This window comes from Streptomyces longispororuber (assembly GCF_024448165.1).
GTDB lineage: Bacteria > Actinomycetota > Actinomycetes > Streptomycetales > Streptomycetaceae > Streptomyces > Streptomyces longispororuber_A.
In genome coordinates, this window is record NZ_JAMOLN010000025.1 from 1 (window position 1) to 56,578 (window position 56,578).

50 protein-coding genes (1 of these 50 cut by a window edge) are annotated in these 56,578 nt (G+C 73.6%); 26 read left to right on the top strand and 24 right to left on the bottom strand.

Going from position 1 to position 56,578, the window contains the following annotated elements:
- Positions 1–180 precede the first annotated feature (180 nt).
- Together M4J07_RS09935 and M4J07_RS09940 are read left to right on the top strand one after the other, a co-directional pair.
- On the top strand, positions 181–1,140 hold the full coding sequence (locus M4J07_RS09935; RefSeq protein WP_255969862.1) for a sensor histidine kinase: 960 nt from the start codon (positions 181–183) through the stop codon (positions 1,138–1,140).
- Positions 1,137–1,799 (top strand): response regulator, encoded by a 663-nt coding sequence (locus M4J07_RS09940; protein ID WP_255969865.1) that lies wholly within the window; start codon positions 1,137–1,139, stop codon positions 1,797–1,799. The genes M4J07_RS09935 and M4J07_RS09940 overlap by 4 nt, the downstream gene beginning before the upstream one ends.
- Here M4J07_RS09940 and M4J07_RS09945 read toward each other — a convergent pair.
- Together M4J07_RS09945 and M4J07_RS09950 are read right to left on the bottom strand one after the other, a co-directional pair.
- Positions 1,766–2,974 (bottom strand): amidohydrolase, encoded by a 1,209-nt coding sequence (locus M4J07_RS09945; protein ID WP_255969869.1) that lies wholly within the window; start codon positions 2,972–2,974, stop codon positions 1,766–1,768. The two genes, M4J07_RS09940 and M4J07_RS09945, sit on opposite strands and share 34 nt — an antisense overlap.
- Entirely contained in the window at positions 2,971–4,395 is a 1,425-nt protein-coding gene (locus M4J07_RS09950; protein ID WP_255969872.1) for an MFS transporter, read from the bottom strand. Before M4J07_RS09950 ends, M4J07_RS09945 begins: the two co-directional genes overlap by 4 nt.
- 125 nt (positions 4,396–4,520) lie before the next feature.
- On the opposite strand from M4J07_RS09950, the gene M4J07_RS47855 reads away from it, so the two are divergent.
- Positions 4,521–5,540 (top strand): Lrp/AsnC family transcriptional regulator, encoded by a 1,020-nt coding sequence (locus tag M4J07_RS47855; RefSeq protein ID WP_305127502.1) that lies wholly within the window; start codon positions 4,521–4,523, stop codon positions 5,538–5,540.
- Positions 5,541–5,566: 26 nt separating this feature from the next.
- On the opposite strand, the gene M4J07_RS09965 is transcribed toward M4J07_RS47855, so the two are convergent.
- Positions 5,567–6,820 (bottom strand): amidohydrolase, encoded by a 1,254-nt coding sequence (locus tag M4J07_RS09965; protein WP_255969875.1) that lies wholly within the window; start codon positions 6,818–6,820, stop codon positions 5,567–5,569.
- A gap of 325 nt (positions 6,821–7,145) precedes the next feature.
- Here M4J07_RS09965 and M4J07_RS09970 point away from each other — a divergent pair, with 325 nt between their 5' ends.
- The 3 genes from M4J07_RS09970 to M4J07_RS09980 all read left to right on the top strand — a co-directional run bounded on the left by M4J07_RS09970 (position 7,146) and on the right by M4J07_RS09980 (position 10,644).
- Positions 7,146–7,682, top strand: a complete 537-nt coding sequence (locus M4J07_RS09970; protein ID WP_255969878.1) for a GlcG/HbpS family heme-binding protein — start codon at positions 7,146–7,148, stop codon at positions 7,680–7,682.
- A gap of 188 nt (positions 7,683–7,870) precedes the next feature.
- The gene (locus M4J07_RS09975; RefSeq protein WP_255969881.1) at positions 7,871–9,196 is read left to right on the top strand and encodes a purine-cytosine permease family protein; all 1,326 of its coding nucleotides are present in this window, start codon (positions 7,871–7,873) and stop codon (positions 9,194–9,196) included.
- On the top strand, positions 9,193–10,644 hold the full coding sequence (locus M4J07_RS09980; protein WP_255969884.1) for an amidase: 1,452 nt from the start codon (positions 9,193–9,195) through the stop codon (positions 10,642–10,644). The genes M4J07_RS09975 and M4J07_RS09980 overlap by 4 nt, the downstream gene beginning before the upstream one ends.
- An 11-nt stretch (positions 10,645–10,655) precedes the next feature.
- Here the strand turns inward: M4J07_RS09980 and M4J07_RS09985 are convergent, their stop codons facing one another.
- The 4 genes from M4J07_RS09985 to M4J07_RS10000 all read right to left on the bottom strand — a co-directional run bounded on the left by M4J07_RS09985 (position 10,656) and on the right by M4J07_RS10000 (position 14,743).
- Positions 10,656–11,216, bottom strand: coding sequence for a DUF1097 domain-containing protein (locus tag M4J07_RS09985; RefSeq protein ID WP_255969887.1), 561 nt, complete (start codon positions 11,214–11,216; stop codon positions 10,656–10,658).
- Positions 11,217–11,373: 157 nt separating this feature from the next.
- The gene (locus M4J07_RS09990; protein WP_255969890.1) at positions 11,374–12,624 is read right to left on the bottom strand and encodes an amidohydrolase family protein; all 1,251 of its coding nucleotides are present in this window, start codon (positions 12,622–12,624) and stop codon (positions 11,374–11,376) included.
- Between the two features lie 5 nt (positions 12,625–12,629).
- Entirely contained in the window at positions 12,630–13,694 is a 1,065-nt protein-coding gene (locus M4J07_RS09995; protein WP_255969893.1) for an acetamidase/formamidase family protein, read from the bottom strand.
- A gap of 11 nt (positions 13,695–13,705) precedes the next feature.
- A complete protein-coding gene (locus M4J07_RS10000; protein ID WP_255969896.1) occupies positions 13,706–14,743 on the bottom strand; it encodes a carbamate kinase in 1,038 nt (345 codons plus the stop codon).
- Positions 14,744–14,912: 169 nt separating this feature from the next.
- On the opposite strand from M4J07_RS10000, the gene M4J07_RS10005 reads away from it, so the two are divergent.
- From M4J07_RS10005 to M4J07_RS48225, 4 genes are all read left to right on the top strand, one after another.
- Positions 14,913–16,502, top strand: coding sequence for a PucR family transcriptional regulator (locus tag M4J07_RS10005; RefSeq protein WP_255969899.1), 1,590 nt, complete (start codon positions 14,913–14,915; stop codon positions 16,500–16,502).
- A gap of 104 nt (positions 16,503–16,606) precedes the next feature.
- The gene (gene fdrA / locus M4J07_RS10010; protein WP_255969902.1) at positions 16,607–18,133 is read left to right on the top strand and encodes an acyl-CoA synthetase FdrA; all 1,527 of its coding nucleotides are present in this window, start codon (positions 16,607–16,609) and stop codon (positions 18,131–18,133) included.
- On the top strand, positions 18,130–19,539 hold the full coding sequence (locus tag M4J07_RS10015; RefSeq protein WP_255969903.1) for a YlbE family protein: 1,410 nt from the start codon (positions 18,130–18,132) through the stop codon (positions 19,537–19,539). The genes fdrA (M4J07_RS10010) and M4J07_RS10015 overlap by 4 nt, the downstream gene beginning before the upstream one ends.
- 8 nt (positions 19,540–19,547) lie before the next feature.
- Positions 19,548–20,315 (top strand): DUF2877 domain-containing protein, encoded by a 768-nt coding sequence (locus M4J07_RS48225; protein ID WP_255969905.1) that lies wholly within the window; start codon positions 19,548–19,550, stop codon positions 20,313–20,315.
- Here the strand turns inward: M4J07_RS48225 and M4J07_RS10025 are convergent.
- Entirely contained in the window at positions 20,284–22,068 is a 1,785-nt protein-coding gene (locus tag M4J07_RS10025; RefSeq protein ID WP_255969908.1) for an AAA family ATPase, read from the bottom strand. The two genes, M4J07_RS48225 and M4J07_RS10025, sit on opposite strands and share 32 nt — an antisense overlap.
- Positions 22,069–22,136: 68 nt before the next feature.
- The gene (locus tag M4J07_RS10030) at positions 22,137–23,303 is read right to left on the bottom strand and encodes an alanine--tRNA ligase-related protein (RefSeq protein ID WP_255970016.1); all 1,167 of its coding nucleotides are present in this window, start codon (positions 23,301–23,303) and stop codon (positions 22,137–22,139) included.
- Positions 23,304–23,641: 338 nt separating this feature from the next.
- Here M4J07_RS10030 and M4J07_RS10035 point away from each other — a divergent pair, with 338 nt between their 5' ends.
- Genes M4J07_RS10035 through M4J07_RS10045 form a run of 3 tightly spaced genes read left to right on the top strand, consistent with a single transcriptional unit; the run spans position 23,642 to position 25,967 of the window.
- Positions 23,642–24,394 (top strand): nuclear transport factor 2 family protein, encoded by a 753-nt coding sequence (locus M4J07_RS10035; RefSeq protein WP_255969911.1) that lies wholly within the window; start codon positions 23,642–23,644, stop codon positions 24,392–24,394.
- The gene (locus M4J07_RS10040) at positions 24,391–24,678 is read left to right on the top strand and encodes a YciI family protein (protein WP_255969914.1); all 288 of its coding nucleotides are present in this window, start codon (positions 24,391–24,393) and stop codon (positions 24,676–24,678) included. Before M4J07_RS10035 ends, M4J07_RS10040 begins: the two co-directional genes overlap by 4 nt.
- Complete coding sequence (locus M4J07_RS10045; protein ID WP_255969917.1) at positions 24,675–25,967, top strand: RNA polymerase sigma factor; 1,293 nt, start codon at positions 24,675–24,677, stop codon at positions 25,965–25,967. Before M4J07_RS10040 ends, M4J07_RS10045 begins: the two co-directional genes overlap by 4 nt.
- On the opposite strand, the gene M4J07_RS10050 is transcribed toward M4J07_RS10045, so the two are convergent.
- Positions 25,955–27,106, bottom strand: a complete 1,152-nt coding sequence (locus tag M4J07_RS10050) for an FAD-dependent oxidoreductase (protein WP_255970019.1) — start codon at positions 27,104–27,106, stop codon at positions 25,955–25,957. The genes M4J07_RS10045 and M4J07_RS10050 overlap by 13 nt on opposite strands.
- 124 nt (positions 27,107–27,230) lie before the next feature.
- Entirely contained in the window at positions 27,231–27,911 is a 681-nt protein-coding gene (locus M4J07_RS10055) for a TetR/AcrR family transcriptional regulator (RefSeq protein WP_255969920.1), read from the bottom strand.
- Positions 27,912–28,001: 90 nt separating this feature from the next.
- Here M4J07_RS10055 and M4J07_RS10060 point away from each other — a divergent pair, with 90 nt between their 5' ends.
- Positions 28,002–28,637: a DUF1345 domain-containing protein gene (locus M4J07_RS10060; RefSeq protein ID WP_255969923.1), complete on the top strand. Its 636-nt coding sequence runs from the start codon at positions 28,002–28,004 to the stop codon at positions 28,635–28,637.
- On the opposite strand, the gene M4J07_RS10065 is transcribed toward M4J07_RS10060, so the two are convergent.
- A complete protein-coding gene (locus tag M4J07_RS10065; protein WP_255969926.1) occupies positions 28,627–29,457 on the bottom strand; it encodes a SigB/SigF/SigG family RNA polymerase sigma factor in 831 nt (276 codons plus the stop codon). The genes M4J07_RS10060 and M4J07_RS10065 overlap by 11 nt on opposite strands.
- A gap of 195 nt (positions 29,458–29,652) precedes the next feature.
- Positions 29,653–31,029: a DEAD/DEAH box helicase gene (locus tag M4J07_RS10070; RefSeq protein WP_255969929.1), complete on the bottom strand. Its 1,377-nt coding sequence runs from the start codon at positions 31,027–31,029 to the stop codon at positions 29,653–29,655.
- Positions 31,030–31,305: 276 nt separating this feature from the next.
- Between M4J07_RS10070 and M4J07_RS10075 the strand changes: the two genes are divergently transcribed.
- Both M4J07_RS10075 and M4J07_RS10080 read left to right on the top strand, forming a co-directional pair.
- Positions 31,306–32,067, top strand: a complete 762-nt coding sequence (locus M4J07_RS10075; protein WP_255969932.1) for a hypothetical protein — start codon at positions 31,306–31,308, stop codon at positions 32,065–32,067.
- Positions 32,068–32,144: 77 nt separating this feature from the next.
- A complete protein-coding gene (locus M4J07_RS10080; protein ID WP_255969935.1) occupies positions 32,145–33,188 on the top strand; it encodes an enoyl-CoA hydratase/isomerase family protein in 1,044 nt (347 codons plus the stop codon).
- A 34-nt stretch (positions 33,189–33,222) separates the two neighbouring features.
- On the opposite strand, the gene M4J07_RS10085 is transcribed toward M4J07_RS10080, so the two are convergent.
- The gene (locus tag M4J07_RS10085) at positions 33,223–33,408 is read right to left on the bottom strand and encodes a hypothetical protein (RefSeq protein WP_255969938.1); all 186 of its coding nucleotides are present in this window, start codon (positions 33,406–33,408) and stop codon (positions 33,223–33,225) included.
- 110 nt (positions 33,409–33,518) lie between these two features.
- Between M4J07_RS10085 and M4J07_RS10090 the strand changes: the two genes are divergently transcribed.
- The gene (locus M4J07_RS10090) at positions 33,519–34,688 is read left to right on the top strand and encodes an epoxide hydrolase family protein (RefSeq protein WP_255969941.1); all 1,170 of its coding nucleotides are present in this window, start codon (positions 33,519–33,521) and stop codon (positions 34,686–34,688) included.
- A gap of 51 nt (positions 34,689–34,739) precedes the next feature.
- Here the strand turns inward: M4J07_RS10090 and M4J07_RS10095 are convergent, their stop codons facing one another.
- Together M4J07_RS10095 and M4J07_RS47865 are read right to left on the bottom strand one after the other, a co-directional pair.
- The gene (locus M4J07_RS10095; protein ID WP_255969944.1) at positions 34,740–37,748 is read right to left on the bottom strand and encodes a family 16 glycoside hydrolase; all 3,009 of its coding nucleotides are present in this window, start codon (positions 37,746–37,748) and stop codon (positions 34,740–34,742) included.
- A gap of 159 nt (positions 37,749–37,907) precedes the next feature.
- On the bottom strand, positions 37,908–38,486 hold the full coding sequence (locus M4J07_RS47865; RefSeq protein WP_305127511.1) for an ankyrin repeat domain-containing protein: 579 nt from the start codon (positions 38,484–38,486) through the stop codon (positions 37,908–37,910).
- A 503-nt stretch (positions 38,487–38,989) separates the two neighbouring features.
- Here M4J07_RS47865 and M4J07_RS10105 point away from each other — a divergent pair.
- On the top strand, positions 38,990–40,666 hold the full coding sequence (locus tag M4J07_RS10105; RefSeq protein ID WP_255969947.1) for a PP2C family protein-serine/threonine phosphatase: 1,677 nt from the start codon (positions 38,990–38,992) through the stop codon (positions 40,664–40,666).
- Here M4J07_RS10105 and M4J07_RS10110 read toward each other — a convergent pair.
- Complete coding sequence (locus M4J07_RS10110; protein ID WP_255969950.1) at positions 40,655–41,665, bottom strand: ArsR family transcriptional regulator; 1,011 nt, start codon at positions 41,663–41,665, stop codon at positions 40,655–40,657. The genes M4J07_RS10105 and M4J07_RS10110 overlap by 12 nt on opposite strands.
- Before the next feature lie 204 nt (positions 41,666–41,869).
- Between M4J07_RS10110 and M4J07_RS10115 the strand changes: the two genes are divergently transcribed.
- A complete protein-coding gene (locus tag M4J07_RS10115) occupies positions 41,870–42,526 on the top strand; it encodes a GntR family transcriptional regulator (RefSeq protein ID WP_255969953.1) in 657 nt (218 codons plus the stop codon).
- A 72-nt stretch (positions 42,527–42,598) separates the two neighbouring features.
- On the opposite strand, the gene M4J07_RS10120 is transcribed toward M4J07_RS10115, so the two are convergent.
- Both M4J07_RS10120 and M4J07_RS10125 read right to left on the bottom strand, forming a co-directional pair.
- Positions 42,599–43,879, bottom strand: a complete 1,281-nt coding sequence (locus tag M4J07_RS10120) for an MFS transporter (protein WP_255969955.1) — start codon at positions 43,877–43,879, stop codon at positions 42,599–42,601.
- 126 nt (positions 43,880–44,005) lie between these two features.
- Positions 44,006–44,941 (bottom strand): carbamate kinase, encoded by a 936-nt coding sequence (locus tag M4J07_RS10125; RefSeq protein ID WP_255969958.1) that lies wholly within the window; start codon positions 44,939–44,941, stop codon positions 44,006–44,008.
- A gap of 141 nt (positions 44,942–45,082) precedes the next feature.
- Here M4J07_RS10125 and M4J07_RS10130 point away from each other — a divergent pair, with 141 nt between their 5' ends.
- The 4 genes from M4J07_RS10130 to M4J07_RS10145 are packed head-to-tail and all read left to right on the top strand — an operon-like array spanning position 45,083 to position 50,397.
- The gene (locus M4J07_RS10130; protein ID WP_255969961.1) at positions 45,083–46,018 is read left to right on the top strand and encodes a DUF2877 domain-containing protein; all 936 of its coding nucleotides are present in this window, start codon (positions 45,083–45,085) and stop codon (positions 46,016–46,018) included.
- Positions 46,015–47,565, top strand: coding sequence for an acyl-CoA synthetase FdrA (fdrA, locus tag M4J07_RS10135; RefSeq protein ID WP_255969964.1), 1,551 nt, complete (start codon positions 46,015–46,017; stop codon positions 47,563–47,565). Before M4J07_RS10130 ends, fdrA (M4J07_RS10135) begins: the two co-directional genes overlap by 4 nt.
- Positions 47,562–49,019 carry a YlbE family protein gene (locus M4J07_RS10140; RefSeq protein ID WP_255969967.1) on the top strand — a complete coding sequence of 486 codons (1,458 nt, stop codon included), beginning with the start codon at positions 47,562–47,564 and terminating at the stop codon, positions 49,017–49,019. The genes fdrA (M4J07_RS10135) and M4J07_RS10140 overlap by 4 nt, the downstream gene beginning before the upstream one ends.
- Positions 49,020–49,053: 34 nt before the next feature.
- Positions 49,054–50,397, top strand: coding sequence for a cytosine permease (locus tag M4J07_RS10145; RefSeq protein ID WP_255969970.1), 1,344 nt, complete (start codon positions 49,054–49,056; stop codon positions 50,395–50,397).
- Here M4J07_RS10145 and M4J07_RS10150 read toward each other — a convergent pair.
- The 3 genes from M4J07_RS10150 to M4J07_RS10160 all read right to left on the bottom strand — a co-directional run bounded on the left by M4J07_RS10150 (position 50,394) and on the right by M4J07_RS10160 (position 52,667).
- Positions 50,394–51,314: a GlxA family transcriptional regulator gene (locus M4J07_RS10150; protein ID WP_255969973.1), complete on the bottom strand. Its 921-nt coding sequence runs from the start codon at positions 51,312–51,314 to the stop codon at positions 50,394–50,396. The genes M4J07_RS10145 and M4J07_RS10150 overlap by 4 nt on opposite strands.
- A 10-nt stretch (positions 51,315–51,324) precedes the next feature.
- A complete protein-coding gene (locus M4J07_RS10155) occupies positions 51,325–51,924 on the bottom strand; it encodes an isochorismatase family protein (protein ID WP_255969976.1) in 600 nt (199 codons plus the stop codon).
- A gap of 83 nt (positions 51,925–52,007) precedes the next feature.
- The gene (locus M4J07_RS10160; protein WP_255969979.1) at positions 52,008–52,667 is read right to left on the bottom strand and encodes a YceI family protein; all 660 of its coding nucleotides are present in this window, start codon (positions 52,665–52,667) and stop codon (positions 52,008–52,010) included.
- 256 nt (positions 52,668–52,923) lie between these two features.
- Between M4J07_RS10160 and M4J07_RS10165 the strand changes: the two genes are divergently transcribed.
- The 3 genes from M4J07_RS10165 to M4J07_RS10175 all read left to right on the top strand — a co-directional run bounded on the left by M4J07_RS10165 (position 52,924) and on the right by M4J07_RS10175 (position 55,012).
- A complete protein-coding gene (locus M4J07_RS10165; protein ID WP_255969982.1) occupies positions 52,924–53,421 on the top strand; it encodes a DUF3592 domain-containing protein in 498 nt (165 codons plus the stop codon).
- 57 nt (positions 53,422–53,478) lie between these two features.
- Positions 53,479–54,072, top strand: a complete 594-nt coding sequence (locus tag M4J07_RS10170; protein WP_255969985.1) for a helix-turn-helix domain-containing protein — start codon at positions 53,479–53,481, stop codon at positions 54,070–54,072.
- A gap of 94 nt (positions 54,073–54,166) precedes the next feature.
- Entirely contained in the window at positions 54,167–55,012 is an 846-nt protein-coding gene (locus M4J07_RS10175; RefSeq protein WP_255969988.1) for a class I SAM-dependent methyltransferase, read from the top strand.
- Positions 55,013–55,028: 16 nt separating this feature from the next.
- Here M4J07_RS10175 and M4J07_RS10180 read toward each other — a convergent pair whose 3' ends face one another.
- Positions 55,029–55,721 carry a DUF899 family protein gene (locus tag M4J07_RS10180; RefSeq protein ID WP_255969990.1) on the bottom strand — a complete coding sequence of 231 codons (693 nt, stop codon included), beginning with the start codon at positions 55,719–55,721 and terminating at the stop codon, positions 55,029–55,031.
- Positions 55,722–55,817: 96 nt separating this feature from the next.
- Positions 55,818–56,578, bottom strand: the 3' portion of a protein-coding gene (locus tag M4J07_RS10185) for a DEAD/DEAH box helicase (protein ID WP_255969992.1). It continues 1,702 nt past the right edge of the window; 761 of the gene's 2,463 nt are visible here — the last part of the coding sequence; the start codon falls outside the window, past its right edge; it ends in the stop codon at positions 55,818–55,820.

The window sequence follows — 56,578 nt, forward strand, 5'->3', positions numbered from 1 at the left end:
CCGTCGCGTCCGGCGCGGCCCGCCACCATGGGGTGCGCCACCCAGATCGCCCCGGGCCCGCCATGCACGGGTCGCGGACCGGCGGACATGGGTGTCGGCCCCGATGGACACACCCCCTGGTGAACGGGGAGCCTGGGCGGTGAGACCACCGCACCCACCCGGCGAGGAGGCCGCGCGTCCGTGTCCCTGTTCTGGCGGATCTTCCTGCTGAACGCCACCGTGCTGCTCGCCGCGGTGGCGCTCCTCCTGCTGGGTCCCGTGACCGTCTCCACGCCCGTGGTGCTGACGGAGACGCTGATCCTGGCGGCCGGCCTCGTGGTGATGCTGACCGCCAACGCGGCGCTGCTGCGGGTCGGCCTCGCGCCGCTGCAGCGGCTGACCCGCGCCATGACCACCACGGACCTGCTGCGCCCCGGCGACCGCCCGGTCGCGTCCGGGCAGGGGGACGTGGCCGCGCTGATCGAGACGTACAACGCGATGCTCGACCGACTGGAGGCCGAGCGGGCCGCCAGCGCGGCGCGCGCCCTGTCCGCGCAGGAGGCGGAGCGGCGCAGGATCGCCCAGGAACTGCACGACGAGGTCGGCCAGACCCTGACCGCGGTGCTCCTGGAACTGAAGAGCGCGGCCGACCAGGCGCCCGACGGCCTGCGCGACGAGCTGATCCGCACCCAGGAGACGACCCGCGCCGGTCTGGACGAGGTCCGGCGCATCGCCCGCCGGCTGCGCCCCGGAGTCCTGGAGGAACTCGGCCTCGTCAGCGCCCTGCGCTCGCTGGCCAACGAGTACACCGACTGGGCCGACACCAAGGTCACCAGCACCGTCGCGGCGCCGCTGCCACCGCTCGACCGGGCGGCCGAACTGGTCGTCTACCGGGTCGCGCAGGAGGGCCTGACCAATGTGGTGCGGCACTCCGGCGCCGCGCACGCCGCCCTGGACATCCGCGCCACCGACGACCGGGTGGTGCTGCGGATCCGCGACGACGGGTGCGGCACCGGCGGCGCGGCCGAGGGCGCAGGACTGCGCGGGATGCGGGAGCGCGCCCTGCTGGTCGGCGCCGAACTCACCGTCCGCGACGGCACGTCAGGGGGCACCGAGGTGCGCCTCGACGTGCCCGTCGCGCCCGCCGGGAGCGGACGATGAGCGGGAGCGGCGACGAGGTGCGGATCCTGCTCGCGGACGACCACGCGCTGGTCCGGCGCGGGGTCCGGCTCATCCTCGACCGGGAGCCGGGGCTGACCGTGGTGGCGGAGGCCGGGGACGGGGCCGAGGCGATCGCGCTGGCCAGGTCCGAGCGACCCGACCTGGCCGTCCTCGACATCGCGATGCCCCGCCTCACCGGCCTGCAGGCGGCCCGCGAACTGGCCCGCGTCCAGCCGGAACTGCGCATCCTGATCCTGACGATGTACGACAACGAGCAGTTCTTCTTCGAGGCCCTCAAGGCCGGTGCCTGCGGCTACGTCCTGAAGTCGGTGGCCGACCGGGACCTGGTCGAGGCGTGCCGGGCCGCCGCCCGGGACGAACCGTTCGTGTACCCGGGCGCCCTCAAGGCGCTGATCCGGGACCACCTCGAACGGATCCGCCGGGGCGACGACGTGCCCGCCCGGACCATCACGGAGCGGGAGGAGGAGATCCTCAAGCTGGTCGCCGAGGGCCACACCTCGCAGCAGATCGCCGACCTGCTGTTCATCAGCGTCAAGACCGTGGAACGGCACCGCGCCAACCTCCTGCAGAAGCTCGGCCTCAAGGACCGCCTCGAACTCACCCGCTACGCCATCCGCGTGGGGCTCATCGAACCGTGACCGGCGCCGCGTGCGGCGACCGCCCGGAGCAGCCGCCGGCGCTGCCCGTCGTCGCACGCGGCCGTTACCGCGGTGAGCGCGAGCGCCGCCGCCCCGTCCAGGACCGCACGGTCGGCGCCCGGCGTCCTCCCGTACGCGGTGAACTCCGCCGTGTGCTGCCTGGCGCCCCCGGTGTCGTAGCCGATGGTGGGATGGATCGCGGGCAGCAGCCGCGACACGTTGCCCATGTCGGTCGACGCCATCGACTCGCCGCGCCGGGACACCGGCGTCCGTCCCAGGCCGCGCGCGGCGGCCGTGTACGCCTCCGTCAGGAACGCGTCCTGCCGCAGATCCGCGAAGTCCCGCCCGTGGGGCTCCAGTGCGAGCCGCGCGCCGGTCGCCAGGGCGCCCGCCTCGAAGCACGACGCGACCCGGCCCTGGACGAGCGCGAGCTGTTCGGCGCTCGGGGCCCGCACCTCGTAGCGGGCGCGCGTGACGTCCGGGACGACGTTCGGCGCGCTGCCGCCGTCCGTGACGATGCCGTGCACCAGGGAGCCGGGCGGCAGGTGCTGGCGCAGCAGACCGATCGACGTCTGCGCGACGGTCAGCGCGTCGAGCGCGTTGACGCCCTCCCAGGGTGCGAGCGCCGCGTGGGCCGGCCGGCCCCGGTAGACGACGTCCCAGGCGCCGATGGCGAGCGACGACGCGGCGACGCTGTCCTCGGCGGCGGCGTGCACCATCATGGCCGCCGCCACGTCGTCGAAGACCCCGGCCTCCAGCAGCAGCACCTTCCCGCCGATGTCCTCCTCCGCGGGCGTGCCGATCAGCCGCACGGTGACGCCGATCCGGTCGGCGACGGCCGCGAGGCCGAGCGCGGCGCCGACGGCCGCCGCCCCGTTCACGTTGTGCCCGCAGGCGTGGCCGATGCCCGGCAGGGCGTCGTACTCGGCGCAGAAGGCGATCACCAGGTCGCCGTCGCCGAACGTGGCGTCGAGGGCCGTGGGCAGGTCCGCGACCGGGCGGCTCACCGCGAAGCCCGCCGTGTCGAGGAGTGCGCCGATCCGGGCCGCAGCGCGGTGCTCGTCCAGGGCCGTCTCGGGATCGTCGTGCAGGGCGTGGCTGAGGTCGACCAGTTGCTCACGGCGGCGGCGGATCGCCTCGTGGACCGTGTCCTGGACCGTGGTCGGCGTCGTCACGTGAGGCCCTCCTTCGTCGGTACGTGGCCCGGCCGCGGCGCGGCGAGCGGGTGCGAGGTCGTCCGCGGCCCGGCGTAGGCGAGCGCGCACAGGGCGCCGAGCAGCGCGACCCCGCCGCACAGGCACCAGCTCCACACGAAGCCGGAGAGGGCGATCCGGCCGTCCCCGCCACCGGTCTGGTGGGCCGCGAACACGCCGCCGATCACGGCGGCGCCGATGGCCGCGCCGAGCGACAGCGCGAGCTCGTTGAGGCCCACCGCGAGCGCGGTCTGCCGCTCGGGCACCACCTCCGCCGACAGCGTCCGCGTGATCGACTCGAACAGGCCCGTGGCCAGCCCGACGACCAGGGCCGACGCCACGTACTGGGGGAGCGTGGTGTGGAACAGGGCCAGGCCCAGGAAACCGAGCGCGATCAGCGCGCCGCCCGTCGCGAGCACCGCGCGGTCACCGATCAGCCGGGCCAGCCGCGGCGTGGCCGTCGACCCGGCGAACCCGGCGACGACCATGGCCAGCGACACCGTCGCGATGGCCTGCGGCCCGAGGCCCATGCCGTAGCCCGAGCGGGCCGGATCGGCCCCGAGGAACAGGGCGTTGGCGCCCAGGAAGCCGATCGTGCCGAACGCCGCGCAAAAGGTGTGCGCGCTGATCACGGCGAGCCGTCGGTCGCGCAGCATCCGCACGCTCACCAGCGGATGCGTCGCACGCCGTTCCACCGCCACCCACGCCGTCAGCACGACCACCGCGAGGGCCGCGACGCCCAGCGACCGCGCCGACGTCCAGCCCCAGGCGCCGCCCTGCGCGAGCACCAGGACGAGCGCGATCAGCCCGACCGTGAGCAGGGCGGCGGCGCCGTAGTGGAAGCGGCCCCCGCGCGGGGTGTCGCTGTCCGGGAGCAGAACGCCCGCCAGGACCGCGAGGACCGCCACCGGGACGGCCGTCCACAGCCCCGCCTCGGCGTGCCGCTCGCTGAGCGCGCCCGCCACCAGACCGCCCACGCCGATCGCGATGAGCAGCGCGCCGACCAGCACCGCCATCCCGCTGCGGCCCCGCTCGGGCGCCCGGGAGCGCAGGATTCCCGCCAGCAGCGGGAAGAAGCCGACCACCGCGCCCTGCAGCACCATGCCCGCCGCGAGCGTCGCCACCGTCGGCCGCAGCGCCATCGCCAGCGATCCGGCCGCGACCATCGTCAGGGCCACCCGCAGCAGCCTGCGGTGTCCGAACAGGTCGCCGAGCCGCGACAGCAGCGGCGTCAGGACCGCGAACGCGCACTGCGCCAGCAGATAGAGATTGTTCTGCCCCACCGCCCCGATGCCGAGACGCTGCCCCAACTCCGGGAGCAGCGGCGTCAGATACCCCTGGACGACGCCGCTGAACACCACGACGACCGCCATCGCGCCGACCATCGCGCGACCGGTGCCCAAGCCCGCACCTCTGTCCACCGTGCTCACTCCTTCTGGTGGCCCGAACCGAAAGTGCTGGCTACTGTGCGGGCTGCGGCCGAACCGAGCCGTCACATCGACGGAAACAGGCGCAGAGAGGCTGTCGCATGCGAGAAACGGTCACCGTCAGCGAACTGGACCTGGCCCTCGTCAACGCGCTCCAACTGCGCCCGCGCGCCTCCTGGACCGAGCTGGCACCCCTCCTCGGCGTCACCGCGGGCACCCTCGCGCGCCGCTGGGAACGGCTGACCGGCGAGGGACTCGCCTGGGTGTACGCGGCGCCGGGCCGGGAGTTCTCCCGTACCCGCTGCACCGCGTTCGTGCTGCTGCGCTGCGCCCCGGGCAGCCGGGGCGCGATCGCCGAGCGGCTCTGCGCGTTCGAGGAGGCCGTGACCATCGAACTGACCGGCCCCGGCAGCGCCGACCTCCTCCTGGACGTCCTCGCCCCCGATCTGCCGGCGCTCACCCGCTTCCTGACGGAGCGGCTCGAGACGCTGCCGGGACTCGTCTCCGTCGACTGCCTCTTCGCGACGTCCTTGTCCGTCGAAGGGAGCCGCTGGCGGCTGCGCTCCCTCGCCCCCGACCAGCTCACCGCGCTGGGCGCGCCGGGATCCGGCGCACGCGACGCGTCGCCCACCGTGGAGCTCGACACCGTGGACCGGGCGCTCCTGGACGCCCTCGTCCGCGACGGCCGGCTCGGCCTGGCCGCGCTCGCCGAGCACGCCGACAGCAGCCCCGCCACCGTCCGCCGCAGACTGCGCCGCCTCGACGACTCCGGCATCCTCACCCTGCGCTGCGACATGGCCGCGGCGCTGGCGGGCCGCCCGGTCCCCGTCTCCCTGCTCGGCCGGGCGCCCGCGCGGGACACTGCCGCCGTCCACCGCACGTTCGCCGCGCTGCCCGAGTGCCGGCTCGTCGCCGGCGTCACCGGGCGCGCCAACATCTTCGCCACGCTGTGGGTGCACGACCTCGGCGACATCCAGCGCCGGGAGACCGCGCTGTGCGCCCGGCTGCCCACGCTGACCGTGACGGACCGGATCGTCGGCCTCCACACGGTCAAGCGGATGGGCCACCTGCTGGACGAGGACGGGCGGCGCGTGGGGCTACGGGCGATCCGCCCCTGGTAGCGCACCGGGCCGGGCCGCCCGGATGGTCAGGGCGTGTCCAGCCACGTCATCGCGGCCACCGTGAGCGCCTCCACGCCCGTGCTGAGGGTCGGCTCGATCAGCGGGGCGAAGTACGGCGAGTGGTTCCCGGGCAGCTCGTCGAGACGGCCCTCCTGCAGCGCCGACACCACCGTCTGCGTGTCGAGCCCGCCCCAGAACCAGAAGACCGTGGGCACCCCGAGCGACGCGCCGAACACCCCGACGTCCTCGCTCGCGTTGACCGGCGGCATCGGCATGATCCGCTCCGCCCCGAAGTGGTCGGTGAAAGCGGCCAGCGTCGTCGCGGTGGCCGCGGGGTCGCTGACCAGCGCCGGCACCGCCCCGGACCAGGCGAGGTCGGGCTCGCGCGGCGCGCCGCTCGCGGCGGCCTCGGCTCGGACGATGCGCTCCACCGCCGCCCGCACGAGTGCGCGCGTCGGCTCCGTGGCCGAGCGGATGTTGACGCCGAGACCGGCGCTGTCGGGAATGATGTTGTCCTTGGTGCCGGCCTGCAGCCGGCCGACCGTGACGACCGCCGACTCGGCCGGCGGCACCTCCCGGGAGACGACCCCCTGGAGCCGGGTCACCACGTTCGCCGCCATCAGCACCGGGTCCACGGTGGCCTCCGGCCGCGAGCCGTGCCCACCGCGCCCGTGCAGCGTGACGTCCAGCGAGTCCGCCGCCGCCATCACCGGTCCGCTGCCGTGCCCGACGAACCCGGCGGGCAGCGGTCCCACGTGCTGGCCCAGCACGATCGACGGGGCGGGGAAGCGGTCGAACAGCCCGTCGTCGACCATGTCGCGGGCGCCGCAGCCGAGCTCCTCCGCGGGCTGGAACACCAGGAGCACGGTGCCGCGCCACTGCTCGCGCGCCCCGGCCAGCAGCGTCGCCGCCCCGACCAGGCACGCCGCGTGCATGTCGTGCCCGCACGCGTGCATCACCGGCACGTCGGTGCCGTCGGCGTCCACGCCGCGCTGCTCGCTCGCGTAGGGCAGCCCGGTCTTCTCCTCCACCGGCAGCGCGTCGAAGTCGGCCCGCAGCATCACCACCGGACCGTCACCGCCGCGCAGCACCCCGACGACCCCGGTGCCGCCGACGCCCTCGGTGACCTCGTCCACGCCCGCGGCCCGCAGCCGCCCGGCGAGCAGGGCGGCCGACCGGTGCTCCTGCCGCGACAGCTCCGGATGCCGGTGCAGGTCCTGGTACAGCCCGGCCAGGTCCTCCCGGATCTTCGCCAGCCCCGCCGTCACCGTGTGCGCCATGGTCAAGCCTCTCCTTCGCCGATCGCCGAACGGAGCTCACCGTACGGCGACCCGGCGCCGTCGTCGCCGGGCGCGCCGACGGGAGGGTCATCCGATCGGTCGACCCCGGCCTCGTCCGCTCGGCCCGCCGGCCCGACCCGGAACGTCGACGGGGCGGCCCCGGTCCCGGGCCCAGGATGGAGTGCAGAGCGGGACAGCGCGCCGGACCCACCGGAGCCCGAGCTCGCAGGGCCCGGACGCAGGGTCCGCCCCCACACGTTCGGAACCCCACGGGCGGACGTCGTACCCCCACGATGTCGCCGACGAATCCCAGGAGTTGACCCCCATGCAGAAGCTCTCCCGCCGCGCCCGCGTCGCCACCGGTGCCGCCGTCCTCGCCGCCGTCGCCGCCGGTACCTTCGGCACCGTCTCCGCGACCGCCGCGCCGCAGGCCGCCCCCGCCGCCGCGCAGGCCGCCGACACCACCACGTCCACGCACCTGACGATCGACGCCGCGTCGAAGGCCGCGCAGGCCGCGCTCGACGCCGCGAAGAAGGAGAACCAGAAGGTCTCCGTCGCCGTCGTCGACCGCAACGGCAACACCGTCCTGACGCTGCGCGGCGACGGTGCGGGACCGCAGTCCTACGAGGCCGCGGAGAAGAAGGCGTACACCGCCGTCTCCTGGAACGCCCCGACCTCCGAGCTGGCCGAGCGGCTGGACAAGGCCCCGACGCTGAAGGACATCCCCAACACGCTGTTCCTCGCGGGCGGCGCCCCCGTCACCGCGGACAAGGCCCCGATCGCGGGCATCGGCGTCGCCGGCGCCCCGTCGGGCGACCTGGACGAGAAGTTCGCCCAGGCGGGCGTCGACGCCCTCAAGTAGGAGGGACCGCCGGACGCGGCGCGCGGGCCCCGGGCTCTCGCGCCGCGCCCGGCGTGGTGCACGACTGCCAGGAAGCGGGCCCCCATCCCCGGCAGCGGGTGACAGTGACGCGACGACCGCGCCACGGCCACTCTGCTGTGGCACGTCCCTGAGCCGCTGACGGGACACCGCCTACCCGGGGAGCGTCCGTGAGCACCGTCCGCACCAGCACGCCGCGCACCGCGCGGTCCACCGCCGATCCACACGCCGAGTACGAGCACGAGCCCGTCCCGCAGGCCGCCCGCAAGGGCCTGCTGTCGGTGTCGGCCGTCTGGTTCGGCTTCCCGATGAACCTCGGCAACGCCGTCTTCGGTGGCGTCATCGTCTACCACCTCGGCTTCCTCACCGGAGCCGTCGCGATCGTCCTCGGCAACCTCGTCCTGTTCGGCTACGTCGGCGCGCTCAGCTGGCTCGCCGGCCGCAGCGGCGAGAACTTCGCCCAGCAGACCGCCCGCACCTTCGGCACGCTCGGCGCCCGGATACCCGCGGCGTTCCTGTCGACCGTCGTCATCGGCTGGTACTCCTTCCAGATCGGACTGTCCGGCACCAACCTCCAACAGGCCCTCGGCTGGGCCACGTTGTGGGGTGCGCTGGCCGGCGGCGCCTTCTTCGCCGTGCTCACCGTCGCCGGGATCCGCGCCCTGTCCCTGATCGGCCTGATCGCCACCCCGCTCTTCGTCGTGCTGGCCGCCGTGGCCCTCTGGTACGGCATCGGGGACGTGTCCCTCGGCTCCGCGCTCACTTACGCGGGGCCCGGTACCGCCCTGTCGTTCGGGGCGGCCGTCAGCATCGTCATCGCCGGGTTCGCCGACTCCGGCACCATGACCGCCGACTTCACCCGCTGGGCGAAGAGCGGGCGATCCGCGGTCGTCGCCGCGGCGTGCGCCTTCCCCTTCGCCAACTCGGTGGCCTTCCTCGTCGGAGGGCTCGTCGTCGCGGTCGGCGGCGCCGCCGACCCGGCCGCCGACGGCGGCGGCTTCCTCGGCCTGCTGACCGGCCACGGCCCGTTCCTGACCACCCTCGCGGTGATCTTCGTCTTCGCCAACCTCGGCTCCGTGGCGGCCCATTGCCTCTACAACGGCGCCGTCGGCTGGTCCGCGCTCACCCCCGGCCGGATGCGCCCGCTGGCACTGGTGCTCGGCGCGCTCGGCCTGCTCGCGGCCCTGACCGGGATCTGGGCGCACTTCGTCGACTGGCTGAACCTGCTCGGCATCTTCGTCCCGCCGATCGGCGCGATCCTCATCACCGACCAGGTGGTCCTGCGCAGCCGCACGGCCACCCGCTCCGCCACGGCCTACCGCTGGCCCGCCCTCCTCGCGTGGGCGCTGGGCGCGGGAGCCGCCACCGCCGCCCACTACCTGCTGCCCGGCGCCGTCGACGCGCTCGTCGGGATCGCCGTCGCGGCCGTGGCCTACGCGGCACTGGAACGCCTGCCGCACCGTACGGCCCACCGCGGCGAAGGAGCGGCCCGATGACCGCGGCGCCCGACACGAACCGCGCCCTGTGGAGCCTGTCCGCAACCGAACTCACCGCAGGCGTAAGGGCGTTGGAGATCTCGCCGGTCGAGGTCGTCGACGCCGTCCTCGACCGGATCGCCGACGTCGACGACACCCTCGCCGCGTACTGCACCCTCGTCCCCGAACAGGCCCGCGTCCGCGCCGGGGCCCTCGCCGACCGCCTCGCCCGGGGCGCGGACCCGGGCCCGCTCACCGGGCTCCCGCTCGGTGTGAAGGACCTGATCAGCACGGCGGGCATCCGCACCACCTCCGGGTCACCGGCCTACGCCGACTTCGTCCCGGACGAGGACGACATCGTCGTCGAACGCTCGCTGGCCGCCGGTGCCGTGGTCGTCGGTAAGACCAACGCCTCCGAGTTCGGCTACAGCGCCACCGGCCACAACCCGCTGTTCCCGACCACCCGCAACCCGTGGAACACCGCCCTCACGCCCGGTGGCTCCAGCGCCGGATCGGCGGCGGCGGTCGCGGCCGGGCTCGCCCCGGTCGCGCTCGGGTCCGACGGCGGCGGCTCGGTCAGGGTGCCGGCCGCCCACTGCGGACTCGTCGGGTTCAAGGCGTCCATGGGGCGGGTGCCCGTGTGGCCGGGCTGCCGCGACGAGCGCCTTCCGGGCGTCTCCGGCTGGGAGTCGCTGGAGCACATCGGGCCGCTCACCCGCACCGTCGCCGACACCGCCCTGATGATGTCGGTGCTGGCCGGCCCCGACCCGCGCGACCGGCACTCCGTACCGTGCGCCGACGTCGACTGGACGGCGGCCGCCCCGCCCGCCGACGTCACCGGCCTGCGGGTCGCCTACAGCGCCGACCTCGGTTACCTCGCCGTCGACCCCGAGGTGCGCCGCGTCGTCGGCGACGCCGTGCGCGTCCTGGAACGCGACCTCGGCTGCCGGGTGGAAGCGGCCGACCCCGGCTGGCCCGACCCGGGCGAGGCGTTCGCCGCGCTCATCGCCGCCGACACGGACCTGACCGGCATGCGCCGGCTGATCGACGTGCACGGGGAGCGCATGTCGCCGCACCTCGTCGCGATGATGCGACGGCCGTGGACGGCCGAGCAGTTCACCGACGCCAACCTGGTCCGCAAGGCCGTGGTGAACCGGATGGCGCGCTTCATGTCCGCGTACGACGTGCTGGTGACACCGACGACGGCCGTGCCCGCGTTCCCCGTCGACATCCAGGGGCCCACCGTCATCGACGGCCGGGCGGTGCCCGACACGGCCTGGACCGGATTCACCTTCCCGCAGAACCTGACCGGCCAGCCGGCGATCAGCGTGCCCGCGGGGACGACCCGGGACGGGCTGCCCGTCGGGCTGCAGATCACCGGCCGGCACCTGGCCGACGCCGACGTCCTGCGGCTGGCCGCCGCGTTCGAGCGGGCGGCGCCGTGGGCGGACCGGTGGCCCGCCCCGTAGCACCCGCCCGGTCAGGCCGGATCCGCCGCCGCGGGCGCCGGGGCCGGCGACTCGTCCGCGTTCTTCGCCTCCTTCACGGGGAAGGTGAGCTTCATCGAGAGGTAGGCGAAGACCGGGCCCAGGGCGTTCATCGCAATGACGCAGATCCACGCGGACCAAGGGTTGCCCGCGTCGTAGCCGAAGCCCCCGAAGAACGTCGCGAAGTAGCTCGCGAAGCCGAAGAACATGCCGGGGATCAGCGCCAGCGCCTTGATGCGGCCCGCGTACATCAGCGCGCTGTTGACCACGAGGATCACCAGCGCCTGGAAGCAGTTGCGGGCGAACTGGCCCTCGCCGAAGGCCGTTCCCGCGTGCTCCTCGACGAGCACGATGACGAGGGCGAACGTGGAACCCGCCGGCATGGCGAGCCACAGCCGCCGGGCGTTGGCGAGGGAGGGGCCGCCGAGCAGGAACGTGCCCGCCCAGGAGATGAAGATCGCCCACGGCGGCAGATGCAGTGCGGTGCCGCCGATGAACGCCGTGAGGCCGGCGAGGACGGAGGCGACGATTTCGTGCGGGAGGCGTTCGCGCATGAGGGCTCCTTGGCGGGAGGGGTCGATGGAGGTGCGCAAAGCCGTGCGGGTGCGGGTGCGGGTGCGGTGTGGTGCGAGTCGTGAGGGGTGCGAGTGGTGAGGGGTGCGAGTCGTGAGGAAACAGGTCGTGGGGGGTGCCTCGTGCCCTGAAGTCGCCTCAGGGCACGAGGAGTTCGCGGGTGCGGGTCGAGCGGGCCACGACGCGGCCCGCCTTGATGACCCAGGTCCGTTCGGGCCGGTCGAGCACGATGTCGTCGTACGCGGTGGTGTCCAGGACCAGCAGATCGGCGCGGGCACCGGGCCGGACCCCGTACCCGTCGTGGACGCCGACGACCCGCGCCGCCTCGTACGTCACCATGCGCAGCACCCGGCGCAGATCGGCGGCGCCGGAGAGGTGCCCGGTCTGGGCCAGGAGCAGCGCGGTGTCGAGCGGGTCGGCCGAGCCGTACGGGGTGAACGCGTTGCGGACGTTGTTCGACGAGCAGGCGGTGAGGACGCCCGCGTCCCACAGCTCGCGCACCGGCGCGACGCCCCGCCTGACCGCGGTCGTGTCACCGCGCCCGCCGAGGTACAGATCGGTCGCGGGCAGCGGCACGACGGCCACGCCCGCGGCCGCCAACGCGGCCATGGCGCGGGCCCGTTCGGCGGGCGGGCGCCCTGCCAGGGACGTCATGTGGCCGAGCGCCACCCGGCCGCCGAGGCCGCGGCGCGCGGTCTGCTCCGCGATGAACTCGGCCAGGGCGTAGCGCGGATCGGAGGCGTCGTCGCCGAAGTCGGCGTGCAGATCGGCCGGTACGCCGTGCTCCACGGCGAGGTCGAGGACCAGCTCGACGTGGGCGCGGCAGTCCTCCAGTGTGGCCTCGTTGTAGGTGCAGCCGCCGACCACGTCCGCGCCGGCGGCGAGCGCGGCCCGCAGCAGCTTCTCCGTGCCCGGCGAGCGCAGCACGCCCTCCTGCGGGAACGCCACGATCTGCAGGTCGAGCGCGTGGGCGTACGCGGCCCGCAGTTCGACGAGGACCTCGACGCCGATCAGCCCCTCGATCGGGTCGACGTCGGGATGCGCGCGGATCATTGTGGTGCCGTTGAGGATCGCCGACTCGACGACCCGGCGGGCGCGCGCCCGGACGTTGTCGTGGGTGAAGTCCGCCTTGAGGGCGCCGGTGACCGAGATCGCCCCGGCGAGGGTCCCGTCCGGATTGGCCCGCAGCCCGTCCAACAGCGCCTTGTCCAGGTGGAGATGGGGCTCGACGAAGGCGGGCACGACGACGCGGCCCGCACAGTCGATCTCCTCGCACGTCCCGGCGGGCGGCGCCGCACCGACGGCGCTGATGCGGCCGTCGGTGACGGTGATGTCGCTCGGTGCCGCCGCGTCCTCGACCCGGGCGTCGCGCAGGATCAGATCGGCCATCGGGTTCACGCCTCCGTACCGAAGTCGGCCTTGCGGATGAGACAGTGCACGCCCTTGACCTGGTCGACGACCTGGGAGACCTCGAAGTCGGCGGCGGCGCTCAGATAGGCGTAGGCCGCGTGCCGTGCCATGCCGATGTGCCCGGTGAGGAAGTCGAGGGCCGCGCGCACGGCGTCCCGCATCGCCTCGTCGAGGTCCTCGTGCAGGCCGACGGGTATCCAGTGCGCGTCGGTCTCGGCGAACGGGCGGGCGAGCAGGTGCGCGGCCGCGCCCTTGACGACCGTGAGCCGGACGGTGGCCCGCAGCGGCGCCTCGAACGCGGTGAGCGCCACCTCGCCGTTGCCCTGCGCGAAGTGCGGGTCGCCGATGTGGAAGCCGGCGCCCTCGGTCTGTACGGGGAGGTAGAGGGCGCTGCCGGTGAGGAGGTGGCGGATGTCGAGGTTGCCGCCGTGCGCCCCCGGCGGAATGCTGTTCGGCCGTTCGGCGGTGTCGGTGGCGACGCCCAGGATGCCGGGGAACGGGGCGAGCGGGAAGCGGGCCCGGCGCTCGCGCGAGGCGCCGGAGCCGCTGCCGTACGCGAGGGAACCCGTGTCGCCGTCGGCCCGGCAGAACGTGAACTCCGGCCCGTCCAGGGCGAATTCGTCGGGGAGCGCACCGCGTGTGTGCCGGGTGGAGACGATGCCGTAGTCGGTGCGGCGGTGCAGCGTGAGGATCTCCACCTTGAGCACGTCGCCGGGGTGGGCCGAGCGGACGCGGACCGGGCCGAGGACCACGTGCGGTCCGTCGGCCGCGGGGTCGCGGGCGAGCAGTGACGAGGCCAGCTCCCGCGCGTCGTCCAGCACCTCGCCCTTCGGGACGCCGAACGCCCCGAAGAACGCCACCGGATCGCTGCCCTGGTCCTCCAGGATGCCCTCGTGCGAGACCGTGTCGAAGGTGACGGTCGCCCCGGAGTCGACGGTCAGGACCGCCTTCGTGTCCCGGCACGGCAGCCGCCCCCACAGCACGTTCGCGGGGTCGGCCGCCACGTAGTGGGCGCCGTCGATGGGCCCGTGGCCCGCCTGAAGCAGCATGCAGGGTCTCCCTAGGTCGGTGCGACGGTCGGTGCGGGCGTCGGTGCTGACGCCGGGGCTGCGGTCGGGGAAGCGGTGGCGGTGGCGGAGGCGGTGGTGGCGGTGATCCGGGTGCCGCCCGCGCCGTCGAGCGCCGCCGCGAGCCGGTCCGGTGACGTGATGAGCACGACCCGGCCGGGACCGCCGGCCAGGAACTCCAGGGCGGCCCGGATCTTGGGACCCATGCTCCCCTCGGGGAACTGGCCCTGCGCGAGCAGGAGTTCGGCCTCGTCGGCGCCGATGTGGTCCAGGAAGCGCTGCCCCGGCCGGCCGTAGTCGACGGCGACCCGGTCCGCGCCCGTCGTGATGACGAGGAGCTTCGCGTCCAGGGCGCCGGCCAGGTGCGCCGACGTGAGGTCCTTGTCGATGACCGCCTCCACGCCCCGGAAGCCTCCGCCGGGCGTCTCGCGCAGCGGGATGCCGCCGCCCCCGCCCGCGATGACCGTGAACCCGTCGGCGGCGAGACTGCGGACCGCCTCCGTCTCAAGGACTCGCACGGGCCGCGGCGACGGCACGACGCGCCGCCAGCCGCGACCCGCGTCCTCGGCGACCCTCCAGCCGTGCTCGGCGGCCAGCGCCCGGGCCGCCGACTCGGTCAGGAACGACCCGATCGGCTTCGTCGGACGCGCGAAGGCCGGGTCGTCCGCCGCCACCACGGTGTGCGTGACGAGCGCCGCCACCCGCCCAGGCAGCAGCTCACCGAGCGTGCTCGCCAGGATGTAGCCGATGCTGCCCTGCGAGTCCGCGACGCACATGTCCAGGTCGAGGGAGGGGAGTTCGGGGGCCAGCGGCGCCACCAGGTCGGAGCGGCGCTTGATGAAACCGACCTGCGGACCGTTCCCGTGGGTGACGACCACCCGCTGTCCGCCGGTCGCGAGCGCGGCGAGCGGAGCGGCCAACTGCCGTGCGGCGTCGAACTGTTCGGCGATGGTGGCGCGGGCGCCGCCCCGCAGCAGCGCGTTGCCGCCGATGGCCACCACTGCCGTACGGTGCGCTGTCGGGGGAGTCATGGCCGAACCGTAGGCCGGGGTGGAACGGCAGGTCATGAGCACGTTCTGCCAGCGCCGCCCCCTCCCGGCTGGCAGCACGTGACAGCGACGCGGCGGTGAGCACCGGGAAACACGGAAGTTACGCCGCGGGTATTACCCATCGAACCGGCCCGACGCATAGTGACTGGGCATGACGGTATACGGCACCGGCTCGCAGCAGGACGCACCGCCCGCACCGGGAGCAGGGCTCACCGTGCGCGAAGCCCTGGAACTGCCCTGTCTCAGCGGGGCCAGACTCGTCGCCGGCGCGCGCGGCGACGGCCGGCGCATCCGCGTCGTCAACATAATGGAGGTCCCCGACATCGTCCGCTGGATGCGCGGCGGCGAACTCCTGCTCACCACCGCCTACGCGGTCCGCGACGACGTCGACGCCCTGTGCGCGCTGGTCCCCGTCCTCGCCGAACGTGGCCTCGCCGGACTCGGCGTCAAGGTCGGCCCCTACCTGTCCCGGCTGCCCCCGCGGATGCTGCGCCTCGCCGACGAACTCGGCTTCCCCGTCGTGGAGCTGCCCGGCGGCGTCATGTTCAACGACATCCTCTCGGAGGTCATCGGCACCGTCCTGAACCGGCAGGCGCTGGAGCTGGAGCACTCCCGGGCCATCCACGAACGGCTCACCCGCGTCGCCATCGGCGGCGGCTCCTACCAGGACCTCATGAACGTCCTGCTCGAACTCTCCGGCTGCGCGGCCGCCGTCCTCGACGAGCACGGCGCGGTCCTCGCCTCGGCCGGAGCACCGCCCACCGACGAACCGCCCGCCCACAGCCGCACCGTCCACGTCGACAGCCGCGCCGCGGGCAGCGTCGGCCTGTGGACCGCCACCGACCCCGACGACGACACCGGCCTGCAGGGCCACGCCCACCGCATCGTCGCCCTGGAGCACGCCACGACCGTCGCCGCCACCATCGCCGCCCAGGAACGCGCCGTCACCAGCCGGGAGCAGCGCTACCGCGCCCTGATGCTGATGGAACTGGTCTCCCGGCCGCCCCGAGACCGCGCGGAGACGGTGCGCCGCGCCTCCGCGATGGGCTGGAACCCCTGGCTGCCGCGCGCGGCCGTCCTGCTGGAGGTGACCGACGCGCAGGGTGCCTCGCCGTGCAGCGAACTCGCCCTGGAGGAACGCCTGTTGCCGCTCGCCCGGCGGGCCGCGGGCGACGACGCCGTCATCTGGAGCTGCCAGGGCGGCCTCGCCATGCTGGTCGCCGCGGGCGACGCGCTGACCGACCGCTGCCACGCCGTCCACCGGGCCGTGACCGCCGCCCACCCCGACTGGGACGTCGTCGTCGCCGCCGGCACCGTCCGCGACGACTTCGCCGACTTCCACCACAGCTACGCGGAGGCCGTGGAGACCCTCACCCTCGGCCGCGAGGTGCACGGCCCCGACTTCGTCCGCGGCTACGCCGAACTCGGCGTCTACCGGCTGCTCGGCCACCTCCCCGACGAGGAGCTGCGCCGGCTCGTGGCCGACGCGCTGGGCCCGCTCCTCGACTACGACCGCGACCACGAGGGCAGCCTCGTCGACACCCTCGGCGCCTATCTGCTGCACGACCGCAACGGCGTCGCGGTCGCCGCCCGGCTGCACATCCACTACAACACCCTGCGCTACCGGCTGCGCCAGATCGAACGCCTCACGGGGGGCCTGGAACGCACCCCGATGAGCCGGTTGCAGACCGAACTCGCCGTGCACGCCCGCCGGATGCTCACCGCCCGCGACCGCGGCTGACCCGCGCGCCGAGGTCACTGTCACCTGGTGCCGGTAAACGCCGGGCGAGTGCTGGCAGCCCGGGCCATGCCGCAGCGTGGTGCGTGCTGCCTACAGTCGGGGCCATGGTGCTGCGAAACGCCGTCCACACGAACCTGTACGCCGATTCGGTCACGCTGATGCGAGCGGCCGCGCGGATCGCCGAGCGGCCCGGCGTCCTGACCGCGAGCCTGGTCATGGGCACCACCGCCAACCAGGACGTCCTCGACCGCGCCGGGCTGCTCGCCGACGAGGGCCGCTCCGCCGGCCCCAACGACCTGGTGGTCGCCGTCCGGTGCGCCGACGACGAGGAGGCCACGGCCGCCCTCGCCGCCGCCCTGGCCGCGCTCGCCGAGACGCCCGGGCCTGCGGCCCCGGAGGGCGAGGTGCCGCTGCGCGCCCTGGCCGCCGCCCCCGACGACACCGACCTCGCCCTGATCTCCACCCCCGGCCCGTACGCCGCCGCCGAAGCGCTGAAAGCCCTGCGCCGGGACATGAACGTCTTCCTCTTCAGCGACCACGTCTCCCTCGCCGACGAGCTGACACTCAAACAAGAAGCCGCATGGCGCGGCCTGTTGGTGATGGGGCCCGACTGCGGGACGTCCCTCGTCGCCGGGATCCCCCTCGGCTTCGCCAACGCCGTGCGGCGCGGCGGCATCGGACTCGCCGGCGCCTCCGGCACCGGACTGCAGCAGGTGTCCTGCCTCGTGCACGCGATGGGCGCGGGCGTCAGCCACCTCATCGGCACCGGGAGCCGGGACCTGAGTGAGGAGATCGGCGGCCTCTCCACCCTCGCCGCCCTCGACCTGCTGGCCGCCGACCCGACCACCGAGGTCGTCGTCCTCGTCTCGAAGCCGCCCGCGCCCCGGGTCGCCCGCCGCGTACTGGAACGGGCGGCGGGCATCGGCAAACCGGTCGTCGCCTGCTTCCTCGGCGCCGCCTCCGGCACGGCACCGCCCGGCGTGACCCAGGTCGCCACCCTGGACGAAGCGGCGCGCGCGGCGGCGTCCCTCGCCCTCGGCCACCCCGTGCCCGCCGCCGAGACCGCGACTCCGCGCCCTCCCCGGGAGCCACGGCGCTGGGTGCGCGGACTGTACGCGGGCGGCACTTTCGCGTACGAGGCGGAACTCCTGCTCCGCGCCCGCCTCGGCGCCGTCGCCCGCGAGACACCCGCCCCGCCACCGGGCGCACCGCCCGCCCTGCCCGCCGCTCACCTGGTGCTCGACCTCGGCGACGACGCGTACACCACAGGACGCCCGCACCCCATGATCGACCCGACGGTACGGACCGCGTACCTGACGGCCGCGCTCGACGACCCGTCGACGGCCGTCGTCCTCCTCGACGTGGTCATCGGCCACGGCGCCGCACCGGACCCCGCCGGTGAGATCGTCCGGGTCCTGGCCGGACGGCCGACCCCCGACGACGGCCCCCTCGTGCTCGCCTTCGTGGTCGGCACCGACCGAGACCCCCAGCAACTCGACGTACAGAAGCGCCTGTTGGCAGATGCCGGGGCCGTCGTCATGGGCAGCGGCACGGCCGCCGCACGGGCCGCCGCCGACGCGGTGGCCGTCATCGCACCGCAGGTCGAGGTCAGGATCGGAGAGGGCGTATGACGACGTCAGGACTGCTGGCGGCGGCGCCGCGGATCGTCGCGGTCGGTGTGGACGGCTTCGCCGCACCGGCGGCCGACGCGGGCGCCACCGTGCACCAGGTGGAGTGGCGCCCGCCCGCCGCCGGGGACGAGGACCTCGGCGCCAAACTCGCCCGGCTCACCTCCCACCCGGCGATCGAGCGGGCCAACACCCGCGCCCTGGACGCCGTCCTCGCGGTCCGGCCGCTCCTGGTCGACGTGGCCCCGGCCCAGGACCTCATCCCGCAACTCGCCGAGGAACGCCTCCTGTTGCACGCCGGCCCGCCCCTCCCGTACGAGCGGATGTGCGGCCCCATGCGGGCGGCCGTCGTCGGCGCGGCCCTCCTCGAAGGCTGGGCGGAGACACCGGAACAGGCGGAACGCCTCGCCGCCGACGGCGGCATCCACTTCGAACCGTGCCACCACCACGACGCGGTCGGCCCGATGGCCGGCATCATCTCGCGCTCCATGCCCCTGCTCGTCGTCGAGGACCGGGACACCGGACGCCGCGCCTACTCCAACCTCAACGAGGGGCAGGGACGCTGCCTGCGCTACGGCGCGCTCGGCGACGACGTGATGACCCGCCTGCGCTGGATGGGGGAGCGCCTCGGACCCAGCCTGCGCGCCGCGCTGCGCTCCCGGGACGAACCCGTCGACCTGCGCGGCCTCACCGCACAGGCCCTCCAGATGGGCGACGAGTGCCACAGCCGCAACACCGCCGCGAGCGCGCTGCTCACCCGCGAACTGGCCGCGGGACTCGCCCGGTCCGCCGATCTCGGCGGCGTCGAGGCCCTCGACTTCCTCAGCGGGAACAACTACTGGTTCCTCAACTTTTCGATGGCGGCGAGCAAACTGGCCATGGACGCGGGCCACGGCGTGGAGCACTCGACCCTCGTCACCGCCTTCGCCCGCAACGGAGTCGACGTCGGCATCCGGGTCAGCGGCCTCGGCGACGCCTGGTTCCGGGCCCCCGCCGCCGCCGTCGACGGCCTCTACTTCGCCGGGTTCGGCCCCGACGACGCCAACCCCGACATCGGCGACAGCGCCATCACCGAGACCCACGGCCTGGGCGGCTTCGCGATCGCCGCCGCGCCCGCCATCGTCGGATTCGTCGGCGGCACCCCCGAACGGGCCCGCCGGATCAGCCGCGAGATGGCCGGCCTGACCCTCGGCCGGCACCGCGACTACCAACTGCCGGGACTCGACTTCGTCGGCAGCCCCGTCGGCATCGACATCCGCAAGGTCGTGGACACCGGCCTCGAACCGGTCGTCACCACCGGCATCTCGCACCGCGAGCCCGGCATCGGACAGATCGGCGCCGGCCTCACCCACGCCCCGCTGCGGTGCTTCACCGAGGCACTCGCCGCGTTCCACGAGCCGTGCGACTGACGGGAGTCGTGAGCGAGGCGGTCGCCGACCTGGTGCACGGGCCGGTGCGCCAGGGCCGCGTGGTCGCCGGCACCCGCCTCGCCCTGTACGTGACCACCGGCGACCCCGGCCGCCCGGCCGTGGCCCTGATCCACCCCGACGCCGTCCGCGTCCCCAACGGGATCCTCCTCCCGGGCGCCGTGCCACCGCGGCCCCGACCGGGGACGCCCGTCGTGATCGGCGCCGGCCGCGTCACCGTCGGCCCCTGGTGCGTCCGGGCCGAGGGGTCCTGGGCGCCGCCCCGCGCCCAGGGCCTCCTCACCGGCCCCGTCCGCGCGGACCGGTGTGCGGAACTGGCGCACGCCGCCGGACCGGGCGGCCCCGAACTGGCCGGACTCCGCGCGGCCCTGCGCGCCGACGACCCGGAGCGGATCGTCGGCGCGGGCCGCGCCCTGGTCGGACGGGGCCCCGGCCTCACCCCGTCCGGCGACGACGTCCTGTGCGGCGCACTTCTCGCCCGGCACGCCATGGGCCGCCCCACCGGAGCACTCGCCGCCGCGGTGCGGGACGCCGAGGCGCGCACCCCGCTGGTGTCGGCTGCGCTGTTGCGGCACGCGGTGCGCGGTGAGTGCATCCCTCAACTCGCTTGTGTGCTGGCCGACGTGACGTCACCGTCGATGCTCGACGCGCGCCCGCTGCTGGCGGTCGGGCATCACTCGGGGGCGGATCTGGCGCGAGGGGTGGTGATGGGGCTGGCAGCCGTGGTCAGTACGTGCGACTGTGCAGACAGGATCTGACCCAGTGCACCTCGGCGAGGCCGGATTCATGGTCCAGCTCACGGTAGAGGGCCTCGGCCCGGTCGAGTGCCTCCTCCGCCTCGTCGAACCGGCGCAGCACGTGGAGCGTGCGACTGACGTCGGCCAGGGTCCACGCCTCGCGGCGACGGTCACCGTGGTCGCGGAACACGTCCAGGGCCTTGTGCTGCACGGCGAGGGCGACGGGCAGCAGGGCGCGGACCTCGTGACTGCCGTGGTGTTCCAGGTCCCGGCCGAGATGCGCCAGGACTCGGGCGACCCCGGGCGCCGGGTCGTCCGAGCCGTTCGCGACGTCCAGCACGTTCTGGGCCAAGGTGACCAAGTCGTCGAAGTGGAACCGGTGGGTGAGGTACGGGCCCACGACGAAGGCGAGTGCGGCGCACGCGTTCGCGTGGCCGTGCAGCCGCGCCGACGTGGTCTCGGCGACCAGGTTCGACCGCTCGGTGTCGAGCCAGTGCTTCGCGTCCACCCATGCGGGAAACCTGGCTCCGGCGTTCACGACGGCGAGTCGGCGGCCGTTCCGGAACGAGAACTTGGCTCTGCTGACGGCCTTCGCGCAGGTCCCGAAGTAGTAGGTGCGGAGCCGCTTGCGGGCGCCGGCGCGCTCGTCGTCCGCGGCATGGTGCTCCCCCCTCTCCTCCGCGTACAACCGCACCAGATCGTGCATCCGCCAGCGTCCCCACACGGTCCCCGCCTCGATGAGATGCGCACGGGCGAGGTCCTGCAGCAACTCCTCCGCGTCGTACGCGTCGCAGTCCGCGAGCCGGGCCGCCGCCTCCGTGGAGACGTCGGGACCCGCGTTGACCGACAGCAGCCGGAACATCCGCGCCTGGTCCGCGTCGAGCCGCTCGTAGGACAGGTCGAACGCGCCGCGCACGGCCCGCTCCTGACGCCGTAGCCGCCGCAGTCGTGAGTGCTGCGCGGTGAGGGCGTCGGCGAGGGACGTGAGGGGGCGCCGCGGATGGTCGGCCAGCAGGGCCGCCGCGATCCGCAGGGCGAGCGGCAGGCCGGCGCACGCACGGGCGACGGCGGCCGCCCCGGCCGGGGAGTCCCGCACCCGGGTGTCGCCCGGGCCCCGAGCCTCCTGTACGACCCCGTCCAGCATCCGGATCGCGGCGGACTCGTCCAGGCCGCCGAGTTCGATGACCCGGGCGCCGAGATCCAGGGTGTCCCGGGAGGTGAGCAGCGTGGCCGTCGTGCCGTCCGTCGGCAGCAGGGGAGTGGCCTGCCCGGCGTCACCGGCGTTGTCGACGACGACCAGGATCCGACGGCCGGCCGAGGCGAGCGCGGCCAGCGCGCTGCGGAACAGCCGGGAGCGGCCCTGGAGATCCTGGGGGATCTGCTCGGGCGCCACGCCCAGGGACCGCAGCAGACCGTCGAGCGCGTGCTCGGGCGAGACGCGGCGCTCGGGGTCGTACCCGAACAGGTCCACGAACAGGACCCCGCCCGGGAACCACCCCTCCTCGCGCACCGCCCGCGTCGCGACCTGCACGGCCAGCTCCGTCTTGCCCAGACCGCCGAGCCCGGTCACCAGCGTCGCGGACGGTACCCGTGACTCCCCGGGCCGGAGCCCGGCGAGCAGTTCGCCGATCTCCCGCTCCCGCCCGGTGAACACGGCGGACGCGGGCGGCAGCCCGGACAGCGCCGGCGCGGTGGCCGGGGGCAGGTGCACGGTCACCGTCTCGCCCTGGACCACCGCGCCGAAGAAGACGCCGCCGCTGATGTCGTTGCGCACCCGGTCATCGTGCCCGCTCGCCCGGTGCCGTGGAGGGCGAACGGGCGGCCCCGGCCGGGTGCGGACCGTCACCGCGACCGCAGGTCCCGTACGAGATCGCGCGGCAGACCGTGGGTGTCGTGCAGGTAGTGGAAGTCCTCCTCGTCCAGCGGGCCCTGGAAGCGCGGCCGGGACAGGACGCGCCGGCCCCGCTCAAGGAGCCCGCGGAACCGCCGCTCCTCGTCGCACAGCACCCGCACGACCTCCTCCGGATCCATGTCCTGACGGAAGTGGTCCAGCGTGTGCCGCACCAACTCACCCGGCAGATCGCCGAGTTCGCGCGACGGGTCGTCGCGCCACAGGACGGTGAGGACGCGCCGCAGCAGGCGCCTCAGCACGTAGCCGCGGCCGGTGTTGCCCGGACGCACCCCGTCGCCGAGCACCACGACGGCCGAGCGCAGATGGTCGTAGACCAGCCGCAGCGAGGACTCGTCCAGCGGCCACAGCGGCGGCAGGAGCCGGCGCCACGGGTCGAAGACGTCGCACTCGAAGACCGACGGTCTGCCCTGCAGCAGCGAGGCGAGCCGCTCCAGACCGAGGCCGGTGTCGACGTTGCGCTGGGGGAGCGGGACGAGCGACCCGTCGTCGAGCCTGCGGTGCCGCATCATCACGTGGTTCCACACCTCCACCCAGCGGTCGTCGCCGGTCGGTGTCGACTCCGGCGGGGTGTCGCCGGTCCACAGGAAGATCTCGGAGTCGGGGCCGCACGGACCGGTGGGCCCGTTCGACCACCAGTTGTCGTCGAGCGTCAACTCGACCGGGACGCCGAGCCGTTGCCACACCTCCAGGGAATCGGTGTCCAGGCCGGTCCGCTCGTCACCGCCGAAGACGGTGGCGTGCAGCAGCCCCGGATCGACACCGAGGCCCTCGGTGAGCAGGCCGTATCCCCAGTCGAGGCTCTGCGGCCCCTCGTAGTCGCCCAGCGACCAGGTGCCGAGCATCTCGAAGACGGTCAGGTGCGTGGAGTCGCCGACCTCGTCCAGGTCCGTGGTACGCAGGCAGCGCTGCACGTTGACCAGACGTCTGCCGAGCGGATGTGGACGGCCCTCCAGGTACGGGGTGAGGGGGTGCATTCCGGACGTGGTGAACAGCACCGGGTCGCCGGGCGGCGGCAGCAGGGTCGAGCCGGTGACGCGGTGGTGGCCGCGGTCCTCGTAGTACTCGACGAACGTGCGCACGACGTGCTCGGTCGTCATCGGTTCCGTGTTCATGGTCTGTGGCTCCTTCGCGGGGCGAGCGGGAGGCACCGGACGACGGTCCGCGGGAAGGGCTGGGTGAACGTCGAAGAACGCGAAACCCCGGCGGGCCGTTTCCGGTCGCCGGGGAAAGTGGTGCGTCAGGCGGCGGCAACCGGCGAGCTGGTCGCTCGCGCGGCTGCGGTGGTGGTTCGGCCGGTGACGTTCATACCGTCGACGATAACGCCCCGCTCGGCGCGGGGCGAAAGATTTTTTCGCCGAGGTGTCGATTCCGGGCGGGGCCGTGCGTCGGTGGGTGTAGGAAGCTCACGGACACCGGCACCACACCCGGAGGAACGATGAAGTACATGCTGCTCGTCTGCGCCGACGACACCGTCGAGACCGGTGACACCCCAGAATCACCCGTCGTTCCCATCGAGCAGTGGGTCGAGGAACTGGGCGTCGAACGCCGCGTCCGGCTGCACGGCCACCGGCTGCGGCCCCCGGCCGACGCGGTCACCGTCCGGGTGCGGGACGCTGAAGTGCTGCGCACCGACGGCCCGTTCGCCGAGACCAAGGAGTACATCGCCGGGTTCGACGTCCTGGAGTGCGGGAGCCTGGACGAGGCCGTCGAAGCGGCCGCACGGCACCCGATGGCCGCCGGGGGCGCCATGGAGGTGCGGCCGTTCTGGGACGACGAGGACGCGGAGGCCGAGATCCGGCGGCTCGACGCGGAGCTCACCGCCGCCGGCCAGGACCGTGACGTCGCCCGGGCCATGGCCTGCTACGCGCCGGACGTCGAGGTGTTCCACCCCGTGAGCGGACTGCCGCAGAGCGGGGTCGACGCCCTGCGCAAGGCTGAGGAGCTGTGGATCGCGACGCTGGACGGGCCCGTCGAGCGCGAGGTCCTCGACTTCCACGTCCGCGTCGACGAGAGCATCGCCTTCAGCCACGCCCTCGTCCGGATGCGCGCCCGGCTCGCCGACGGCGGGACGCTGGACAGCACTGCCCGGGTCACCACCGGCTACCGCGCGGCGGGTGACCGGTGGCAGATCGTCCACCAGCACACGTCCGTCCCGCTCGACGTGCCCCTGCCGCCGGACGCGTCGTGAGGTACGTCTTCCTCCTCTGCGCCCCGGACGGCGGCGCGGAAATCGCCCCCGGGACGCCCGCCGGAGTGCGGCTGCGTCCGGCCGACTGCGCCACCACGGTGCGGACGCGCGGCAGTGAAGTCCTCGTCAGCGACGGCCCGTTCACCGCCGGACAGGAGTACGTGGCGGGGTTCGACCTCGTCGAGGCGGCCGACCTCGACGAGGCCCTGGACCTCGCCGCACGGCATCCGGTCGCCGCCGCCGGGGCGGTGGAAGTGCGCCCGGTCCTGGAGCCGGACGAATGAACGGCACGGACGACGTCGAGAAGGCGGTCACGGCCGCCTTCCACGAGGAGTGGGGCCAGGTCGTCGCCACCGTCATCGGGGCGACCGGCGACTGGGACCTCGCCGAGGAGTGCGCCCAGCACGCGTTCACCCGGGCGCTCGACCGGTGGCGGCGCGACGGAGTGCCGCGCCGCCCCGGCGCCTGGCTCACCACGACGGCCCGCAACCGCGCTCTGGACGTGCGGCGCAGGGCGGCCGTCGAGGCGGCGAAGGTGCGCGACGCCGCCGTGCTGGCCCGGCACGAGGACCCGCACGAGGACCCGCACGAACCGGCCGGTGAGGACGAGAGCGGAGTGCCGGACGACCGGCTGCGGCTGCTGTTCACCTGCTGTCATCCCGCCCTGTCCCTGGACGCGCGCGTCGCGCTGACCCTGCGCACGCTCGCCGGGCTGACCACGCCGGAGATCGCCCGCGCCTTCCTCGTGCCCGAGGCGACCATGGCGCAGCGCCTCGTCCGGGCCAAGCGGAAGATCCGCGACGCCGGCATCCCCTACCGCGTCCCGCCGGCGCACCTGCTGCCGGAACGGACGACGGGGGTGCTCGCCGTCGTGTACCTGCTCTTCAACGAGGGCTACGCCGCGGCTTCCGGCACGGACCTGGTGCGCACGGACCTGTGCGCCGAGGCCGTCCGGCTCGCCCGCGTCCTCGCCCGGCTCCTGCCTGACGAGCCCGAAGTGCTGGGCCTGCTCGCCCTGTTGCTGCTGCACGACGCGCGGCGCGGCACCCGGGTGGATGCCATCGGTGACCTGGTGACGCTGGAGGACCAGGACCGTTCGGCGTGGGACCGGGCCGGGATCGACGAGGGCGCCGCGCTCCTGGAGGGCGCGCTGCGCCGGGGCCGCCCCGGGCCGTACCAGATCCAGGCGGCCATCGCCGCCTGCCACACCACGGCGGCCACCGCCGACGCCACGGACTGGGCCGACATCGCGGGCCTGTACGGGGAGTTGGAGCGCCGGGTGCCGTCGGCGACGGTCCGGCTCAACCGCGCGGTGGCGGTCGGCATGGCCGAAGGACCGGACGCGGGCCTCGCCCTGGTCGGGGAACTGGAACGGGAGGGCGCGCTGCCGGACAGTCATCTGCTCCCGGCCACCCACGCCGACCTGCTGCGCCGGGCGGGACGTCCGGCGGAGGCCGCCGCGTGGTACGGGCGGGCCCTGGAGCTGGTCGGCAACGAGGCGGAGCGGCGGTTCCTCACCCGGCGGGCCGAGGAGTGCCGGTCCGCGCACCGGACGGCCGGTCAGCCCTGCTGAGCGTCGAACCCGGCGAACATGTCGAGCAGCGGTTGCGGCGCCCGGTCGTTGAAGATGACCTCCAGGCCGTCGGCGGAGTCCTGCGCCGTCGCCTCGCTGCGGGGGAACAGCACCTCTTCGTACGCGGCCAGCGCTGCCTCGGTGTCACCGGGGTGCGCGGCCAGGCAGCGGCCCAGGTCCGCGCCGTCGATCATCGCGAGGTTGGCGCCCTCACCGGCGAACGGTGACATCAGGTGGGCGGCGTCGCCCAGCAGCGTCACGCCGGGTACGCGGTCCCAGCGGTGGCCGACGGGCAGCGCGTGGATGAGCCGGGGGACGAGAGGTCCGTCCGCGTCGGTGACGAGCCGCCGCAGCTCGGGCGCCCAGTCCGCGAAGTGCTCCAGGAGCGCGGTCTTCGCGGCGTCGGCGTCGGTGAAGTCGAAGCCGTCGAGGTGGTCTTCGGCGACCCGCAGCGCCGTGTACAGGTGCAGGCTGCCGTCGCTCTCCCGGTGACCGAGGAAGCCCTTGTCGTCGCCGAGCGCGAAGAACATGCCGCCGCCCAGCAGACGGGCGCTCTCGGGGTGGCGGGCGTCGGCGTCGAGCAGGTCGATCTCGACGAACGAGATGCCGGTGTACGCGGGCACGGCGTCGGACAGCAGCGGCCTGACCCGCGACCATGCGCCGTCGGCGCCGATCAGCAGGTCCGTGGTGAAGGCGCTGCCGTCGGCCAGCGTGACCTCGTGCCGGCCGGCACCGATCGGCCGGACCGCGGTCGTCTTCGCGTTCCAGCGGATCATCCCGTCGGGCAGGGAGCCGATCAGCAGGTCCCGCAGGTCGCCGCGGTCGATCTCCGGCCGGTCGCCGGTGCCGTCGTCGCCCTCGTCGCGCAGCACCCGGGCCTGCCGGTCCAGGACCCGCAGGGCCTGGCCGCCGCGGTGGACCTTGGCGAGGAACGCGTCGTGCAGGCCCGCCGCGCGCAGCGCGGCCTGGCCGGTGTCGCCGTGGATGTCGAGCATGCCGCCCTGGGCGCGGGCGCCCGCGGAGGCGTCGAGGTCGAAGACGGCGGCATCGATGCCGTTCACGTGCAGGACCCGGGCGAGGGTCAGCCCGCCCAGACCGGCACCGATGACGGCGACGGGATGGTGGGGGAGGGGGCTCACGGGAGTGGTCACGGGAGCGGTCCCGGGTGAGTTCAGGGGCGTGGTGCCGGGTGTGTTCACGGACGTGTTCATGGGAGTGCTTCTTTCGCTGGGGGCGGCCGGCCGGTGGGCCGGGGCCGTCGGTTCAGGTGCGAGGGGTGCCGCCGGTTCCGTTGATCACCGCGCGGAAGGCCCAGGCGAGGCGCTGTTCGGGCGCGCCCGAGTAGAGGTCGTCGCCGAGGGCGGCGATCCGCGGGTGGCGGTCGGCACAGGCGCCGCGCAACGCGGCGATCGCGTCGTCGTGGGCGCGCACGCTGGTGCCGTCGGCCGCGCGGGTGGCGTGCTCGGCGGCGGTGGCCGTCGCCACCTGGAGCAGCACGTCGACGCCCCAGGCCGCCTGCCCGTCGGGCACGCCGCCCTCGTGCAGCAGGGCGAGGATCGTCTCCACCAGGGCCAGGTAGTGCGGCCCGTTCGGACGGACCGCCACCGCGGCGCGGGCGAGCCCGGGGTGCGCGAACAGGACGTGCGTGTACGAGGCGAGGACCTGGACGAGCCGCTCGCGCCAGTCCTCGGCGGGCGGCGTGAGCTCGACGGCGCCGAGCAGCCGCTCCAGCATCGCCGCGTGCAGGTCGTCCGTGTTGGCCACGTACACGTACAGCGAGGCGGGGCCGGTGTCGAGCTCCTGGGCGAGCCGTCGCATGGTGACGCGCTGGAGTCCGTCGCTCTCCATCAGGCGGACCGCCGTGTCGACGATGCCTTCGTGGGAGAGGGCGGGCTTGGCGGGCCGCTCGCGGCGGCTGCGGGGGCGGGGGGCGTTCGAGGTCACCCCACCACCGTAACGAACATGTTCGTAACGAACAAGTTCGTAGCGGGACCGCCGGGCCGACCAAGGTCCGCGCGACTACCGTGAGGCGGCATGAACACCAGGGTCCCGTCGGCCGCCGTCCCCCGCCTCGTCGGAGCCGTGCTCACCGGCGCGGCGGCCGGTGTCGCCGTCGGGATCCCGGTCGACGCGACCCTCGGCGTGCTGGTCGGGATCGCCGTGACGGAGCTCGTCTTCGTGGTGTCGGGCTGGGCGGTCCTGTGGCCGCTGGACGCCGAGGCGACCCGGCGCAACGCGGGCCGCGAGGGCTTCCGGCCCGTCGCCGAGGAACTGGTGGTCGTGGGGGCGGCCCTGTGCGGCCTCGTCGCCATCGTCCTGCTGCTCCTGCGCGGCGGCTCCGACGACACGGGACAGATCGCGGCCGCCACCGCGCTGTGCGGCGTCTTCATGGCGTGGGCCGCGCTGCACCTGATGTACGCGACCCGCTACGCGTCCGTGTACTACGCGTCGGGCGGCGGGATCGACTTCAACTCCGCGCGCCCGCCCGCGTACCGGGACTTCCTCTACTTCAGCTACAACCTCGGCATGACCTACCAGGTCTCCGACACCAGCGTCGCCAGCTCGACGATCCGGTCGATCGTGCTCCGCCACTGCCTGCTGTCCTACGTGTTCGGCACCAGCATCCTGGCGACGGCCATCAACCTGGTGACCGGCCTGGTCACCGGCTGACCCACACCCCGTCGGCGCCGCGCAGCGCGTGCGCGCGCACCGTGGCGCAGCTCTTAGCGATGAGGCGGGACACCTGCATCTGGGAGATGCCGAACCGCTCCGCGATCCGGCTCTGCGTCAGGCCCTCGAAGTAGCTCAGGTACAGGATCGTCCGCTCCCGGCTGGGCAGTTGCTGCAGTCCCTCCCGGGCCGCCTCCCGGTCCGTGACGAGGTCGAAGCCGGGGTCCGTGACGCCGAGCGTGTCGGCGAGGCTGAACCCGTCGGGGCCGCCGGACGTCAGCTGCGCGTCCAGGGACGTGGCGCTGTAGCTGTCCAGGGCAGTCATGCCGTCCCGGACCTCGTCCTTGGTGAGCTCCGCCTGGCGGGCCAGGGCCGGGATGCCCGGTTGCGGGCTGCTGCCCGGCTGGTCGAGGAGCTCGAAGCGGGCCCTGCGGACCTTGGTGCGCAGTTCCTGGATGCGGCGCGGCACCCGCACGTCCCACATGCGGTCGCGGAAGTGCCGGCGCAGTTCGCCCGTGATGGTCGGCACCGCGTAGCTCTCGAAGGCGCCGCGCTCCGGCTCGTAGTGGTTGACGGCCTTGACCAGGCCCATCGCCGCGACCTGCTGGAGGTCCTCGGTGCTCTCGCCCTTGTCACGGAACCGGCGGGCGATCCGGTGCGCCATGGGCAGCCACGCCTCGACGATCTCCTCGGACAGCAGCTCCCGCTCCGGCCCGCCGTCCAGGTGCGCGAAGCGGTCGAAGGCGGCGGCGGTGTCGGGGGCGTCGTGCGGACGTCGATGTGTGCGGGTCGCGCAGGGTGCGGACGTGTGGGCCGGCATCGGAATCGCTCCTCACCGTAGGGGTGACAAGGGATCGCGAGAGCCGGTGGCCGCACTGCCGGACAGCCGTCGGGAGCACTGGGCTCCCGCGAGCGCGCCTCCGGTCCGAAGCACGACATGCTTACGTTCCAGTGTGCGCCGGAACCAGCCGCGCGGCGACCCGAGCCCTGCCGCGCGGCGATCTCGGCACAGGCCCTAGCGGCCGCGGCGCACCTGGGCCGCCTTGCGGGCCTCGGCGAGCTTGCGGGCCTCGCTCGACTTGCGGGAGGACCGGCCGCCGCCCCCGCCGCCGGAGCCGTCCTTCGAGGTTCCCAGGCCGCGGAAGGGGGCGTTCGTGTTCTTGGGCCGGGACGCGCCGGGCGCGCTGTCCAGCGGGGTGCCCGACGGAGCCTTCGCCCCGGTGATCCGGCTCAGTACGGCCTCGCCCGAACGCACCTTGGTGGTCGTCGGCTCGATCCCGGCCTCCGTCGTCACCCGGCTCAGCTCGCGGCGCTGTCCCGACAGGACGAGCGAGACGACCCGGCCGGAACCGCCCGCCCGGGCGGTGCGCCCCGCGCGGTGCAGATAGTCCTTGGGATCGGTGGGCGGGTCGACGTTGACCACCAGGTCGAGGTCGTCGACGTGCAGGCCGCGCGCCGCGACGTTCGTCGCCACCAGGGCGGTGATCTGCCCGTTCTTGAACTGCGCGAGGGTCTTGGTGCGCTGCGGCTGCGACTTGCCGCTGTGCAGCGCCGCCGCGTGGATCCCGTGGGCCCGCAGGTGCCGGGTCAGCTGGTCGACCCCGTGCTTGGTGTCCAGGAACAGCAGGACGCGGCCGTCGCGGGCGGCGATCTCGGTGACGACGGCGTACCGGTCGGGGCCGTGCACGACCAGGACGTGGTGCTCCATGGTCGTGACCGCGCCCGCCGACGGATCGACCTCGTGGACGGCCGGGTCGTGAAGGTACTTGGTCACCAGCTGATCGACGTCGCGGTCCAGGGTGGCCGAGAACAGCATCCGCTGACCGTCCGTGCGCACCTGGTCGAGCGCCTCGGTGACCTGCGGCAGGAAACCCATGTCGCACATCTGGTCGGCCTCGTCGAGCACGGTGATCCGGACGCGGCCGAGGCGGCAGGCCCCGCGGTCGATGAGGTCGTGCAGGCGGCCGGGGGTGGCGACGACGACCTCGGCGCCGTCCCGCAGCGCGGCGGCCTGACGGCCGATCGAGATGCCGCCGACGACCGTGGCCATCCGCAGGCGGAGCGCTTCGGCGTACGGGGTGAGCGCCTCGGTGACCTGCTGGGCCAGCTCGCGCGTGGGCACGAGGACCAGGGCCAGGGGGTGCTTCGGCTCGGCCCGCCGCCCGGCCGTCCGGCTCAGCAGCGCCAGCCCGAAGGCGAGCGTCTTGCCGGAACCGGTCCGCCCGCGCCCCAGCACGTCGCGCCCCGCGAGGGCGCCCGGCAGGGTGGCCGCCTGGATCGGGAAGGGCTCCCGGACACCGAGCTCACCGAGCGTGCGCAGCACCGCCGCGGGCAGGCCCAGGTCGGCGAAGGAGACGGCAGGGGCGTCGTCGGGGCGGTCCGGGTGGTTCATGCAGAGCCTTCCGCAGAGGGACGTACCGAGGAAGGCCCGGCAGAGGAGTGACCGGCCGACGCGTCGCCGGCCGGTGGACCGGCCGGGGGAGTAGCGCGCGGACGTGTACCGCCAACTCTACGTGACGGTCCGGGCCCGGCGGCGCGGAAGGCCGGGCACCCGGCTGCCGTGCGGCCCCCTGGCCCGATTCGCCCGATGGTCGCTACGGTCGTCCTCCGGCGTCCCCACGGCGCGCACCGTGGCCGGACCAGGCGAACGCCCGCGGGGAGTGGTGTCGTGCTTGCTGTCGTCGGATCGCTGTGGGTCGTCGGCGTGATCCTGCTCGCCGGCGCGGTGATCGGGCAGGCCGTGAACCTGGGCGGCGCCGAACTCCCGGCCCTCACCTCGCCGAAGGTGCGCTGGACCGTCGCCGCGATCGGCGCACTCGCGCTGGTGCTGGGCACCCTGCTGTACGTACAGAACCTGTCGTCGACCGGCGGCACCGGCGGTGGCCGGGCCGCCGGGCCGTCGCCGAGCCCCTCGGCCGCACCGGCGACACCCACGGACGACCCGTCCCCGCCGAGCCCCGCACCGGACACGTCGACGCCGGCCCCGACCCCTTCGCGGACACCGTCACCGTCGGTCCCGCCGCCGGATACGTCCCCGGCACCGACGCCCCGCCCCGGGCCCAGCAAGCCGGCCGTGCGGGTGCGATGGCAGGGCTCGCTGCTCCTCTACAGCAACGGGGCGCCCACCGGATGGTGGCTCGACGGCGTGCCACCGGGCCAGGCGGTGATCGGGGATCTCGGGCTGGAGTGCGACTGCCACTCCGGCGAGGTCGTCGCCAACGCCATCGCCCGCTGGGACGGCTCCCGGCCGCCCGACCACCAGCAATGCGCCGACCTGAGCGGTCAGTTGGCGCGGCGGGCGCTGGCCGTGCACGAGGGGACCGTCGCCTGCCTGCGGACCCAGGAAGGGCGCCTCGGCTACGTCACGGTGACCAGCGTGCGGGGCCCGTCCGAGTTCACCGTGGAGGCGACGGTCTGGGACGACTGGTGAGCGGTCCCGCACGGCCGTCGACCGGCGGATGAGATCATGCCGGGGATCGGCAGTCGCGGCGTGACGGAGGCATTCGGATGACCGGCAGCGAGACCCCAGTCCTCAGGCGCGTCGAGGGCCGGGCCGCCCACCTCGTGCTCAACCGGCCCCGCGCGCTGAACGCGATCGACCACGAGATGGTGCGCCTCGTCGACGCGGCGCTGACCGACTGGGAGCACGACGACTCCGTGGAGAGCGTCGTGATCACCGGCGCGGGCGAGCGCGGCCTGTGCGCGGGCGGCGACATCCGGGCCGTGCACGACGACGCCCGGGACGGCGACGGCAGTGCGTCGGCCGCGTTCTGGCGCGACGAGTACCACCTCAACGCCCGGATCGCCCGCTACCCCAAGCCGTACGTCGCGATCATGGACGGCATCGTGATGGGCGGCGGCGTGGGGATCTCCGCGCACGGCTCCGTGCGGGTCGTCACCGAGCGGTCCCGGATCGCCATGCCGGAGACGGGCATCGGGTTCGTCCCGGACGTCGGCGGCACCTGGCTGCTCGCCCACGCGCCCGGCGAGCTGGGCACGTACCTGGCGCTCACCGGTGCGTCGATCGGCGCGGGCGACGCCCTGCTGTGCGGTCTGGCCGACCACTATCTGCCCGCGTCAGACGTTCCGGGCCTCCTCGACGCGCTGGCCACGAGCCCGGTCCGGGACGCGCTCAGCGCCCGTGAACAGGCGGCGCCGGACGGCGAGTTGGCCGCCATGAGGCCGTGGATCGACGCGTGCTTCGCCGCCGACACCGTGGAGGAGATCGTCGCCCGGCTGCTCGACCGCGGCGACACCGAGGCGAAGGAGGCTGCCGAACTGCTCCTGAGCCGCTCGCCCCTCGCCCTGAAGGTCACCCTCGCCGCGATGCGCTCGGCCCGTGGCCTCACGCTGGAGGAGGCACTCGACCAGGAGTACCGGGTGTCCTGCGTGGCCGTGGGCAACCCGGACCTGGTGGAAGGCGTGCGGGCACAGATCATCGACAAGGACCGCAGGCCCCGCTGGCAGCCCGCCCACCTCGCCGAGGTCACGGACGCCGACGTGCGCCGCCACTTCGTGTCCCTCGGCGAGCGGGAACTCGGCCTCGCCTGAACTCGGTCTGGCCCGAACCGTGTTGGTGCCCGGGTCAGCGCAGCATGCCGTACAGCGCCCAGCCCACGAGGAAGAGCAGCACGGCACCGGTGACGATCAGCGTGCCGGTTCCGGTGTGCAGGGAACGCTCCTGGTCGGCACGCTTCTCCTGGATGAACGCCTTGGCGTCCGCCTCCGTGCGGGTACGGACCCACTGACCGTTCTGTCCGGCTTGGAACACCGTGCACCTCCCGTGTCAACTGCCCCGCGCCTTACCGATGGTGGCGGGATCAAACCCCACCGGCGCCGTGCGGACGTGCGAACCGGCGGCGCTGCGGGATCATGGAGGGCATGCCGGACGCAGCGCTGACCATCGAGCCCTTCTCCTCGTCGGCGGACCCCGCCGCCCTGGCCGACCTGCGGGCGCGGCTGCGCGCGACGCGCTGGCCCGACGCGCCCGAGGACGCCGGCTGGTCCCTCGGTACCGACCTGGACGAGCTCCGTGCGCTCGTCGCCCACTGGGCGGACGGGTTCGACTGGCGGGCACAGGAGGCGGAGCTGGCCCGGCTGCCCCGGTACCGCGCCCGGCTCGGCGGACTCGGCATCCACTTCGTGCACGCCCGGGCCGCCGCGTCGGCAGGACCCGCGCTGCCGCTGGTGCTGTGCCACGGCTGGCCGGACTCCTTCTGGCGCTACCAGAAGGTGGTCCCGCTGCTCACGGACCCGGCCGCGCACGGCGCCGACCCGGCCGACGCGTTCGACGTGGTCGTCCCCGACATGCCGGGCTACGGCTACTCGGACCGGCCCGCCGGCGCCCCGCTCGCCTCACCCGCCGTGGCCGGACTGTGGGCAGAGCTCATGGCCGGGCTCGGGTACCCGCGGTTCGGCGCGGCGGGCGGCGACATCGGCAGTCACGTCAGCCGCTATCTCGCCCTCGACCACCCCGACCGGGTCGTGGCCGTGCACCGGATGGACGGCGGCCTGCCCGTGTTCACCGGTGACCGGGCCGAGCTGACGGCCGAGGAGCGGGCCTGGTTCGACGAGGTCGGCGCGTGGGGTGCCGCCGAGGGCGCGTACGGCGCGATCCACCGGACGAAACCGCAGACCGCCGCGTTCGGGCTCACCGACTCGCCGGCCGGGCTCGCCGCGTGGATCGTCGAGAAGATGCGCGCGTGGAGCGACTGCGACGGCGACATCGGGCGCAGCTTCACCAAGGACGAGATCCTCACGAACGTCACCCTGTACTGGCTGACCGGCACCATCGGCTCGTCGATGCGCATGTACCACGCGAACGGCGCCCTCCCGGTCGAGCAGCTCACGCGTCGCGTCGACGTCCCGTCCGGCTTCTCGCTGTTCCACGGCGACATCCTCCGCCCGCCGCGGGCCTGGCTGGAGCGCATGACGAACGTGGTCCGCGTGACGGAGCCCCCGCGGGGCGGCCACTTCGCCCCGTTCGAGGAACCCGAGCTGTACGCGCAGGAGGTGCGGGACTTCTTCCGCCCCTACCGGACGGCCCGGTGAGGCGGAGGGGGCGCGCCCACGCCGTCGTGGGCGCGCCCTGAGCTCCGGGGCTCAACTCAGCGGTTCCACCCGGATGTTGCGGAACCGCACCTTGTTGCCGTGGTCCTGCAGCCGGATCGCCCCGGCCGCCGGGCTCTCCGGCGCGCCCGCGCCGGTCGGCCCGTCGATCGCGACGTCGTCGTGGACCTTCGTGCCGTTCCACACCACGGTCACCCGCGCGTCGGCGGTCTTCTTGCCGTCGGCGTCGAAGCGCGCCGCCCGGAACGTGATGTCGTACGTCTGCCAACTCTCCGGCGCCGTCGCCGCGTTGATGTCCGGCGCCTTCTTCAGATAGATCGCCCCCGCCTCGTTGTTGTCGAGCGTGGTGTCACCGAACGAGTCGAGGATCTGGATCTCGTACCGCTCCTGGAGGTAGACGCCGCTGTTGCCCCGGTTCTGTCCGGTCACGTCGTCCGGCAGCTGCGGCACCCGGAACTCCACGTGCAGCTTGAAGTCCTCGTAGGCATCCTTGGTGCGGATGTCGCCGCAGCACACCTCCATCGACTTCTCGTCGGTCAGCGGCCATTCGACCTTCCGGCCGTCGGTGTGCTGCCACTGCGCCTGGGAGGCGGCCGTGCCGTCGAAGAGACCGACCGGGTCGCCGTGCGGGCGCACGGTGATCAGGTCGAGGTTGACGTGGCCGGTGTCGCCCGGGTCGAAGCGGTAGGCGACGGTGTTGCGGCCCGCCTTGAGGGTGACGCGCTCGGTCCGGGTCGACCAGGCGTCCCAGGTGCCCGTCGAGGCGAGGGTCGTCTGCCGGAGCTTGGCGCCGTTGGCGTACAGGGAGAGGGACTTGGTGCCCTGGAAGGGGTTCGGGCCGTTCGAGTAGCGGAGGTTCACGTCGTACTCGCCCGCCTTGGGGACGGTCACGTCGAACGTCGTGGCGACCTTGCCCTCGGTGTTGTAGCTGTCGACGAAGCCGCTGCCGGAGTAGCCGGGGTGATCGGTGTTGATGCCGGCCGTTCCGGTCAGGCGTGCCTCCTCCGCCTCGTAGAGGGTGGCGGGCGGCGGCTGCTCGCCGGGCAGCGCGTTGAGGGTGTACCAGGCCTCGGTGCTGAACAGCGGTTCACCGGAGTCGGACGCGAAGGGGCGCGGGGAGCGGACGTGCACGACCCGGCCGGGCTTGAGGCCGTCCAGGCGCAGCCGGACCGTGCGGCCGTCGTCGGCGAGCGTGGCCGACCGGACCGCGAGCCGCTCCTCGGCGATCTTCGGGCCGCCGTAGTCGGACGTCGGGGTGTAGCGCCACTGCTCGGCCTGGTAGCGCTTGGCCAGTTCCTCGGCCGTGGCCTGCGACAGCGGCTGGGTGTACTCCAGGTCGAAGCCGCCGGGGACGGCCCGCATCTCCTTGACGTCGAAGGTGTTGCCGCCGTTCGGTGCCAGTTTCTGCAGGCCGAACTTGAGCTTCCCTTCCTGGCCCCAGTTGCCGTCGGCGCCGAGCCCGCCTGCGTAGATCGCGCCGTCGGGACCCATCGTGATCCGGTTGACTCCGGCCTCCAGGCCCTGCGTGTACCGGAACACGGCGCCCTGGTACTGGCCCTTCACCTTCTCCAGGTAGCCGCGCTGCAGTCCGCCGTAGGTGACGTCGCCGAAGAGCATCTGCCCGGCGAACCGGCCTTTGGTCAAGTACAGCGGTGTGCTGGGGGAGTTGGCGATCTCGTTCTGCGGCAGCCACAGCACCGGCTGGGTGACGGGCTTGTCGTCGAACGGGCCGGACGGTTCGGTGTAGTGGTTGAAGAAGCGGTCCTGTCTGATCTGGACGAGCTTCGACGCGGGCAGCCAGCCGCCCTGGTTGTCGGTGGTGAAGATGTCGCCGCCGGGGCCCCAGCCGATCCCGTTCGGGGTGCGCAGACCGCCCGCGACCGCGTGGATCTTCCCGGTCTTCCGGTTGACCTTGTACGTGGTGCCGCGGCCGGGCGCGGGCTGCGGAGTGGTGGTGGCGCCGCCGTAGTTGATGGCGACGGACAGGTTCACGTAGAAGAAGCCGTCGCGGTAGAGCAGGCCGAAGGCGAACTCGTGGAAGTTCTTGCCGTACGGCCAGGTGGCGACGGTGCGGTACTCGTCGGTGACGGAGTCCTTGTCCGTGTCGACGAGCTGGGTCAGCTCGTGCTTCTGCGACACGTACAGCGAACCGTCGACGTACTTGATGCCCATCGGCTCGCGCAGCCCGCTCGCGACCTTCTGCACCGTCACCTTGTCCCGGCTGGTCGTGCCGGTGACGTGGTCGAGGAGGTACACCTCGCCCTTGGTGGTCTCGGAGCCGCCCCACGTGCTGATGGCGAGCCGTCCGTCGGGCAGCCAGTCCATGCCGGTGACCTGCGGTTCGAAGCCGTCCGGGCGCAGATCGGTGAGGTCGAGGTCCGGGCGGACGTCGGTCAGCGGCAGTCCGTCGCCGGGGCTGTCCGCGCCCGACTCGCACTCCTTGCGTCCGGGCGCGGTCACCCGGACGACGCCGGCGTCGGTGCTCAGCGCCTCGCGTGGGACGACGGTGAAGGCGTCGGCGCCCGGCGGCTGCCAGGCCAGCGTGAGCTGCTGTCCGCCGCCCCGCTCGAAGTAGTCGATGCGGAACGGGTGGGAACCGGCGGTGAGTTGGACGGTTCCGTCCTTGGGCTCGGCGCCGTGCAGGCCGTCGTGGTCGATGACCTGCCTGTCGTCGATGGTGAGCCGTGAGCCGTCGTCGCTGGTGAGGCGGAAGGCGTACGTCCCGTCGCTCGGGATCACCAGGTAACCGGACGCCTCGGCCGAGAAGTTGTCGGCGAAGCCGCCGAAGTCGTCGGTCGTGGACCAGTCGACGGTCGGCATCAGCTTGTCGTGGTTGGGCGTCTGCCCGGGCTTGAGCGTGCACAGCTTGCTGAGCGGGGTCTGCGTGTCGAAGACGCGCAGGGTGACCCCCGGCTCCTGGGGCGGGATGTCGGCCTCGGCGGCGGGGGCCGGTGGCGCGATCCAGACGCCTCCGGCGAGAAATCCTCCGACGAGCAGGGTGGCGAGCCGTCTTCGGGCGTGCGGGAACAGCCGTGGATGCATCGGTCCTCCAGGACGGGACCGGAGGCCGCCGGATCGCACCCCGGTCGAGCGGAACTCCTACGGTTGCGCCGTCACGCTAGGGGACTTCTGCTCAACACGTCCATACTTTGTCATCAATGAGTTCAAAGTCCTGTGACGGAGCGGAAGTCGGTGGTCACCTCACGCACCCGCGGCGCGCAGCAGTGCGGCGATCTCGTCGTGGCCGCGGTCGCGCGCATGGGCGAGCGGGGTGACGCCCTCGCCGTCCGCCAGCGACGGGTCCGCGCCGGCGTGCAGGAGCAGTTCGACGACCCGCTGGTGGTCCGTGCCGCCGTCGCCGAGGATGATCGCCTCCAACAGGGCGGTCCAGCCGAGGTCGTTGACGTGGTCGACGTCGATGTCGGTGCCGCGCAGCACCTCGCGCACATAGTCGGCGTGGCCGTGCTCGCCCGCCGGGATCAGGGACGTACCGCCGAAGCGGTTCTCCAGCGTGTAGTCCGGGTGGGCGGGGATCAGGGCGCGCGCCATCGCGGCGCTGCCGGTCACCCCCGTCACCAGCCAGGCACTGTCCTGCCTCTCGTCCTGTGCGTCCGGGTCGGCGCCCGCCTCGACCAGGACCTTCGCGGCCGCCACGTGGTCGCCGAGGGAGGCGAGCAGCAGCGGGGTGCGGCCGGTGTCGTCACGGGCCTCCAGGTCCGCGCCCGCCTCGACGGCCGTGCGGACCCCCTGGGCGTCACCGCGCCCGGCGGCGCGCAGCAGATCGGCCGAAGCGCCCCGGACGGCGGTCGAGGACGTGCCCGTTGCCCGGCCGTCGTCCGTGGCGGGTGCGCCGCAGGCGGCGACGCACGCGATGAACGCCAGGCCCGTCGCGAGGGCCGCCACCGGTCCCGGGCGCCGGCGCCTCTTTCCGTGCGTGCTGCCGTGCCTGCTGCCGTGCGGCGTCGTCACGTCGTCCTCCTCGTGGCGGGATCTGCGGATACCCCGATCCTGGCCGCGGCGACAGCGACCGGGCACCACCCGTCGGAGCGCGTTCCGCGCATGAACGGGCGACCTCCGGGTCGGCCGATCGGTCGATGCGGGCGGCGCGGCGGACGTGCGGGGTGGCGGGGCGGGTGCGCCCGGCCCGTCCAGGAACCCGGCACCGGACCCCTGGCCGCCCCGTGCCCGGGGTGCGGACCGGCGGACGGCACGGTCCACTGGATCGAGGGCCCGCGGAGCGCGGCGCCCCGGCACACGGCGGCACCGGAGAGGGAAGCCCAGCCATGGAGGACTCTGCGACGCCCGCCGGGCCCGGGCAGGACGGTGTCGCCGCCGTTCGCGCACTGCTCGGCGCGCAGGCGGAGACCGCACGGCGCGCCGCCGTGGTCAGGATCGGCGAGGACGCGGCCCGGGCGGCCGCGGAGGCCGTGCCGTGCGACCGCGTGGAGACCCCCGACTGGGCCGGTCCGCTGGCGGACGCGCACCCGATGCCCGCGGTCGTCTTCGCCCCGGTGCGCGACGACGCGGGCCGGATCGTCGACTTCGTGGACGTCGCGGCGAACACGCCCGCTCGCCGCTACGCACCCCGGCAGGGCAGCCCCGTCGGGCACCTGCTCACCGTCACCCAGCCCACGGCCAGGACGTCGGGCGTCTTCGACACGCTGTGCCGGGCCGTCGAGACGGGGGAGACGATCGCGCCGCAGGACTGGGCGGACACCCTCCTGATCGACGGACACCCGCGCCACGTCGCCGGCCGGCTGACCGCCGCGCCGCACCGCGGCCATGTCCTCGTGATCATCGACATGGACGCCGAGCGCTACCGGCGCATCAGCCGCCGGGCCGAGGAGGACGGCCTCGGCGGCTGGGCCGAATGGGACCTCCCGGCGGCTGCCACGGAGTGGTCGCCCGGCCTCCACCGCATGTTCGACCTGCCCGAGGGGGCGCCGCCGCTCGGCCTCGACGCCCTGGCCGCGTTCGTCGTGCCCGAGGACCTGCCGGGCCTGCACACCGCCCTGGAGTTGCTGCTGCACGAGGGCCGGCCGTGCGACGTCGACGTGCGGGCCGAACTCCCGTCAGGGGAACGGGTTCTGAGGTTCGTCATGGAGGCGGTGCAGGACGAGGACGAGTCCGGCGCGGTGTGGGGCGTGCAGGGCTACATCCGCGACGTCACCCAGGTCCATCAGGTCCGCACCCGCCTCGACGCGGCCCTGCGCGACGCCGACCGCCGGCGCGAACAGGCCCGCGCCGAGGCCCGCGTGACGGCCCGGCTGCGCGAGGCCCTGCTGCCCGCGCACCCGCCCGAGCAGGCCTACAACGGCGTCGTCTCCGCGCTCGCCCACCGCCCCGCCGAACTCGGGGTGCTCGGCGGCGACTGGTACAACGTGCGCCCCCTGCCCGACGGCCGCGTCCTGTACGCGCTCGGCGACGCCGCGGGCCACGGCCTCGACGCGGTCGCCCACATGACGTCGCTGCGCAGCGGACTCGAAGGGCTCGCCTTCACCGAGCATCCGGTGGAGACGCTCGCGGCCTGGCTCAACCGCCTCACCACCGAGACCCACCCCGACCGCACCGCCACCGCCGTGATCTGCCGCTACCACCCCGACCGCCGGCTGCTGCGCTGGGTCAGTGCGGGGCACCCGCCACCGGTCCTGATCCGCGCCGGCCGGGCCCGCCTCCTCGACGTCCCCGAAGGGCTGTTGCTCGGCGTCCTGCCCGACGCCGTCTACCGGGCCGCCGAACTCGACCTGCTGCCCGGCGACACCGTGCTGCTGTACAGCGACGGCCTCGTCGAGCGGCGCGGGTGCGATCTGTCCGACGGCTTCGACGCCCTCCTGAACGCCGCCGAGGAGTACGCGGAACTGCCGTTGCACCTCCTCACGGAGAAGCTCACCGACCGGCTGCTGCCGAGCGCGCCCGAGGACGATGCCAGCCTGCTGGCCCTGCGCAGGTCAGGCCCCTGACGGCGCACCGCCCGCCGTCGTGCCGGCTCGCAGCAGCGCGGCACCGAGCGGGGTCAGCGAGTGCAGCACGGACGAGGCGTGCCGGCGGCTGGTGATCAGGCCGGCGTCCCGCAGCGCCGTGGCGTGCTGACTCGCGGACGACGCGGACACCCCCGCGGCGCGGGCCAGTTCACTGGTGGTGGCACCGAGCGCGACGGCGCGCAGCACGATCGAGCGCGTCCGGCCCAGGAGCGCGGCCAGCGCCGCACCGGAGCCGAGGTCGCCGGGGAGGGTGGTCGGGTGCGGCTCGTGGTTGAGGGCGTAGATCAGCACCGGTTCCAGCGTGTTGTCGCCGAAGGTCACCGGGTTCCCCCAGCAGAAGTACGAGGGCACCAGCAGGATGCCGCGGCCGTTCAGATGCAGGTCCCGGTCCTCCGGGTACACGGTGTGCAGGACCGGCGGCCGCCACCGGAGGGTGGGGCCGAGCCCGTCGAGGACCGCGCCGGCGCCGCCGTCGAGCACGGTGCGGGCGCGGGTGGTCCGCTCGGCCTCGATCCGGGCCTGGATCCGCTCGGTGTGCGGGGCGATGACCGTGTCGTGGTAGCTGCGCAGCGCGGCCACCAACTCCTTGCGCAGCTCCGGCTCAGCGAGGCGCGGCGCCCAGTCGGGGGCGCCGCTGCCGCGGTCCAGCAGGTGCACCTCGTCGAGGATGCGGCGGGGCGGGGTCGCGAGGATCGCCTCGAGTCCGGCGTCGAGCCCCTCGGACGCTTCCGGCGGAGTGAGGAAGTCGGGGAAGTAGGCCGCCCGCGGCATCAGCGGGAGCAGCATCGTGCGCACGATGCGGCCGAAGTCGTCGGAGTTCAGCCGGGACCGGGTGGCACGGAACCAGTCGGCGTACGCCCACCGGCCGTGCCGGCTCTGCAGACGGTGCAGGCTCGCGGAGATCTCCCACAACGGGTCCGGTGCCGCGGCGACGCGGGTGCGCACCAGATCGGCGTCGGTGAAGTGGATCCGGAGCATGCAATTCCCCCTGGTGGCCTGGGCATTTCAAGTATGTCCAAAAGCCCTGGCCGGTAAAGGCCGGGTCAAGAGATGCTCAGCGGGCACACAGGTGCGAGGGCGCGAGCCGCGGTGCGTGGGGGGACGCCGCGGCTCGTCCCTCCTGCGGTGACGCGGCGACGCGGCGGTCGGTGACCGGCCGTGAGCCAATGTGAGAATGGCCGGATGACAGGCGCTGAGGAATTCACCCCCGAGTCGGAGCGGGTCATGCGCACCCTGCGCGACCAGATCATCGACGGGACGCGCGCGCCCGGCAGCAAGCTGGTGGAGCGGGAGCTCGCCGCCGAACTCGGAGTGAGCAGACTGCCCGTCCGGGACGCCCTGCGCGATCTGGTCAACGAGGGCCTGGTGACGCCGCGTCCGCGCACCTGGGCGGTCGTCCGGGAGTTCTCGCCGTCCGACATCTCCGACCTGAGCGAGGTCAGGTCGGCCCTGGAGACGCTCGCGTTCCGGCTCGCGGCGCAGCGCCGCACCCGCGCCGGGCTGACCAGGCTCCGCGCCGACCTCGACGCCGAACTGGCCGCCGCCGCCAAGGGGAACGGCGCGCAGGCGCGCCGGGCGGCCGCCGACTTCCACGAGACGGTCACCGAGCTCGCCGACAACGCGCTGCTCAGCGAGTTGGACACGACTCTGCGCAGCCGGATGCGCTGGCTGCTCGGCCAGCACGACGACTTCGACGCGGTCGCGGAGGAGCACGAGGCGCTGTACCGGGCGATCGAGGAGCGCGACGAGGAGCTCGTCGGCGAGCTGGCGGTCCGTCATCTGGCCACGAGCAGCGCGGAGGCGACCGCGCACCGCAGCAGGGCGGCGGCGCAGGTCTGAACCGTACGCGGCGCGCGGGGCGTCCGGCGCGCCGCGGCCGTCGTACGGGGAAGTGCGGGGGAATCCGGTCGCTCAGACGCCGCGGTAGCGCGGCAGCGCCGGCAGGCGCAGCGCGAGGGTGGCCAGGAAGAGGACGAGGAGCAGCCCGCTCACGAACGTCGTGGTGGCCACCCCCAGGTACTCCGCCGCCACCCCGAGGCCCAGGGACGACAGCGGCATCACGCCGATGGCGAGCTCCTGGACGCCCAACGCCCGCCCCTGGAAGGCCGGTTCGGTGGTCATCAGCAGCAACGTCGTCTGCAGGACGCCGAACGCGGCGCTGAGCACACCGATCCCGGCCATCAGCGCAAACGAGAGCGCGAGCCGCCCCGACATCGCGGACAGCGCGAACAGCGCCCACAGGGCCGCCCACGCCGCGGTCCCGTACACGAACAGCCCGCCCTTGAAGCGGAAGTCACCGAGCGCGGCCATCACCAGGGAGCCCACGAGACCGCCGATTCCGCCACAGGTGAGCAACCAGCCCAGTCCGTCGGCGTCCAGGCCGAGCGACTCCTTGGCGAAGACCGGCATGAACGCCTGGTGGACGGGCCACAGGAAGATGTTCGCCGCGAGCGTCACGGCCAGGACCGCGGCGGCCAGCCGATTGCGCAGCACCGAGCGCAGACCGCCGACGAGCATCGCCACCACCGGCTCGGCGGCGGCCGGTTGTTCCGTGCCGCCCCGTTCGGTGTGGCGCAGTGGCCACAGGGCGAGCAGCGACGCCGCGTACCAGGCGCTGGAGATCCACAGTGCGGCAGGTGCCCCGAAGGCGCTGATCAGGGCGCCGCCGAGAGCCGGTCCCACCACCTGCGTCATGTTCATCGCCATGGCGTTGAGCGCGTTGGCGTTGCTGAGGTTGCGGCGGCCGACCAGGGAGAGGACGAGCGCCGACCGGGCGGGTTGCGAAGGCGACTGGGCGAGGCCGATGGCGAGGCCCCCCAACACCAGGGCCCAGTAGGGCACGTGGGTCAGTGACTCCAGGCCGGACACCGTGGCCGCAGCGGCGAGCGCCCAGCCGCACGCCAGCGTGAGCAAACGTACGCGGTCGTAACGGTCGGACAGCACGCCGGCGAACGGGCCGAGGAGCATCGGCGCGAGCCGCACCGCCGTGAAGACCGCGAGGTGCAGCTCCGAGCGGGTCGTCTCGAAGACGATCCAGCCCAGCACCATCGTCTGGATCCAGGCGCCGCCGAAGAAGAACACGTTGGACACCCACAGGGCGCGGAACCCCGGGTTCTCGCGCAGCGAGGCGAGCGGGCCCGTCCGGCCGGGGGCGGGCGACGGGGGTGCGTCCAGCGGTGTCTGCCGCGGCACGGGCTGCTCCTCTGCTGTGGTGCTCCGGTGGCGCCGCGCCCGGTGCGGATCGCGGCGGGACAGGAGGCGACGGGACGGCGAATGGTATACCGCGTGGGATTCGTCTCCTGCCCGGCGGCCGGTGCCTCACTTGCCGACGAAGACGACCCCGCCCTCGACGTCCGAGCGGATCTCCGTGCCGACCTTGCGCTCCAGCAGGTCGTCGAGCCGGTCCAGCGGGCCGATCAGCGCCCGGCCGCCGGCCTCGGCGACGCGGACCGCGGCCTCGACCTTGGGCTGCATCGAGCCCTCGGCGAACTTCATGGTGGACAGGCCCTCGGGGGAGGCGGTGAGGATGTCGCGCTGCTGGGGCGTGCCCCAGTTCTCGCTGACGAAGTCGCCGTCGGTGAGCATGATCAGCATGTCGGCGCCGAGGTCCGCGGTGAGCGCGGCGCTCGCGGCGTCCTTGTCCACGACGGCCTGCATGCCGATCTGGCGGCCCTTGGAGTCGGTGCGCACGGGGACACCGCCGCCGCCCACGCAGACCACCAGCGTGCCGTTGTCCAGCAAGGTGCTGACCAGCGGCGCCTGCATGATGCGCAGCGGGTGGGGGGACGGCACGACGCGGCGGAAGGCGCCGCCGTCCTTGGCGATCGTCCAGCGGTACTCGGCCGCGGCCTCGGCGGCGTCCTGCGCCGAGTAGGTCGGGCCGATCAGCTTGGTGGGCCGCTCGAAGGCGGGGTCCGACTCGTCGACCTCGGTGGTCGTGACGAGGGCGGCGACCTCGCGCTCGCCCGCCAGGGCGTTGGAGAGCTCCTGCTGGATGACGTAGCCGATCATGCCCTGCGTCTCCGCGCCCAGGATGTCCAGCGGGTAGGCCGCCACGTCCTGGTAGGCGAGGTTCTGCAGCGCCAGCAGGCCGACCTGGGGCCCGTTGCCGTGCGTGATGACGACCTCGTGCTCGCGGGCCAGACCGGCCAGCGCCTGGCAGGCGCCCCGGACGTTGGCGCGCAGGTGGTCGGCGGTCATGGGCTCCCCGCGGCGGGCGAGGGCGTTGCCTCCGAGGGCTACGACGATGCGCATGTGTTGGTCCCTTACTGCTGCTGTTCGGCACTTGTGTTCGAGTACGAGAAGCAGGATGGTATACCAATGTGGGTGATCCGGAAGGGTCACCGTCGAGCGGGCGAGTGCCACGACGGGACAGCGGCGAGGAGGAGCACGAGGATGGGTCAGGCAGCATCCGGCGGGTCCGGCGGAACGCGCACGGCGCGCGTGGAGTCCGGTGACGCGGAACTTCTCGACCGGCTGCACGCGTTCACCGGCCACGGCGCCGTCCACTCCGTCTTCACGCGGGTCGTCAACCTGCTCACCCCGCAGGGCACGCTGATCGCACTCGCGGCGCGGGACGCGGGCGACGCCCCCAGGACGCTGGTCGTCGACGTCGCCGACTGGACTGACCTGGAGCTGGTTCCGGGGCAGCGCGTGACCTTCGCAACCGGGAATCTCTGCGTCGAACTCCCGCACAGGACCGTGCGGCTGACGACGGCCGACGCCCGGCGCTGGCGCGCCCGGCCGCCCTCCCTCGCCCACCTCGCCCCCGGCGCCCTCGCGGCCGCCGCCGACCACCTCGACCGGCTGAACCGCACCTACGGCCCCCGCGGCGGCATGCTCGGCGCGACCCCCTACGCGGGACCGATGGAGACGGCCGTCGCCCAGGCGCTCGACGAGGGACGGACGACGCTCATCGCCGCGGTGCGCGACGGACGCGACGCCGCGATCCGGCGCGGCATCCTCGCGCTGCTCGGCCTCGGCCCCGGACTCACCCCCGCGGGCGACGACTTCCTCACCGGCGTCGCCGTGCTCGCCGCACTCCCCGGCAGCGCGCTCACCGGCTTCGGCCCCGCCCTCAAGGCCGTACTTGCCGAGCACCCGGGACGCACCACCGACCTCTCCCACGCGACGCTCACCGAGGCGGCCGACGCCCGCGTGCGCCATGAACTCGTCGACGTACTGCGGGAGTTGGCCCACGGCCGGCATCCGCAGGAACTGAACGCTCCTGCCCGGGAGCTGCTGGCCATCGGCCACACCTCGGGCAGCGACACCCTGTCCGGCCTCATAGCCGGGCTCCACCTGGAAGAAGAACTGCGAGGTTCGCTGTGAGTACCACCACAGCCGTCGTACGGAAGAACACGTACTACGACTCCGTGTCCCTGATGTCCGTCTCCACCAAGGCCAACGCCCTGGACGGGGTCGACCAGGCGTTCACCGCCATGGGCACCGAGATGAACAAGGGGGTCCTGGACAACCTGGGCCTGCTCACCGACGAGCTGAAGGCCGCCGAGAGCGGCGACCTCATGATCGTCCTGGTGGCCGAGGACGGCGCCGACACCCAGGCGCTGCTCGCCGGGATCGAGGACCTCCTCACCCGCAAGGCGCCCGCCTCCGCCGGCGGCGGCGAGGTCACCTACCGGACCATCACCTCCGCCGCCGAGGGCATCGACGGCGCGAACCTCGCCGTCATCGCCGTCAACGGCGCCTACGCCGCCCGCGAGGCCCGCAAGGCCCTCGACAGCGGACTGCACGTGATGATGTTCAGCGACAACGTCGCCGTCGAGGACGAGATCGCCCTCAAGCAACTCGCCCACGACAAGGGCCTGTTCATGATGGGCCCGGACTGCGGCACCGCGATCATCAACAACGTCGCCCTCTGCTTCGGCAACAAGGTCCGCCCCGGCAACGTCGGCATCGTCGCCGCCTCCGGCACCGGCTCGCAGGAGGTCTCCGTCCGCGTCCACGCGCTCGGCGGCGGCATCTCGCAGCTCATCGGCACCGGCGGCCGCGACCTGTCCGAGCAGGTCGGCGGCATCATGATGGTCGACGGCATCCGCGCCCTCGCCGCCGACCCGGCCACCGACGTGATCGTCCTCGTCTCCAAGCCGCCGGCCCCCTCCGTCGAGAAGAAGGTCCTCGCCGAGGTCGCCGCGGCGGGCAAGCCCGTCGTCGTCTGGTTCATCGACGGCTCCGAGGAAGCGGTCACCGCCGCCGGCGGCCACTTCGCCGCGGGCAGCCTCCAGGCCGCCCGCACGGCCGTCGAGCTCGCGGGCGTCGAGCAGGGCCCCGCCGGCACCTTCGACGCCGAGGCCGCCGCCCAGGCCGTCGTCGCCTCCCTCGCCGAGGGCCAGAAGTACGTCCGCGGCCTGTTCTGCGGCGGCACCCTGTGCGACGAGACCATGTACGCGGTGCGCGACGCCGGTCTCGACGTCTGGTCCAACATCCAGAAGAACGCCGACTTCCGTCTCCCGGCCGGCTCCGCCTCGCGCGGCCACACCTTCCTCGACTTCGGCGACGACGACTTCACCAACGGCCGTCCGCACCCGATGATCGACCCGGCCCTGCGCATCGAGCGCATCGTCGAGGAGGCCAAGGACCCCGAGGTCGCCGCCCTCGTCATGGACTTCGTCCTCGGCTTCGGCTCCCACGAGGACCCGGTCGGCACCACGCTGCCCGCCATCCAGGAGGCCCAGCGGATCGCCGCGGAGGCGGGCCGCCACCTGGAGGTCGTCGCCTACGTCCTGGGCACCGACCTCGACTCCCCGTCGGTCGCCGCCCAGAGCGACGCCCTGCGCGCCGCCGGCGTGACCGTCACCCTCAGCTCCACCGAGACGGGCCAGTTCGCCCGTGAGATCGCGAAGAAGGCACAGGCATGAGCACGTCGCAGCATCCCGAACTCACCCCTGCCGCAGCCCTGTTCGGCAGCGACCTCAGCGTCGTCAACGTCGGCCTCGCCATGTTCGACGCCGACCTCAGGGCCCAGGACGCCAAGGTCTCCACCCTCGACTGGACCCCGCCCGGCGGCGGCAACCCCGAGGCCGCCCGCGCCCTCGACGTCCTCGACGCGCCCGGCCTCGCCGAGACGATCGAGGCCGCCAACGCGGAGGCCGTCGAGCGCATCATGGCCGCCCGCCCGATGCTGATCGGCTTCGGCCGCGCCCTGGACGTCGTCCCCGGTATGACCCCCACGACGATCCTGCACTCCGGTCCGCCCATCACCTGGGACCGGATGAACGGCCCGATGAAGGGCGCCGTCACCGGCGCGCTCGTCTTCGAGGGCCTCGCGCAGGACCTGGACGAGGCCGCCGAGGTCGCCGCCTCCGGCCGCATCTCCTTCAAGCCCTGCCACGAGGCGGACTCCGTCGGCTCCATGGCCGGTGTCACCTCCGCGTCGATGTACGTGCACATCGTCATGAACGAGACGCACGGCAACATCGCGTACACCAACCTGTCCGAGCAGATGGCGAAGATCCTGCGGATGGGCGCCAACGACCAGAGCGTCGTCGACCGGCTGATCTGGATGCGGGACGTCTTCGGCCCGATGCTCAAGGAGGCCGTCGAGCTCACCGGCCCCGTCGACCTGCGCCTGCTGCTCTCGCAGGCCATCCACATGGGCGACGAGTGCCACAACCGCAACGGCGCCGGCACCCTCCTCCTCTTCCAGGCCCTCGCGCCCGGCCTGCTCCAGTCGTCGTTCACGACCGAGCAGAAGAAGGAGGTCTTCGACTTCGTCGCGTCCTCCGACTACTTCTCCGGACCGACCTGGATGGCGGTGGCCAAGGCCGCCCTCGACGCCGCCAACGGCGTGCCGAACTCCACGATCGTCACGACGATGGCCCGCAACGGCGTCGAGTTCGGCATCCGCGTCGCCGGTCTGCCCGGCCAGTGGTTCACCGGTCCCGCGCAGCAGGTCGTCGGCCCGATGTTCGCCGGCTACAAGCCCGAGGACTCCGGACTCGACATCGGCGACTCCGCGATCACGGAGACGTACGGCTTCGGCGGCTTCGCCATGTCGGCGGCGCCCGCCATCGTCGCCCTCGTCGGCGGCACCGTGGCCGAAGCCATGGGCTACACCCGCGACATGGGTGAGATCACCACCGCGCAGAACCCGAACGTCACCATCCCGGCCCTCGACTTCCAGGGCCTGCCCACCGGCATCGACGTCCGCAAGGTCATCGACACCGGGATCCTGCCGGTCATCAACACCGCCATCGCCCACAAGGAAGCGGGCATCGGCATGATCGGCGCGGGCATCACGCATCCGCCGGTCGAGGCGTTCACCCAGGCCGCCACCGCTCTCGCCGACACCTTCGGCGGCTCCTCCTCCTGATGCGCGCGAGCGCCCACCCGGAAGCCCACAGACGATGAACACACAGCAATCCGCCGCGGACACGGTCACGTCCGCGGACCGGGAACTCGACGACGAGTTCGAGCACAGCCCGGTACCGGCCGACCGCCGGAAGTCGCTCCTGACGGTCTCGGCCGTCTGGTTCGGATTCCCGATGATCCTGACCAACGCCATCCCCGGCGGCGTGGTCGTCGCCATGCTGGGCTTCTGGCGTGGGCTCGCGGCCATCCTCGTGGCCAACCTCGTGATGCTCCTGTACGTGGGCATCCTCAGCCACCGCGCGGGCTCCACCGGCGAGAGCTTCTCGCTGCAGGCCTCGCGCACCTTCGGCCGCGGCGGCTACATCGTGGCCTCCGCGTTCCTGGCCACCATCGTGGTCGGCTGGTTCGCGTTCAACACCGGTGCCACGGGCGCGACGCTGCACTCGTCGTTCGGCTGGCACGAACAGCTCGTCACCGTTCTGGCGGGCCTCGGCTTCATAGCCCTCACCTACCTGGGCATCAGGGCGCTGTCGTGGCTGGGCGCGGTCGCCGCCCCGCTGTTCATCGTCGCGGGCGTCATCGCGCTGGTCCTCGTGGCCCGCGACCACGACATGGGCGCCGTCTTCTCGTACGAGGGGGTCGGCGGCGCCTCGACGCTGACCTTCGGCGCCGCGGTCTCGACGATCATGGCGACGTTCGCGGACTCCGGCACGATGACCGCGGACTTCACCCGCTGGTCCAAGAACGGCCGCCAGGCGGTCCTCGCGACCATCAGCGCCTTCCCGGTGGCGAGCCTCGTCGCCCAGATCACCGGCGGTCTGGTCGTCGCGGCGGGCGCCATCGCGTCCGCCGGCACCGCGGGCGGCGACTTCCTGCCGATCCTGACCGGCGAGCACTCCGGGATCCTGAACGTGATCGCGGCCGTCTTCGTCTTCGTCAACCTCGGGTCGGTGTGCAGCCACTGCCTCTACAACGGTGCGCTCGGCTGGTCGCACCTGACGGGTACGACGATGCGGCTGATGACGATCGTGCTCGGTCTCATCGGCACGGTCGCCGCGCTCGCCGGCGTGTGGAACCACTTCCTGGACTGGCTGGTCATCCTCAGCGTCTTCGTGCCGCCGCTCGGCGGTGTGCTGATCGCCGACCAGTTCTTCGCGCGGGGCGGCCGCGGCGCCATGGACGCCCGGCCCACCGTGGCGGTCCGCCCCACGGCCTTCGTGGCCTGGGCGGTCGGCGCCGCGGCCGCGGGCGCCGCCCACTGGTGGGCGCCGCAGCTGTCGGACGCGGTCACCGGTCTGGTCGTGGCCGTCATCGCCTACGCCGTCCTGGAGCGGTCGATGCCCGCGACGGCGGCGCCGCGTGAGGAGGCCCTCGGCTAGTCGACGAGGCTCGCGCGGGAGCGCAGACGGCGCAGCATCCGGGCGTCGTCGAAGCCGACCGCGCGAGCCGCTCCGTCGACCGTCGCGCCATGGCTGATGAGGTGCTCGGCCCGCTCCAGGCGCAGCGCCTGCTGATAGCGGAGCGGGGTGAGCCCGCCGGTGGCGCGGCTGAACAGCCGGGTGAGCGTGCGCTCGCTGACGCCCACCTCCGAGGCCAGGGCGGGCAGCGGCAGCGGTTCGGCATAGCGCGCATCGAGCAGGTCCTGGGCCCGGTGCACGGTGTCGTCCAGGTGTGAGCGGTGCCGGAGCATGGTGCTGGCCTGCGCCTCGTGGCCGTTGCGCCGCGCGTACACGACCATGTCCCGGGCGACCCGGGCCGCCGCGGCCGGGCCGTGCCGCACGGCCACCAGATGCAGCGCCAGATCGATGCCGCTGGCGATCCCCGCCGAGGTCACCACCCGGTCGTCCGAGGTGTACAGCACGTCGCGGACGACCGTCGCCCGCGGATGGCGGCGGGCCAGCTCGTCCTGGACGTCGTGGTGGGTGGTGCAGCGCCGGCCGTCGAGCAGCCCGGCCCGGCCCAGCGCCTCGGCCGCGGCACAGACACTGGCCACCGTGCCGCCCCGGGCGTGGTGGTCGGCCAGGACCCGCAGGCTGTCGGACCCGATCGCGGGACTGTCCGCGAGGGCCGTCGACCGCCAGCCCGGCACCACGATCAGGTCCTCGGGCCCCAGCTCCGGCCAGTCGAGGTCCGCCACGAGCGGCAGCCCCTGCGCCGTGCGGACCTGCGGTCGCTCGGCGACGTAGGCGAGCGTGTAGGGGTGCCCGAAGTCCGCCGCCGTGGAGAAGACCTGGGCGGGGCCGGCCAGGTCCAGCAGATGGACTCCGGGAACCAGGAAGAAGACGATACGGCTCACGATCCGGTCATCATGCCTGATCGTCCCGCGCGGCTTCCAGCTCGGCGACGGTGGCGATGGTGGCGAAGCGTCCGGCGAGCGCGTACTCGGTACGCCGGATGATCTCCTGGGCGCCGAGGGTGCGGGGATCGGCGAGCAGCTCGTCGACGCTCAGGCCGGCCGGGGCGTCGCGGTGCGGGATCGGGTTGGTGGCGGTGGCGTCGACGACGAAGGTCACCTGGTAGCCGAGGTCACTGGCGACCCGGGTGGTCGTCTCCACGCACTGCTCCGTGCGGATCCCGCACACGGTCAGCTCGCGCACGCCCCGCTCGGTCAGCAGCTGCTGCAGGTTGGTGGTGGTGAACGCGTTGTGGGACGTCTTGCGGACGATCGGGTCCGATGCGGCGGGGCTCAGCTCCGCCATCAGCCGGACGTGGCCGAGCGCCGGATCGAAGGCGCCGCCGCTCCCCGGCTCGCAGTGCAGCACCCACACGACGAGGTCCCCGGCCGCGCGGGCCAGCCGCACCAGGCGGTTCACCTTGTCGGCGATCTTCGGGTCGGAGACGGTCGCCCACAGCGGGCGGGCGCGGAAGGATTCCTGGACGTCGATGACGATCAGTGCTCGGTTCATGGCTCCACCCTGCCGGTGGCGGCCCCGGATCCGACAGGCACCATCGGGTCCGGGGGCGGACCGATCCGGTCACACCGCAGGCGCTACACGGCGGCGGTGGCGCCGGCCCGGATCGCGGAGATGTCGAGCTGGAGCCGGATCTTCTCGCTGACCATGGTGCCGCCCGTCTTGAGGCGCTGGTTGTAGACGAGGCCCCACTCCGTGCGGTCGATCGTGGTCGTGCCGTCGAAGCCCGCCCGTTCGAAGCCGAAGGGGTCCATGACCGACCCGAGGTAGTCGAGCTGCAGCTCGACGGGGCGCGTCACGTCACGGATCGTCAGCTCGCCGGCCATCCGGAAGCTCTCGCCGCCCTCGTGGACGGTGGACGTGCTGCGGAACACCATCTGGGGCCAGCGGCGCGCGTCGAAGAAGTCCCGGCCGACGAGGTGGGCGTCGCGCTGCTCGACGCCGGTGTCGACGCTGTCGATCCGGATGGCGAGCTCGGCCCGCGACTGCGACGGCCGGGCGCCGTCGAAGTAGAGCGTGCTGTCGTAGTCGGTGAAGGCGCCCCGGACGGTGGTGACCATGGCGTGCCGCACCGAGAACCCGATGCGGCTGTGCGGCCGGTCGATGGTCCACTCCCCGGTCAGGGCGCGCAGCGCCGGGTCGAGCGGGGCCGCCCCGGCGGGCGGGGGCGGCACGGCGGGACCGGCGACCGGTGCCGGTTCGAGGGTCGCGCTCTGGCGACGGCTGAAGATACCCATGACTGGCAGCCCCTTCGATCTTGGTCACCCTGTGCTATCACGGGGGCGGTGGCTGCCCCGGAGCGAGATGGGCGGCCTCGTCCGGGTTCCATGGCGCCGCCTGCAAAGTTGCACAGGATCGACATGAATGTGGATGCACTGTCGGGTTCCTGGGCGTCACGCATGGTCACCTTCGGGTGCGGGCGGGCCGCGGCCGGAACCTGGGATAGCGTTCCTCCGACTCCGGGCAGGGTGCCGGGCGAAGGAGAGGAACGTCGTGCGGGTGCGAACGGGTGGGCGGGGCGCCGGATGGTGGATCACGTTCGGGGTGATCGCCTTCGGAGGGCTGTTCCTGGTGATCGGACTGGTCATGGCGGGGCGGTCGATCTCCTTCCTGACGAGCGCCGAGCGCGCCGACGGCACCGTGGTGGCGCTGGACTGGGAGTCGGGCGGCCACAGCGGCGGCTACCGCAAGTCGCGGTCGAACAACGGGCCGGTGGCGCACCCCGTCGTCGAGTTCACGTCGGCCGACGGCACGTCGAGGTCGTTCCGTGAGTCGACCGGTTCCAATCCGCCGTCGTACGAGGTGGGGGAGCGGGTCGAGGTGCTGTACCGCGCCGATTCCCCCGAGGACGCCCAGGTCGAGGGGTTCGTCTCGCAGTGGTTGCTGCCGCTGATCTTCGGCGGCATCGGGCTGCTGGTGACGGGCATCGGGACGACGATCGCCGTGCTGTCGCGACGGCGTTCCCGGGCCGCGGGCGCGCCGGGTCTCTGAGCCGGGCGGCCGGTCGGCACCGCGCACGTCTTGCGGCACGGGCATACGATGCGGCCCATGACGCAAGAAGCCGGTGAGCTGGACAGTCTGGTACGCAAGCGGATCCGCGCCCTGCGCGTGGCCCAGGGCTGGTCCCTGGAGGAGCTGGCCGGACGGGCGAAGGTCAGCCAGTCGACGCTGTCCCGCATCGAGAACGGGCAGAGGCGCCTTGCCCTCGACCAGCTCGTCACCCTGGCCCGCGCCCTGGACACCACCCTGGACCAACTGGTCGAGACCGCGACGGACGACGTCGTCTCCAGCCCGATCATCGACGCGGCGCACAGCCGGATGAGCTGGCCGCTCAAGGCGGTGCCCGGCATGACCGTCATCCGCCAGCGCATGACCGATCCGCCGCCGGACAACCCCTCCCGGATGCGCGCCCACCCGGGCCGCGAATGGCTCGTCGTCCTGTCCGGCACCGCCGTCCTGCTCCTGGGCAACCGGCGCTTCCGCATCGAGACCAACCAGGCCGCCGAGTTCCCCACGATGCTGCCGCACGCCATCGGCGCGGAGGGCGGCCCCTGCGAGGTCCTCGGCATCTTCGACCGTGACGCCCGCCGCGGCCACCAGCGACCCGAGGCCGAGGGCACGGCGGACCACACCGCGCCGTGAGGGCTTGCGAAATCCGCCGTGCGGCGACCCATCTTCTTGCGCATCGCGAAAGCACTGATGCCCGATGCGCATGGCCGGTCGTAGCGTGACGGGCATGAACCACCTCTCAGCTCACCCCACGCACCGCCACGACGAGGACGACCACTCCGAGGTCCTCGACCTCGACGCGGAGGTGCTCGCCGAGCACACCGCCGCCATCACCGCGTGGCTGCCCCTGCCGACGAGCCCGCGCCACGTCGTGGACCTGGGCTGCGGCACCGGGGCGGGCACCCTCGCCCTGCTCGACCGTTTCCCCGAGGCCGAGGTGACCGCGGTCGACTCCTCGGCCGCCCATCTGCACCGGCTGCGGGAGAAGGCGGCCGAGGCCGGCGTGGCCGACCGGGTGCGCCCCGTCCGGGCCGACCTCGACGCACGGGACTGGCCCGACCTGGGCAGCCCGGACCTGATCTGGGCGTCGGCCTCGATGCACCACATGGCCGACCCGGACCGCACCCTGCGCCAGGTCCGTGAACTGCTCGCGCCGGGCGGCCTGTTCGCCGTCGTCGAGCTGTCCGGCTTCCCCCGGTTCCTGCCCGAGGACGCCCCGGCCGAGGCGCCGGGACTCGAAGAGCGCTGCCACGCCGCGCTCGACCGGCACCACGCCGAGCAGGTCCCGCACCGGGGCGCCGACTGGGGCGCCGGGCTGACGGGCGCCGGCTTCGCCGTCGCGGGCGAGCGCACCGTCACCGTCGACCTCGACGCACCCGCCACCGAGGCGGTGGGCCGCTACGCCCTGGCGAGCCTGCGGCGTCTGCGCGGCGGCGTCGCGGACACGCTGACGGCCGAGGACCTGGCCGCGCTCGACCGGCTCCTCGACACCGAGGGCCCGGACAGCATCCTGCGCCGCCCCGACCTGGGCGTGCGCACCGAGCGCTCGGTGTGGGCGGCCCGCCGCGCCTGACCGGGGCCGGGCGGAGTCAGCTGCCCTCGCCGTAGGCGGCGGCGATCTCCTGAGGTCCTGCCCACCGGCTGTACGTCGGCTGCTGCGGCCAGCCCTCGGGGGAGTCCTGCCACACCTCCTGGCGGCCGTACGGCAACAGGTCGACCAGGCCGAACAGATAGCTCAACTGCTCGGTGCCCCGGCCGTCCGTGTGCCAGGTCCGGTACACGGTGTCGCCGTCGCGCAGGAACACGTTGACCGCGAACCCGGCGTTCGGCGGGGCGCCGACGTCGCTGCCGAAAGAGCTGTTCGCGGTCGAGTACCAGGTCATCGTGTTGCCGACCTTGCGCTTGTACGCGAGCGCCTGGTCGATGGGCCCCTGGGTGACGATCACGAACCGGGCGTCGAACTTCTCCAGGCCCGCGAGCCGGGTGAACTGGGAGGTGAAACCGGTGCAGCCGCCGCACTGCCACTCGGCGTCGTCGTGCCACATGTGGCTGTAGACGATCAGCTGCGGGTGCTCGCCGAAGACCTCGGCGAGCCGGACCGGGCCGTCCTCGCCCTCCAGCACGTAGTCGGGCATCTCGACCATGGGCAGCCGACGGCGCTGAGCGGCGATGGCGTCGAGCTCACGGGTGGCGGCCTTCTCCCGTACGCGGAGCGCGGCCAGCTCCTTCTCCCAGGTGGCGGCGTCGACGACGGGTGGCAGTGGCTTCGGGCTGGCGGACATGGTGCCTCCGGGTGTCGGGCGTGGTGTCTGAAGTGCTGACTCCCCGGGGGCAGGGAACTCATCGGTGCGGCACCGGCGTTCTCGGCCGGTGCCGCGTCACCAGCGCATGCCGATCTCGTCCAGGTCGGCCCGCCGCCCAGGAGTCAGCTTCTCCGCACGACGGCGCGCGTTGGCGATCCACATGCCGAGCTTGACCTCCGTGGCGTCGTCCCCCGCACCTTCGAGGACCTCGGTGTGCTTGCGCGGCACGTTCAGATGGCCCTCGCGCGCGTGGAAGCGGCGGGCCGCCCGCACGTTGAGCGCCCACTTGTCGTCCTGGGTCAGCCGGTCGGGCCGCTCGTCCGCGGCGGCGGGGGCCAGGCCGACGGCGTGCACGAGCAGCCATCGCTGGGCGGGCAGCAGCTGGTCGAGGGCGAGCCGCTGCGCCCGGACCCAGCGCCCCAGGTCCTCGCCCTGCACGACGAGCTCACCGGCCGCGCCGGGGACCCCGCCACCGGCGCGCACATGCGCCTGCAGCAGACGGAAGGCGCGCTGCCAGCCCACGTCCCAGACCGGACACCAGCCGGGGTCGACGTCCTCCAGCGCCTCCCGGCGCGCCGGGGTGAGCGCCGCGGCCCCGGCCCCGGTGGCCTTCGCGGCGGCCCGCTGGTTCTTCGCCCACGTCCCGACCGGGTAGCCGTTCCACACGGCGGCGGCGGGCGGCAGGAAGTGACCGTGCTCGGCGGCCCAGGACCGGGCCGCGGTGAGGCCCTCGTCGAAGGACACGTCGTGGTGCGACCAGACCATGCCCTGCGCGTTCAGCTCGGCGACCCGGCCCGCGTCCAGGCGGCCCGCCTTGTGGTGCCTGCGCTGGTCGG

Bases quoted from the DNA above. Each gene is read 5' to 3' on its own strand.
- M4J07_RS09940 (WP_255969865.1), top strand. From the start codon at position 1,137: ATGAGCGGGAGCGGCGACGAGGTGCGGATCCTGCTCGCGGACGACCAC.
- M4J07_RS47855 (WP_305127502.1), top strand. From the start codon at position 4,521: ATGCGAGAAACGGTCACCGTCAGCGAACTGGACCTGGCCCTCGTCAAC.
- M4J07_RS09965 (WP_255969875.1), bottom strand. From the start codon at position 6,820: ATGGCGCACACGGTGACGGCGGGGCTGGCGAAGATCCGGGAGGACCTG.
- M4J07_RS09970 (WP_255969878.1), top strand. From the start codon at position 7,146: ATGCAGAAGCTCTCCCGCCGCGCCCGCGTCGCCACCGGTGCCGCCGTC.
- M4J07_RS09980 (WP_255969884.1), top strand. From the start codon at position 9,193: ATGACCGCGGCGCCCGACACGAACCGCGCCCTGTGGAGCCTGTCCGCA.
- M4J07_RS09985 (WP_255969887.1), bottom strand. From the start codon at position 11,216: ATGCGCGAACGCCTCCCGCACGAAATCGTCGCCTCCGTCCTCGCCGGC.
- M4J07_RS09990 (WP_255969890.1), bottom strand. From the start codon at position 12,624: ATGGCCGATCTGATCCTGCGCGACGCCCGGGTCGAGGACGCGGCGGCA.
- M4J07_RS09995 (WP_255969893.1), bottom strand. From the start codon at position 13,694: ATGCTGCTTCAGGCGGGCCACGGGCCCATCGACGGCGCCCACTACGTG.
- M4J07_RS10000 (WP_255969896.1), bottom strand. From the start codon at position 14,743: ATGACTCCCCCGACAGCGCACCGTACGGCAGTGGTGGCCATCGGCGGC.
- M4J07_RS10005 (WP_255969899.1), top strand. From the start codon at position 14,913: ATGACGGTATACGGCACCGGCTCGCAGCAGGACGCACCGCCCGCACCG.
- fdrA (WP_255969902.1), top strand. From the start codon at position 16,607: ATGGTGCTGCGAAACGCCGTCCACACGAACCTGTACGCCGATTCGGTC.
- M4J07_RS10015 (WP_255969903.1), top strand. From the start codon at position 18,130: ATGACGACGTCAGGACTGCTGGCGGCGGCGCCGCGGATCGTCGCGGTC.
- M4J07_RS10030 (WP_255970016.1), bottom strand. From the start codon at position 23,303: ATGACGACCGAGCACGTCGTGCGCACGTTCGTCGAGTACTACGAGGAC.
- M4J07_RS10035 (WP_255969911.1), top strand. From the start codon at position 23,642: ATGAAGTACATGCTGCTCGTCTGCGCCGACGACACCGTCGAGACCGGT.
- M4J07_RS10045 (WP_255969917.1), top strand. From the start codon at position 24,675: ATGAACGGCACGGACGACGTCGAGAAGGCGGTCACGGCCGCCTTCCAC.
- M4J07_RS10060 (WP_255969923.1), top strand. From the start codon at position 28,002: ATGAACACCAGGGTCCCGTCGGCCGCCGTCCCCCGCCTCGTCGGAGCC.
- M4J07_RS10065 (WP_255969926.1), bottom strand. From the start codon at position 29,457: ATGCCGGCCCACACGTCCGCACCCTGCGCGACCCGCACACATCGACGT.
- M4J07_RS10070 (WP_255969929.1), bottom strand. From the start codon at position 31,029: ATGAACCACCCGGACCGCCCCGACGACGCCCCTGCCGTCTCCTTCGCC.
- M4J07_RS10080 (WP_255969935.1), top strand. From the start codon at position 32,145: ATGACCGGCAGCGAGACCCCAGTCCTCAGGCGCGTCGAGGGCCGGGCC.
- M4J07_RS10090 (WP_255969941.1), top strand. From the start codon at position 33,519: ATGCCGGACGCAGCGCTGACCATCGAGCCCTTCTCCTCGTCGGCGGAC.
- M4J07_RS10095 (WP_255969944.1), bottom strand. From the start codon at position 37,748: ATGCATCCACGGCTGTTCCCGCACGCCCGAAGACGGCTCGCCACCCTG.
- M4J07_RS10105 (WP_255969947.1), top strand. From the start codon at position 38,990: ATGGAGGACTCTGCGACGCCCGCCGGGCCCGGGCAGGACGGTGTCGCC.
- M4J07_RS10110 (WP_255969950.1), bottom strand. From the start codon at position 41,665: ATGCTCCGGATCCACTTCACCGACGCCGATCTGGTGCGCACCCGCGTC.
- M4J07_RS10115 (WP_255969953.1), top strand. From the start codon at position 41,870: ATGACAGGCGCTGAGGAATTCACCCCCGAGTCGGAGCGGGTCATGCGC.
- M4J07_RS10125 (WP_255969958.1), bottom strand. From the start codon at position 44,941: ATGCGCATCGTCGTAGCCCTCGGAGGCAACGCCCTCGCCCGCCGCGGG.
- M4J07_RS10130 (WP_255969961.1), top strand. From the start codon at position 45,083: ATGGGTCAGGCAGCATCCGGCGGGTCCGGCGGAACGCGCACGGCGCGC.
- M4J07_RS10140 (WP_255969967.1), top strand. From the start codon at position 47,562: ATGAGCACGTCGCAGCATCCCGAACTCACCCCTGCCGCAGCCCTGTTC.
- M4J07_RS10145 (WP_255969970.1), top strand. From the start codon at position 49,054: ATGAACACACAGCAATCCGCCGCGGACACGGTCACGTCCGCGGACCGG.
- M4J07_RS10155 (WP_255969976.1), bottom strand. From the start codon at position 51,924: ATGAACCGAGCACTGATCGTCATCGACGTCCAGGAATCCTTCCGCGCC.
- M4J07_RS10160 (WP_255969979.1), bottom strand. From the start codon at position 52,667: ATGGGTATCTTCAGCCGTCGCCAGAGCGCGACCCTCGAACCGGCACCG.
- M4J07_RS10170 (WP_255969985.1), top strand. From the start codon at position 53,479: ATGACGCAAGAAGCCGGTGAGCTGGACAGTCTGGTACGCAAGCGGATC.
- M4J07_RS10175 (WP_255969988.1), top strand. From the start codon at position 54,167: ATGAACCACCTCTCAGCTCACCCCACGCACCGCCACGACGAGGACGAC.
- M4J07_RS10180 (WP_255969990.1), bottom strand. From the start codon at position 55,721: ATGTCCGCCAGCCCGAAGCCACTGCCACCCGTCGTCGACGCCGCCACC.